This is a genomic window from Stenotrophomonas maltophilia (genome assembly GCF_047497515.2).
Taxonomy (GTDB): Bacteria; Pseudomonadota; Gammaproteobacteria; order Xanthomonadales; family Xanthomonadaceae; genus Stenotrophomonas.
In genome coordinates this window covers 113,135-167,231 of the sequence record NZ_JAXAXL020000009.1, presented here as the reverse complement: position 1 = coordinate 167,231, position 54,097 = coordinate 113,135, and the positions used below count along the sequence as shown (strand labels likewise).

52 protein-coding genes (1 of these 52 only partly in view) are annotated in these 54,097 nt (G+C 68.0%); 27 read left to right on the top strand and 25 right to left on the bottom strand.

Translation table 11 applies throughout. From position 1 onward, the window contains the following. Positions 1 to 991 carry the 3' portion of a serine hydrolase domain-containing protein gene (locus ACMZPQ_RS13940; protein ID WP_197583015.1) on the top strand. It extends 173 nt beyond the left edge of the window, so 991 of the gene's 1,164 nt are visible here — the last part of the coding sequence; the start codon falls outside the window, past its left edge; the stop codon is at positions 989 to 991. Positions 992 to 1,108: 117 nt separating this feature from the next. Here the strand turns inward: ACMZPQ_RS13940 and ACMZPQ_RS13935 are convergent, their stop codons facing one another. The 3 genes from ACMZPQ_RS13935 to ACMZPQ_RS13925 all read right to left on the bottom strand — a co-directional run bounded on the left by ACMZPQ_RS13935 (position 1,109) and on the right by ACMZPQ_RS13925 (position 3,836). Further along, positions 1,109 to 1,720, bottom strand: coding sequence for a DUF6445 family protein (locus ACMZPQ_RS13935; RefSeq protein ID WP_197583016.1), 612 nt, complete (start codon positions 1,718 to 1,720; stop codon positions 1,109 to 1,111). Between the two features lie 97 nt (positions 1,721 to 1,817). Beyond that, entirely contained in the window at positions 1,818 to 3,467 is a 1,650-nt protein-coding gene (gene groL, locus ACMZPQ_RS13930) for a chaperonin GroEL (RefSeq protein WP_006473018.1), read from the bottom strand. Positions 3,468 to 3,548: 81 nt separating this feature from the next. Next, positions 3,549 to 3,836, bottom strand: a complete 288-nt coding sequence (locus tag ACMZPQ_RS13925) for a co-chaperone GroES (RefSeq protein ID WP_088027441.1) — start codon at positions 3,834 to 3,836, stop codon at positions 3,549 to 3,551. Positions 3,837 to 4,193: 357 nt separating this feature from the next. Between ACMZPQ_RS13925 and ACMZPQ_RS13920 the strand changes: the two genes are divergently transcribed. The 5 genes from ACMZPQ_RS13920 (at position 4,194) to ACMZPQ_RS13900 (ending at position 12,419) form a co-directional block, all read left to right on the top strand. Further along, a complete protein-coding gene (locus ACMZPQ_RS13920; protein WP_197583017.1) occupies positions 4,194 to 5,984 on the top strand; it encodes an endonuclease in 1,791 nt (596 codons plus the stop codon). A 68-nt stretch (positions 5,985 to 6,052) separates the two neighbouring features. Beyond that, positions 6,053 to 6,391, top strand: a complete 339-nt coding sequence (gene cutA, locus ACMZPQ_RS13915; protein WP_197584133.1) for a divalent-cation tolerance protein CutA — start codon at positions 6,053 to 6,055, stop codon at positions 6,389 to 6,391. Beyond that, entirely contained in the window at positions 6,388 to 8,772 is a 2,385-nt protein-coding gene (locus ACMZPQ_RS13910; RefSeq protein ID WP_197584131.1) for a protein-disulfide reductase DsbD domain-containing protein, read from the top strand. The genes cutA and ACMZPQ_RS13910 overlap by 4 nt, the downstream gene beginning before the upstream one ends. Next, on the top strand, positions 8,769 to 9,320 hold the full coding sequence (locus ACMZPQ_RS13905) for a redoxin family protein (RefSeq protein WP_197584129.1): 552 nt from the start codon (positions 8,769 to 8,771) through the stop codon (positions 9,318 to 9,320). The genes ACMZPQ_RS13910 and ACMZPQ_RS13905 overlap by 4 nt, the downstream gene beginning before the upstream one ends. A gap of 573 nt (positions 9,321 to 9,893) precedes the next feature. After that, a complete protein-coding gene (locus ACMZPQ_RS13900; RefSeq protein ID WP_197584128.1) occupies positions 9,894 to 12,419 on the top strand; it encodes a PepSY domain-containing protein in 2,526 nt (841 codons plus the stop codon). A 77-nt stretch (positions 12,420 to 12,496) separates the two neighbouring features. On the opposite strand, the gene ACMZPQ_RS13895 is transcribed toward ACMZPQ_RS13900, so the two are convergent. Continuing rightward, positions 12,497 to 15,034, bottom strand: coding sequence for a methyl-accepting chemotaxis protein (locus tag ACMZPQ_RS13895; protein WP_197583728.1), 2,538 nt, complete (start codon positions 15,032 to 15,034; stop codon positions 12,497 to 12,499). Between the two features lie 203 nt (positions 15,035 to 15,237). Here ACMZPQ_RS13895 and ACMZPQ_RS13890 point away from each other — a divergent pair, with 203 nt between their 5' ends. Beyond that, positions 15,238 to 16,077 (top strand): arylamine N-acetyltransferase, encoded by an 840-nt coding sequence (locus ACMZPQ_RS13890; protein ID WP_197583727.1) that lies wholly within the window; start codon positions 15,238 to 15,240, stop codon positions 16,075 to 16,077. 62 nt (positions 16,078 to 16,139) lie between these two features. On the opposite strand, the gene ACMZPQ_RS13885 is transcribed toward ACMZPQ_RS13890, so the two are convergent. From ACMZPQ_RS13885 to ACMZPQ_RS13875, 3 genes are read right to left on the bottom strand one after another with little or no spacing between them, the layout of a single operon-like run. Then, positions 16,140 to 16,511 carry a VOC family protein gene (locus ACMZPQ_RS13885; protein ID WP_197583726.1) on the bottom strand — a complete coding sequence of 124 codons (372 nt, stop codon included), beginning with the start codon at positions 16,509 to 16,511 and terminating at the stop codon, positions 16,140 to 16,142. Positions 16,512 to 16,533: 22 nt separating this feature from the next. Then, a complete protein-coding gene (locus ACMZPQ_RS13880) occupies positions 16,534 to 17,172 on the bottom strand; it encodes a response regulator transcription factor (protein WP_197583725.1) in 639 nt (212 codons plus the stop codon). Beyond that, positions 17,169 to 18,269 (bottom strand): histidine kinase, encoded by a 1,101-nt coding sequence (locus ACMZPQ_RS13875; protein WP_197583724.1) that lies wholly within the window; start codon positions 18,267 to 18,269, stop codon positions 17,169 to 17,171. Before ACMZPQ_RS13875 ends, ACMZPQ_RS13880 begins: the two co-directional genes overlap by 4 nt. Before the next feature lie 159 nt (positions 18,270 to 18,428). Between ACMZPQ_RS13875 and ACMZPQ_RS13870 the strand changes: the two genes are divergently transcribed. From ACMZPQ_RS13870 to ACMZPQ_RS13860, 3 genes are all read left to right on the top strand, one after another. After that, positions 18,429 to 18,851 (top strand): DUF2141 domain-containing protein, encoded by a 423-nt coding sequence (locus ACMZPQ_RS13870; RefSeq protein WP_197583722.1) that lies wholly within the window; start codon positions 18,429 to 18,431, stop codon positions 18,849 to 18,851. A gap of 26 nt (positions 18,852 to 18,877) precedes the next feature. Further along, positions 18,878 to 20,401 carry a carotenoid oxygenase family protein gene (locus ACMZPQ_RS13865; protein ID WP_197583721.1) on the top strand — a complete coding sequence of 508 codons (1,524 nt, stop codon included), beginning with the start codon at positions 18,878 to 18,880 and terminating at the stop codon, positions 20,399 to 20,401. Between the two features lie 61 nt (positions 20,402 to 20,462). Then, positions 20,463 to 21,179: a transporter substrate-binding domain-containing protein gene (locus ACMZPQ_RS13860; protein ID WP_197583719.1), complete on the top strand. Its 717-nt coding sequence runs from the start codon at positions 20,463 to 20,465 to the stop codon at positions 21,177 to 21,179. Between the two features lie 58 nt (positions 21,180 to 21,237). Here the strand turns inward: ACMZPQ_RS13860 and ACMZPQ_RS13855 are convergent, their stop codons facing one another. Beyond that, positions 21,238 to 22,137 carry a LysR substrate-binding domain-containing protein gene (locus ACMZPQ_RS13855; protein ID WP_312647036.1) on the bottom strand — a complete coding sequence of 300 codons (900 nt, stop codon included), beginning with the start codon at positions 22,135 to 22,137 and terminating at the stop codon, positions 21,238 to 21,240. A gap of 98 nt (positions 22,138 to 22,235) precedes the next feature. Between ACMZPQ_RS13855 and ACMZPQ_RS13850 the strand changes: the two genes are divergently transcribed. Next, positions 22,236 to 22,415 (top strand): hypothetical protein, encoded by a 180-nt coding sequence (locus tag ACMZPQ_RS13850; protein WP_414486107.1) that lies wholly within the window; start codon positions 22,236 to 22,238, stop codon positions 22,413 to 22,415. Here the strand turns inward: ACMZPQ_RS13850 and ACMZPQ_RS13845 are convergent. Continuing rightward, entirely contained in the window at positions 22,412 to 23,959 is a 1,548-nt protein-coding gene (locus ACMZPQ_RS13845) for an alkaline phosphatase (RefSeq protein ID WP_197582298.1), read from the bottom strand. The two genes, ACMZPQ_RS13850 and ACMZPQ_RS13845, sit on opposite strands and share 4 nt — an antisense overlap. 120 nt (positions 23,960 to 24,079) lie before the next feature. Here ACMZPQ_RS13845 and ACMZPQ_RS13840 point away from each other — a divergent pair, with 120 nt between their 5' ends. After that, entirely contained in the window at positions 24,080 to 24,874 is a 795-nt protein-coding gene (locus ACMZPQ_RS13840) for a serine hydrolase (protein ID WP_197582299.1), read from the top strand. A gap of 13 nt (positions 24,875 to 24,887) precedes the next feature. On the opposite strand, the gene ACMZPQ_RS13835 is transcribed toward ACMZPQ_RS13840, so the two are convergent. Then, positions 24,888 to 25,481, bottom strand: coding sequence for a TetR family transcriptional regulator (locus ACMZPQ_RS13835; protein ID WP_197582300.1), 594 nt, complete (start codon positions 25,479 to 25,481; stop codon positions 24,888 to 24,890). Positions 25,482 to 25,497: 16 nt separating this feature from the next. Continuing rightward, positions 25,498 to 26,094 (bottom strand): NAD(P)H-dependent oxidoreductase, encoded by a 597-nt coding sequence (locus ACMZPQ_RS13830; RefSeq protein WP_197582301.1) that lies wholly within the window; start codon positions 26,092 to 26,094, stop codon positions 25,498 to 25,500. A gap of 127 nt (positions 26,095 to 26,221) precedes the next feature. Here ACMZPQ_RS13830 and ACMZPQ_RS13825 point away from each other — a divergent pair, with 127 nt between their 5' ends. Next, complete coding sequence (locus ACMZPQ_RS13825; protein ID WP_197582302.1) at positions 26,222 to 26,755, top strand: hypothetical protein; 534 nt, start codon at positions 26,222 to 26,224, stop codon at positions 26,753 to 26,755. Positions 26,756 to 26,788: 33 nt separating this feature from the next. Here ACMZPQ_RS13825 and ACMZPQ_RS13820 read toward each other — a convergent pair whose 3' ends face one another. Continuing rightward, positions 26,789 to 27,616: an isocitrate lyase/phosphoenolpyruvate mutase family protein gene (locus ACMZPQ_RS13820; RefSeq protein ID WP_197582303.1), complete on the bottom strand. Its 828-nt coding sequence runs from the start codon at positions 27,614 to 27,616 to the stop codon at positions 26,789 to 26,791. A 165-nt stretch (positions 27,617 to 27,781) separates the two neighbouring features. Between ACMZPQ_RS13820 and ACMZPQ_RS13815 the strand changes: the two genes are divergently transcribed. The 5 genes from ACMZPQ_RS13815 to accC all read left to right on the top strand — a co-directional run bounded on the left by ACMZPQ_RS13815 (position 27,782) and on the right by accC (position 31,657). Next, entirely contained in the window at positions 27,782 to 28,522 is a 741-nt protein-coding gene (locus ACMZPQ_RS13815; protein ID WP_197582304.1) for a DOPA 4,5-dioxygenase family protein, read from the top strand. 350 nt (positions 28,523 to 28,872) lie between these two features. Continuing rightward, positions 28,873 to 29,322, top strand: a complete 450-nt coding sequence (gene aroQ / locus ACMZPQ_RS13810) for a type II 3-dehydroquinate dehydratase (protein WP_197582305.1) — start codon at positions 28,873 to 28,875, stop codon at positions 29,320 to 29,322. Then, the gene (locus tag ACMZPQ_RS13805) at positions 29,322 to 29,744 is read left to right on the top strand and encodes a lysozyme inhibitor LprI family protein (RefSeq protein ID WP_197582324.1); all 423 of its coding nucleotides are present in this window, start codon (positions 29,322 to 29,324) and stop codon (positions 29,742 to 29,744) included. Before aroQ ends, ACMZPQ_RS13805 begins: the two co-directional genes overlap by 1 nt. A 53-nt stretch (positions 29,745 to 29,797) precedes the next feature. Continuing rightward, positions 29,798 to 30,277: an acetyl-CoA carboxylase biotin carboxyl carrier protein gene (accB, locus tag ACMZPQ_RS13800; protein ID WP_008265096.1), complete on the top strand. Its 480-nt coding sequence runs from the start codon at positions 29,798 to 29,800 to the stop codon at positions 30,275 to 30,277. 12 nt (positions 30,278 to 30,289) lie between these two features. After that, entirely contained in the window at positions 30,290 to 31,657 is a 1,368-nt protein-coding gene (gene accC, locus ACMZPQ_RS13795) for an acetyl-CoA carboxylase biotin carboxylase subunit (protein ID WP_006473295.1), read from the top strand. A gap of 98 nt (positions 31,658 to 31,755) precedes the next feature. Here accC and ACMZPQ_RS13790 read toward each other — a convergent pair whose 3' ends face one another. Together ACMZPQ_RS13790 and ACMZPQ_RS13785 are read right to left on the bottom strand one after the other, a co-directional pair. Continuing rightward, complete coding sequence (locus tag ACMZPQ_RS13790; RefSeq protein ID WP_197582306.1) at positions 31,756 to 32,130, bottom strand: hypothetical protein; 375 nt, start codon at positions 32,128 to 32,130, stop codon at positions 31,756 to 31,758. Next, the gene (locus tag ACMZPQ_RS13785; protein ID WP_197582307.1) at positions 32,127 to 33,092 is read right to left on the bottom strand and encodes a hypothetical protein; all 966 of its coding nucleotides are present in this window, start codon (positions 33,090 to 33,092) and stop codon (positions 32,127 to 32,129) included. The genes ACMZPQ_RS13790 and ACMZPQ_RS13785 overlap by 4 nt, the downstream gene beginning before the upstream one ends. A gap of 164 nt (positions 33,093 to 33,256) precedes the next feature. Here ACMZPQ_RS13785 and prmA point away from each other — a divergent pair, with 164 nt between their 5' ends. The 3 genes from prmA (at position 33,257) to fis (ending at position 35,381) form a co-directional block, all read left to right on the top strand. After that, positions 33,257 to 34,177: a 50S ribosomal protein L11 methyltransferase gene (prmA, locus tag ACMZPQ_RS13780; protein ID WP_197582325.1), complete on the top strand. Its 921-nt coding sequence runs from the start codon at positions 33,257 to 33,259 to the stop codon at positions 34,175 to 34,177. A gap of 42 nt (positions 34,178 to 34,219) precedes the next feature. Continuing rightward, positions 34,220 to 34,990 (top strand): DUF3426 domain-containing protein, encoded by a 771-nt coding sequence (locus tag ACMZPQ_RS13775; RefSeq protein ID WP_197582308.1) that lies wholly within the window; start codon positions 34,220 to 34,222, stop codon positions 34,988 to 34,990. A gap of 115 nt (positions 34,991 to 35,105) precedes the next feature. Beyond that, on the top strand, positions 35,106 to 35,381 hold the full coding sequence (fis, locus tag ACMZPQ_RS13770; RefSeq protein ID WP_005419706.1) for a DNA-binding transcriptional regulator Fis: 276 nt from the start codon (positions 35,106 to 35,108) through the stop codon (positions 35,379 to 35,381). Positions 35,382 to 35,871: 490 nt separating this feature from the next. Here the strand turns inward: fis and ACMZPQ_RS13765 are convergent, their stop codons facing one another. From ACMZPQ_RS13765 to ACMZPQ_RS13740, 6 genes are read right to left on the bottom strand one after another with little or no spacing between them, the layout of a single operon-like run. Continuing rightward, positions 35,872 to 36,864 (bottom strand): phosphatidate cytidylyltransferase, encoded by a 993-nt coding sequence (locus tag ACMZPQ_RS13765; protein ID WP_197582310.1) that lies wholly within the window; start codon positions 36,862 to 36,864, stop codon positions 35,872 to 35,874. Further along, positions 36,861 to 37,490, bottom strand: coding sequence for a 1-acyl-sn-glycerol-3-phosphate acyltransferase (locus ACMZPQ_RS13760; RefSeq protein ID WP_197582311.1), 630 nt, complete (start codon positions 37,488 to 37,490; stop codon positions 36,861 to 36,863). Before ACMZPQ_RS13760 ends, ACMZPQ_RS13765 begins: the two co-directional genes overlap by 4 nt. A gap of 13 nt (positions 37,491 to 37,503) precedes the next feature. Next, positions 37,504 to 37,941 carry a hypothetical protein gene (locus ACMZPQ_RS13755; protein ID WP_197582312.1) on the bottom strand — a complete coding sequence of 146 codons (438 nt, stop codon included), beginning with the start codon at positions 37,939 to 37,941 and terminating at the stop codon, positions 37,504 to 37,506. Next, positions 37,938 to 39,272 carry a phosphatase PAP2/dual specificity phosphatase family protein gene (locus ACMZPQ_RS13750; protein WP_197582313.1) on the bottom strand — a complete coding sequence of 445 codons (1,335 nt, stop codon included), beginning with the start codon at positions 39,270 to 39,272 and terminating at the stop codon, positions 37,938 to 37,940. The genes ACMZPQ_RS13755 and ACMZPQ_RS13750 overlap by 4 nt, the downstream gene beginning before the upstream one ends. After that, positions 39,272 to 41,023 carry a bifunctional alpha/beta hydrolase/class I SAM-dependent methyltransferase gene (locus tag ACMZPQ_RS13745; protein ID WP_197582314.1) on the bottom strand — a complete coding sequence of 584 codons (1,752 nt, stop codon included), beginning with the start codon at positions 41,021 to 41,023 and terminating at the stop codon, positions 39,272 to 39,274. The genes ACMZPQ_RS13750 and ACMZPQ_RS13745 overlap by 1 nt, the downstream gene beginning before the upstream one ends. A gap of 39 nt (positions 41,024 to 41,062) precedes the next feature. Next, positions 41,063 to 41,683, bottom strand: coding sequence for a CDP-alcohol phosphatidyltransferase family protein (locus ACMZPQ_RS13740; RefSeq protein ID WP_197582315.1), 621 nt, complete (start codon positions 41,681 to 41,683; stop codon positions 41,063 to 41,065). A gap of 209 nt (positions 41,684 to 41,892) precedes the next feature. Here ACMZPQ_RS13740 and purH point away from each other — a divergent pair, with 209 nt between their 5' ends. Genes purH through purD form a run of 3 tightly spaced genes read left to right on the top strand, consistent with a single transcriptional unit; the run spans position 41,893 to position 45,713 of the window. Beyond that, a complete protein-coding gene (purH, locus tag ACMZPQ_RS13735) occupies positions 41,893 to 43,476 on the top strand; it encodes a bifunctional phosphoribosylaminoimidazolecarboxamide formyltransferase/IMP cyclohydrolase (protein ID WP_197582316.1) in 1,584 nt (527 codons plus the stop codon). A 16-nt stretch (positions 43,477 to 43,492) separates the two neighbouring features. Further along, complete coding sequence (locus ACMZPQ_RS13730) at positions 43,493 to 44,371, top strand: hypothetical protein (protein ID WP_197582317.1); 879 nt, start codon at positions 43,493 to 43,495, stop codon at positions 44,369 to 44,371. A gap of 58 nt (positions 44,372 to 44,429) precedes the next feature. Beyond that, positions 44,430 to 45,713, top strand: coding sequence for a phosphoribosylamine--glycine ligase (gene purD, locus ACMZPQ_RS13725; RefSeq protein ID WP_197582318.1), 1,284 nt, complete (start codon positions 44,430 to 44,432; stop codon positions 45,711 to 45,713). A gap of 217 nt (positions 45,714 to 45,930) precedes the next feature. On the opposite strand, the gene rpoH is transcribed toward purD, so the two are convergent. Then, positions 45,931 to 46,806 (bottom strand): RNA polymerase sigma factor RpoH, encoded by an 876-nt coding sequence (gene rpoH, locus ACMZPQ_RS13720; protein WP_006473441.1) that lies wholly within the window; start codon positions 46,804 to 46,806, stop codon positions 45,931 to 45,933. A 358-nt stretch (positions 46,807 to 47,164) separates the two neighbouring features. On the opposite strand from rpoH, the gene ACMZPQ_RS13715 reads away from it, so the two are divergent. From ACMZPQ_RS13715 to ACMZPQ_RS13705, 3 genes are all read left to right on the top strand, one after another. Continuing rightward, on the top strand, positions 47,165 to 47,557 hold the full coding sequence (locus ACMZPQ_RS13715) for a BlaI/MecI/CopY family transcriptional regulator (protein WP_197582319.1): 393 nt from the start codon (positions 47,165 to 47,167) through the stop codon (positions 47,555 to 47,557). After that, entirely contained in the window at positions 47,554 to 49,089 is a 1,536-nt protein-coding gene (locus ACMZPQ_RS13710) for a M56 family metallopeptidase (RefSeq protein ID WP_197582320.1), read from the top strand. Before ACMZPQ_RS13715 ends, ACMZPQ_RS13710 begins: the two co-directional genes overlap by 4 nt. 135 nt (positions 49,090 to 49,224) lie before the next feature. After that, the gene (locus tag ACMZPQ_RS13705) at positions 49,225 to 50,760 is read left to right on the top strand and encodes a serine hydrolase domain-containing protein (protein ID WP_312647081.1); all 1,536 of its coding nucleotides are present in this window, start codon (positions 49,225 to 49,227) and stop codon (positions 50,758 to 50,760) included. A gap of 37 nt (positions 50,761 to 50,797) precedes the next feature. Here ACMZPQ_RS13705 and ung read toward each other — a convergent pair whose 3' ends face one another. Genes ung through ftsE form a run of 4 tightly spaced genes read right to left on the bottom strand, consistent with a single transcriptional unit; the run spans position 50,798 to position 53,995 of the window. Continuing rightward, a complete protein-coding gene (gene ung / locus ACMZPQ_RS13700; protein WP_197582322.1) occupies positions 50,798 to 51,511 on the bottom strand; it encodes a uracil-DNA glycosylase in 714 nt (237 codons plus the stop codon). Next, positions 51,508 to 52,350, bottom strand: coding sequence for a response regulator (locus ACMZPQ_RS13695; RefSeq protein WP_197582323.1), 843 nt, complete (start codon positions 52,348 to 52,350; stop codon positions 51,508 to 51,510). The genes ung and ACMZPQ_RS13695 overlap by 4 nt, the downstream gene beginning before the upstream one ends. A gap of 7 nt (positions 52,351 to 52,357) precedes the next feature. Then, complete coding sequence (gene ftsX / locus ACMZPQ_RS13690) at positions 52,358 to 53,305, bottom strand: permease-like cell division protein FtsX (RefSeq protein WP_414486187.1); 948 nt, start codon at positions 53,303 to 53,305, stop codon at positions 52,358 to 52,360. A 3-nt stretch (positions 53,306 to 53,308) separates the two neighbouring features. Further along, positions 53,309 to 53,995 carry a cell division ATP-binding protein FtsE gene (gene ftsE / locus ACMZPQ_RS13685; protein ID WP_111203667.1) on the bottom strand — a complete coding sequence of 229 codons (687 nt, stop codon included), beginning with the start codon at positions 53,993 to 53,995 and terminating at the stop codon, positions 53,309 to 53,311. Between the last annotated feature and the right edge of the window lie 102 nt (positions 53,996 to 54,097).

The window sequence follows — 54,097 nt, the reverse complement described above, 5'->3', positions numbered from 1 at the left end:
GGCCGCTTACGGCGAACGCAACGCCACGGGCGAACCGTTGCGCACCGACACCGTGATGTACGCCGCCTCGCTGACCAAGATGGCGTTCGGCCACCTGGTCGCGCAGCTGGCACAGGACGCACGGATCGATCTGGATGCCAGCATCGCTACCGCCCTGGACAAACCGCTGCCGGACTACCCACCCGAGCCGAAGAAATACGCCGACTACAGCGTTCTTGCCGATGATGCGCGCTGGCGCCAGCTCACCCCGCGCCTGCTGCTCAACCACGCCAGTGGCTTTGCCAACTTCGGATTCCTCGAACCGGACGGCCGGCTGAAGTTCCACTTCACTCCGGGCAGCCGCTACGGCTATTCCGGCGAAGGATTGATCCTGCTGCAGTTCGTGATCGAGCGCGGGCGGTTGGGCGAGGATGTGGGCGCGTTGATGCAGCAGCGGGTGTTCGACCGCTTCGGCATGACCCGCACCAGCATGATGTGGCGCGAGGACTTCGCCACCAACCTGGCCGATGGCTGGACGGCAGAAGGCAAGGCCGAGCCGCACGATGAGCGCAGCCGCGTGCGTGCGGCCGGTTCGATGGATACCACCATCGCCGACATGGCCCGTTTCGCCGCCGGCTACGTGCGCGGCGATGGGCTGTCAGCGGCGATGCGCAAGGAACTGGTGCGCCCCCAGCTGACGATCACCACCGCCAGCCAGTTCCCCACCCTGCAGCCGGAGCTGCCCAAGGCGCAGCAGCGCAAGGACCTGGCGGCGGGCCTGGGCGTGGTGACGTTCCGTGGACCGCAAGGCGCAGGCTTCTACAAGGGTGGCCACGATGATGCGGTGGGCAACACGCTGGTGTGCGTGGAACGGCAGCAGCGCTGCGTGGTGATCCTGGGCAACGATGTGCGCGCCGAAGCAACGTTCCCGGCGCTGGTGGCCTTCGTGCTGGGCGACACCGGCGTGCCGTGGCAGTGGGAGTACGGCGCGGCGAAGGCATTCGTCGAATGAGGGGGCGACGACGGCCGCGTGGCGAGCGCGGTGGGATGGGAGCATCCACGCATGGCGTGGATCTACTTCGGCAACGGCTAGCTCGGTAGATCCACGCGATGCGTGGATGGCATTTCCTCAACGCGCCTGTTCGAAGAACATCAGGTACACCAGGCGCCCATTCTCCGGGCGATCGCCGAAGGCTGGGCCGGCGGTATGCCAGAACCACGGGCGCAGCAGCACCAGCCGGTTGAAGCGCATCGGGATGCGCATGGTCATTTCCCACTGGCTGTCGTCGACGCTGTCGCGCTCGATGATGTCGCGGTGCATGTCGCCGCCGTTGGCATAGCCCAGGGCCGCCAGCTCGCCGGCATGCAGGGCCATGCGCTCGGTGTTGGTGCGGCGATGGCGGAAGAATTCGGTGCCGCCCTGGCAGTGCTCCGGCGCGCTCAGGTAGAGGATGCCGGACCAGTGCGAATGATCGGTGTGCACCTTGGCGCGACCGACGTCGCTGGCCAGGGTAAGGCGGAATTTGCCGTGCGACTGCAGCGGATTGACCGGCCGCAGGGGTTCGTTGACCAACCGCGATGCAGCCTCGGACAGGCCATCCAACTCCAGCCGTTCAAGCGAATTGCGGCCGGGGAATGCGCCTTCCTGCGCCGGATAGGTCAGGCCCAGGCCGGCCTGGCGCAGGCCGTGCGCATCGGCCGGAGAGAGGAAGTCGTCGACGACGATGAACGAGGTAGGCATGGTCGCCGAGCGTAGCGATGCGCGGGTGCGGCGGCAACCGGGCAACAAAAAACCCCGCCTTGCGGCGGGGTCTTCATTGCTTCGGGAGCGCGTGGACTTAGAAGTCCATGCCGCCCATGCCACCCATGCCGCCCATGCCACCGGCGCCGCCCATGGCCGGCTCGTCCTTCTTCGGAGCTTCGGCAACCATGGCTTCGGTGGTGATCATCAGGCCAGCGATCGAGGCCGCGTTCTGCAGCGCCGAGCGGGTCACCTTGGTCGGGTCCAGGATGCCGAACTGCAGCATGTCGCCGAACTCGCCGGTAGCGGCGTTGTAGCCGAAGCTGCCGGTGCCTTCCTTGACCTTGTTGATGATGACCGACGGTTCTTCACCGGCGTTGGCGACGATTTCGCGCAGCGGGGCTTCCATCGCACGCAGGGCGATCTGGATGCCGTGGTTCTGGTCTTCGTTGGCGCCCTTCAGGCCAGCCAGCGAGGTGACCGCACGGACCAGGGCAACGCCGCCGCCCGGGACCACGCCTTCTTCAACGGCTGCACGGGTGGCGTGCAGGGCGTCGTCGACGCGATCCTTCTTTTCCTTCATTTCGATCTCGGTCGAGGCACCGACCTTGATCACGGCAACGCCGCCGGCCAGCTTGGCCACGCGTTCCTGCAGCTTCTCGCGATCGTAGTCGGAGGAGGTGTCCTGGATCTGGGTCTTGATCTGGCCAACGCGTGCGTCGACGGCAGCCTTGTCACCCACGCCATCGATGATGGTGGTGTTTTCCTTGGAAACCTGCACCTTCTTGGCGCGGCCGAGGTCCTTGATGGTGGCCTTTTCCAGCGACAGGCCCACTTCTTCGGAGATCACGGTGCCGCCGGTCAGCACGGCCATGTCTTCCAGCATCGCCTTGCGACGGTCGCCGAAGCCCGGTGCCTTGACGGCCACGACCTTGACGATGCCACGGATGGTGTTGACCACCAGGGTCGCCAGCGCTTCGCCTTCGACTTCTTCGGCCACGATCAGCAGCGGCTTGCCGGCCTTGGCGACGCCTTCCAGCACCGGCAGCAGGTCACGGACGTTGGAGATCTTCTTGTCGTGCAGCAGGATGAACGGGTCATCCAGGTCAGCGGTCTGCGACTGCTGGTTGTTGATGAAGTACGGGGACAGGTAGCCGCGGTCGAACTGCATGCCCTTGACCACGTCCAGCTCGTTGTCCAGGCCCGAGCCTTCCTCAACGGTGATCACGCCTTCCTTGCCGACTTCCTTCATCGCGTCAGCGATGATCTGGCCGATCGACTCGTCCGAGTTGGCCGAGATGGTACCGACCTGGGCAATGGCCTTGTCGTCGGCGGTCGGCTTGGAGATGTTCTTCAGCTCGGCAACGGCGGCCACGACGGCCTTGTCGATACCACGCTTGAGGTCCATCGGGTTCATGCCGGCGGCCACAGCCTTGGCACCTTCGCGGATCAGGGCCTGGGCCAGCACGGTGGCGGTGGTGGTGCCGTCGCCGGCGTCATCGTTGGTGCGCGAAGCAACTTCCTTCACCATCTGCGCGCCCATGTTCTCGAACTTGTCAGCCAGTTCGATTTCCTTGGCGACGGAGACACCGTCCTTGGTGATGGTCGGAGCGCCGAAGCTCTTTTCCAGCACGACGTTGCGGCCCTTCGGGCCCAGGGTGGCCTTGACGGCATTGGCGAGAACGTTGACGCCGCGCACCATGCGCGAACGGGCGTCTTCACCGAAACGAATATCCTTGGCAGCCATTGCGATTACCTCGAGGTTTGCGCCGGGCCGGGCCCGGCGACGAAAAGGGATGTCTTACAGGAAAGCAGGTCGCGCCGAGGCTCAGCCGATGATGGCGAGCACGTCGTCTTCGCGCAGGACCTTGTACTCGACGCCTTCGCTCTTGTACGAGCTGCCGGCGTACTGGCCGTAGATGACCTTGTCGCCGACCTTCAGCGACGGCGCGCGCACGCTGCCGTTGTCCAGGGCCTTGCCCGGGCCGACGGCCACGACTTCACCCTTGGTGGACTTTTCCTTGGCCGAATCCGGAATGACGATGCCGCCGGCGGAGATTTCGTCGGCTTCGATCGGCTTGACCACAACGCGGTCGTGCAGCGGCTTGATGCTCATGAGAGACCTCTTAAGTTATTGATTGGTCTGAAAAAGTCTGGCGATGTTAGCACTCACCCCAGGTGACTGCCAGCATTGCTCGCGAAAAAGCCCGATGACTCGGGAGCAGGACAGAGATGGAGTTGCCCCCGGACCTTTCAAGGCCGCGGCGCGAAAAAAATTCACGGCGTCGGCGGCCCGGCGTCCGGGCGCTGTGTGAAGACGTTCAGTCCAGTGAAACGCGGCACTCGCCCCCCAGCGCCCTCGACTTTTGGTGACTCGCGTCGCACTGTCAGATATCTGACGTTCATTTACGACAAAGTGTCACTGGATCGGCATTAGGCTCGGCCGCGCATTCCCAATCACAAGGAGTAGTCGATGCGATTGCTGTCCCCGCTTGCCGCCGCCTGCCTGTTGGCGCTGGCCGCCGCGCCGGCCCAGGCCGAGGTCTTCATCAACGAACTGCACTACGACGACAGCACCGCTGCCGGTGACGTCGGCGAAGCCATCGAAGTGGTCGCCACCGCCGGTGAGGACCTGTCCGGCTACCGCCTGTACCTGTACAACGGCGCCAACGCCTCGGCCGCCGTGGTCTACGCCAACAACCCGGTGCCGGCCGGCACCGCCGCCGGCTGCGGCAGCGCCACCATCGCCGTGGTCAATTACCCGACCAACGGCCTGCAGAACGGCCCGAACGACGGCATCGCCCTGGTCGATGCCAGCGGCAAGGTGGTCCAGTTCCTCAGCTATGAGGGCGCCATCACCGCCTCCGGTGGCCCCGCGGCCGGCATGACCAGCCAGAACATTCCGGTGGCCGAGACCAACAGCACGGCGCCGGGCACCTCGCTGCAGCTGACCGGCAGTGGCAGCCAGTACGCGCATTTCACCTGGGCCGAGTCGGCCAAGCAGACGTTCGGCAGCTGCAACAACGGCCAGACCTTCAGCGGCGGTGGCACGCCGGGCCCGAACACGCCGCCGTCGGTGTCCACCACTACCCCGGCCCAGGGCAGCACCACCTTCCCGGCCGCCGCCGATCTGGAAGTGGTGTTCAGCGAAACGGTGAACCTGGCCAGTGGCGCCTTCGCCCTGAGCTGCGGCACCTCCGGCAGCGTTCCGCTGACCTTCCCGGCCAGCGGCCGCAGCGTGAAGCTGTCCACCAACACCGCGCTGGTGGCCGGTGAAGCCTGCCGCTTCGACATCCGCGCCGCGCGCATCACTGACCTGCAGGGCGCGCACCCGGCTGCCGACAGCCGCATCGCCTTCACCGTGGCCAGCACCGGCGGCAATCCCGACCCGGGCAATCCGGGCGTGCCGGCCGGCTACTACTCGAAGGTGAACACCTCCAGCCCCAGCCAGCTGCGCTGCTCGCTGCACGCCACCATCAAGGGGCACACCGCTTACCCGTACAGCGGCTCGGGCACCAGCACCTGGACCATCCTGGAGATCGCCGACGAGGATCCGAACAACAGCGGCAGGATCCTGGATGCGTACCGCAACCGCAGCTACACCAAGGTGACCGATCGCGCCGGCAGTGGCAGTGGCCTGAAGTACAACCGCGAGCACACCTGGCCGAACTCGCTGGGCTTTGCCAGCACCACCGGTGACAAGGGCCTGCCGTACGCGCCGTATACCGACACCCACATGCTGTACCTGACCGACGCGCAGTGGAACGCCGACCGCGGCAACAAGCCGTTCGCCAAGTGCGACGCCAACTGCGGCGAGCGCGCCACCGAGGCCAACAATGGCCAGGGTGGCGGCAGCGGTGGCTACCCGGGCAATTCCAACTGGGTGCGCACGCCGGACGGCAATACCGGCACCTTCGAGGTGTGGGGCAAGCGCAAGGGCGACATGGCGCGTGCGGTGATGTACATGGCGATCCGCTACGAGGGCGGCAAGGATGCGGCCACCGGCCAGTCCGAGCCGGACCTGGAACTGACCGACGACCGCAGCAAGATCGTCAAGACCAGCAGCTCGCCGGCCTACATGGGCCTGCTGTCGACCCTGATCGATTGGCATCTGTCCGACCCGCCGGATGATGCCGAGCGCGCGCGCAATGACGTGATCTACTCGTTCCAGGGCAACCGCAATCCGTTCATCGACCACCCTGAGTGGGCCACCCCGGCCCTGTTCACCTCGGCCAAGCCGGCCACCTGCCAGCTGGCCAACTGACCGCGCAACGCAGCGGTGCACTGCCGCCGCCGGGCCCTGACCCGGCGGCGGCCCTATACTCGACGGTCATGTCGACCCTCGATCCCGTCCTGCTGCTGTTGACCACCTGCCCGGACCGGGCCAGTGCCGAGCGCATCGCGCACGCGCTGGTCGGCGAGCGCCTGGCCGCGTGCGTGACCCGACTCGATGGCGCGCAGTCGACCTACCGCTGGCAGGGCGAGGTGACCACCGACAGCGAGCTGCAGCTGCTGGTGAAAACCACCGCGAGCCGCGTCGATGATGCGATTGCCCGGATCGTCGAACTGCATCCGTATGAACTCCCGGAGTGCATCGCGGTCGAAACCCGGGCCGGCCTGCCGGCGTATCTGGACTGGATCCGGGCACAGACCCGGGAGGACACTGATTGAAGACTCTGTTTGCGCGTGGCGCCGCCTTGTGCGCCCTGTTGTGGCTTTCGTTGCCGGCCTTCGCGCTGGATGAGAAAGACCTGCTGCCAGTGGACCAGGCGTTCGCACTGACTGCAAGCGCCCCCGAACGTGGCCAGCTGCAACTGCAGTTCAAGATCGCGCCGGGCTATTACCTGTATCGCCACCGCACCAGCGTCAAGGCCGATCCGGCGTTCAACGCCGGCGCGCTGCAGATGCCCAAGGGCGACAAGCACCACGACGATTTCTTCGGCGAGGTCGAGACCTATCGCGAGCGCCTGCAGGCCACCCTGCCCGGCGCGCCCACCGATGCGGCTGGCACCATCAGCGTGGAAGTGCGCTACCAGGGCTGCGCCGATGCCGGCGTCTGCTACCCGCCGCAGAAGCGCGTGGTGCAGGTGACCCTGCCCGGCGGCGCTGCCCAGGCCCCCGCACCTGCCGCGCGTGCCGGTGCGGCCAGCCCGTTCAACAATCCGCTGGCCAATGCCGGCACCAGCGGCGGCCTGCGCCTGCCGGGTGCCGCCAGCAACAGCCAGGCGTTGCCCCTGCCCTCGGAACAGGCATTCGGCTTCGATGCCATCGCCAGCGACGGCAACACCCTGCTGCTGCGCTTCAGCCCGGCCCCGGGTTACTACCTGTATCGCGACCGCACCTCGCTGAAGCTGGAGGGCAGCGCCGGCGTGCTGGCCGACACGCCGCGCTGGCCGGCCGCGCAGTCGCACCGCGATGAGCACTTCGGCGATGTCTCGGTGTACTTCAACCAGGTGGAAGTGCCGTTGCCGCTGCGCCGCTCGGTTGCCGACGCCGTCGACAGCACGCTGGTGGTGACCTTCCAGGGCTGCCAGACCGATGGCATCTGCTACCCGCCGATGACGCGCCGGGTGAAGCTGTCGATTCCGGCCGGCAAGGCCAACGCCAGCGCCAACCAGGCACCGCCGCGCAACGAGGTGATCAGCCCGCTGGCCGCTGGCAACGGCGCACCGCGCGAAGCGGCCAACGGCGCACCGCTGCGCCTGCTGCCGACCGTGCCCAACGACGGAGCCACCGGCCCGGCCGTCGCCGGCGGTGAAGGCGCAGGCAATGAATTCGCCAGCGACGCGCAGGGTGACAACGCGCTGCGTACACGCCCGCCGGCGACCACCCCGAACCCCGACCGTTCCTTCGTGTGGGTGCTGCTGCTGGCGCTGGCCGGTGGCCTGGTGCTGAACCTGATGCCGTGCGTGCTGCCGATCCTGTCGCTGAAGGTGCTGAGCCTGGCGCAGAGCGGCGAAAGCCCGCAGCGCGCACGCAGCCACGCGCTCTGGTACACGCTGGGCGTGCTGGTTGCGTTCGCAGTGATCGGTGCGTTGATGGTCGGCCTGCGCGCGATCGGCAACGCGGTCGGCATCGGCTTCCAGCTGCAGCATCCGGGCGTGGTGGCGGCGCTGGCCTACATCATGTTCGCGGTGGGCCTGAGCCTGTCCGGCGTGTTCACCCTGGGCGGTGGCATCGGCAACCTCGGGCAGACGCTGGCCAGCCGCAGCGGCCCGGCCGGTGATTTCTTCACCGGTGCGCTGGCCTGCGTGGTCGGCAGTGCCTGCGTTGGCCCGTTCATGGGCGGTGCCATTGCCTACGCCTTCATTGCCCCGCCGCTGAAGGCGATGACCGTGTTCCTGTTCCTCGGCCTGGGCCTGGCGCTGCCGTTCCTGCTGATCGGTTTCGTGCCGGCACTGGCGCGCCGCCTGCCCAAGCCGGGCCCGTGGATGGAAACGCTCAAGCACGTGCTGGCCTTCCCGATGTACGCCACCGCGCTGTGGCTGCTGTGGGTGTTGGGCAAGCAGCGCGGCGTGGACGGCATGGCGCTGGTGCTGGGCGGCCTGCTGCTGCTCGCCTTCGGCCTGTGGCTGTTCGAGCGCAACCGCTGGACCGGCTCGCGCGCGGTGACACTGCTGGGTGTGCTGCTGGCCATCGGCGCACTGGTGCCGGCCTGGGGCGTGACCCAGTTGGCACCACCGGCGCGTGCCGCACAGGCGGCCAGCGACAACGTGGTCGAGTATTCGCCGCAGCTGCTGGACCGCCTGCGCGCCGACAACCGCGTGGTGTTCGTCAACATGACCGCCGACTGGTGCGTGAGCTGCAAGGCCAACGAGCGCGCCGTGCTGTCGCGGCCGGAGTTCAAGGACCTGCTCAAGCGCACCAACGCGGTGTACATGCGCGGTGACTACACCAACGTGGACCCGCAGATCACCACGTTCCTGGAAGAGCACAAGGCGGTAGGCGTGCCGTTGTACGTGGTGTACGGCCCCGGCGCACCGCCGACCGTGCTGCCGACACTGCTGACCCAGGCAGTGGTCGAGGAAGCGCTGCTGCGCACCGCACGATGAAGTGGCAACGGCCAGCGCTGCTGTGGACAGCGGTGCTGGCCGGCGGCCTGGGCCTGTGGGCCGGGCATCGACTGTCGCCGGGCCCGGCGACATCGATCGCGCCACCGGCGGCTGCCGCGAAGCCGTCCCTGCGGGCGGGCGATCCAATGCCCGCACTGACCCTGCACGACCTTGAAGGACGCGCGCTGGATCTGCGCCGGCATGTCGCCGGCCGCCCGCTGCTGATCAACGTGTGGGCCAGCTGGTGCGCGCCCTGCGTGGAAGAAATGCCCGAACTGACCCGTTTCGCCCGCCTCCAGGGCAAGGACGGTGTGCAGGTGCTGGGCCTGGCGCTGGACACCCCGGACGATGTGCGCGGTTTCCTGCAGCAGGTGCCGGTGGACTACCCGATCGTGATCGAGACCCCGGGCCCGCACGATGCCAGCGTACAGCTGGGCAATACGCAGGGCCTGCTGCCCTACAGCGTGCTGTTCGATGCGCAGGGGCGGATGGTCAAGGCGAAGCTGGGGCCGTTCGCCCACGGCGAGATCGACGGCTGGGTGAAGTGAGGGTTCGGCAGGGTTTCACCCTGCACCTGCGGTAGTGCCGGCCGCTGGCCGGCAACCTCAACAGCAAAAGCGGGCTATCCGTGGGATGGCGGGGCGGTGTCGGAGTGCGGGGACGCTGCAAGTACATCCCTGTAAGCTTGGCCGCGGCATCCATGCCGCGGACACCCCGCACTCCGACACCGCCCCACCTCCGACAGATTCCGATGGCTGTTGGTAGATGTCGACCTTGGTCGACACGGTAGATCCACGCCATGCGTGGATGAATCTCCATCGAAATCAAACATTTCGAAAATTGAACGAAAAGCATCCACGCATGGCGTGGATCTACGGCAGGTCGCGAGAATCTGTCGAAGGCGGGGTGGGTCCCGCCATCCCACGGATAGCCCGCTTTTGCTTCGGCTGTTGCTTCTGAGGTTGCCGGCCAGCGGCCGGCACTACCGCGGGTGCCGGGCGCAGCCCGGCCGGTACCCCCCTGCTTGACCACAGCCGGGGCGCCACGGAGAATTCCGCGACTAATTCTCATTTGCTGTTGCGCAGGATGCGGGCGGCAGCCTCCCGGGCCCCTCTCCTTCGATGTTCAAGAACGTCCTGTTCCAACTGCACTGGCTGCTGGGCATCACCGCCGGTGCCGTCCTGGCCGTGATGGGCCTCAGCGGTGCGGTGCTGTCCTTCGAGGACGAGCTGCTGCGTGCCGCCAATCCAGGCTTCGCCGAGATCGCCGAGCACCATGCCGAAGGCCAGCACCCGCTCGCGCTCACCGAGCTGGTGCCACGGCTGCAGGCCGGCAGCGAACGCCCGCTGCAACGCCTGCGCGTCGACGCCACCGGGCAGCGGCCGTCGGTCGCGCGCTTCGCCGGCGGCAAGCAGCACTGGGTGTATTTCGACCCATACAGCGGTGAGCGCTTCAGTGCCCTGCGCGGGCAGGCGTTCTTCGATTTCGTCGAAGACCTGCATCGCCATCTCGCGGCCGGCGAACGCGGCAAGTGGATCACCGGCAGCTGTGCGATCGCGCTGCTGTTCTTTACCCTGTCCGGGCTCTACCTGCGCTGGCCACGGCGCTGGTGGCACTGGCGCAGCTGGCTGGCGGTGGAGTGGAAACGCAGCGGCCGCGGTTTCCTGTGGAGCCTGCATTCGGTGGTCGGCACCTGGGTCCTGTTGATCTACCTGATGAGCGCGCTGACCGGCCTGTGGTGGTCGTTCGACTGGTACCGCAACGCCGCCAATGCCGTGTTGGGCGTCGCGCCGGCGGCCAAGCACACGGTGGCCACCGATGCGACGCTGGACCTGCAACGCGTCGAAACCACGCTGTATGCCCTGCCCGGCGTGCGCAGCGGTTTCATCGACCTGCGCTTGCCGGAGAAGCCGGGCCAAGCGCTGAACGTGCGGGTGATGGCGGGCGATCCAGCGCAGCGTGGTGGTCACCACGATCGCGCCCACGATCTGCTGCAGCTGGACCCGGCCAGTGGCGCGGTGCTCGATTCCCGTCCCTACGATCGCCAGGGCGCAGGCGGACAGCTGGCCACCAGCGTGTTCGCACTGCATTCGGGCAGCTATTTCGGCGTACCGGGGCGCGTGGTGGTGATGCTCAGCAGCCTGGGCATGAGCCTGTTTTTCATCACTGGCTGGATGCTGTACCTGGATCGCCGCCGCAGCCAGCGCGCGGCACGCGGGCTGCGCCAATCGCTGCCGATGCCGGCGGCCACCGAAGGCCAAGGCGCACCGTGGCTGGTGGTGCACGCCAGCCAGAGCGGCCTGGCCGAACAGCTCGCATGGCGTGCGGCCGCGCAGCTGCAGGCGGCCGGTTGCGCGGTACAGGTGCTGCCGTTGTCGCGCATCGATGCGGCGAAGCTGCAGGCCACCTCGCAGGCCCTGCTCGTGTTGAGCACCTTCGGCGATGGTGAACCGCCGGATGCCGCACGACGCGCTGCGCGCCTGCTGCTCGCGCAGGCACCGGACCTGTCGGGGCTGCAGTTCGGCCTGCTTGCGCTGGGTGATCGCCAGTATCCGCACTTCTGCGGCTTCGGTCGCCAGGTCGATGCCTGGCTGACCGGCAACGGGGCACGCGCACTGTTCGCGCGCATCGACGTCGATGCCGCCTCGGTGCCGGCCCTGCGCCAGTGGCAGCTGCAGCTGGGCGCGCTGACCGGCATCGCCACCGATGACAGTGTGCTGCCGCCGGCGACGCAGATGCATGACTGGCGCCTGCTCGGCCGCGACCGCCTCAACCCGGGCAGCGTCGGCGGCGCGATCTGGCGTATCCGTCTTGCCGCACCGGCCGATGTGCAATGGCAGGCGGGGGACATCCTGCATATCGCCCCCCGCCACAGCGCGCGGCATGCAAGCGCCGTGTTGAAGGCGCATGGGCTGGATCCACTGCAGCCGCTGTTGATGGAGGGCACCACACGCACACTGCTGGCGCTGGCCAGCGAACGCGAGCTGCCCGATGCCGATGCCGCACTGGCGGTACAGGATGCGTGCCTGTGGCTGGCGGGGCTGCCATTGCTGCCCGGACGCGAGTACTCCATCGCGTCATGCGCCGACGACGGCGCGGTGGAGCTGGTGGTGCGGCTGGTGCATGACGAAGCCGGCCGCACCGGGCTCGGGTCGGGCTGGCTGTCACTGCATGCGCCCGTGGGTGCCAGCATCGTCGCCCGTGTACACCGCAATCCCGGCTTCCATCGCGTGGCAGCTGCACCGATGGTGCTGGTCGGCAACGGCACCGGCATCGCCGGCCTGCGCAGCCTGCTGCGCGAAGCAGCGCATGCAGGCGAGCACGGGCACTGGCTGCTGTTTGGCGAACGCCAGCGCGCGCAGGACTTCCTGTTCGCCGACGAAGTCCAGGGCTGGCAGGCCGACGGCCATCTCGCACGGGTGGACCTGGCGTTCTCGCGCGATGGCGACGGCGGCTATGTGCAGGATCGCCTGCGTGCGGCCGCCGATGTGCTGCGCGACTGGATGCAGCGCGGTGCGGTGATCCACGTCTGTGGTTCGTTGCAGGGCATGGCCGAAGGCGTCGACCAGGTGCTGCGCGAATCGCTCGGCGACGACGCGGTGGAAACGCTGCTGGAGAACGGCCGCTACCGCCGCGACGTGTATTGAGCCACAAGCGTAGTGCCGGCCGCTGGCCGGCATGATCATGGATGTGCCGGCCAGCGGCCGGCACTACCTCAGCAGGATCAGGCCGCGGCGCGGGCCTGCCGCGCCGGCTGCAGGCGGAAGGCTCCCACCGCTTCGGCCAGGGCATGCACCTGCGCCTGCATCTGCGCAGTCGAGGTACCGGCTTCCTCCACCAGGCTGGCATTGCGCTGGGTACTGGCTTCCATCTGCACGATGGTCTGGTTCACCTGTGCGATGCCGGCATGCTGGTCCTGCGATGCGCTGCGGATGCCGGCCAGCAGGTCCGCCAGCTGCTGCACACTGCCGACAATCTCGCCCATCGTGGTGCCGGCCTGCTCGGCCTGCTGGTTGCCCTGGCCGACACGCGCCACCGAATCCTCGATCAGTCCCTTGATCTGCTTGGCCGCCTCGGCACTGCGTTGCGCAAGCAGGCGCACTTCTGCGGCCACCACCGCGAAGCTGCGCCCCTGCTCGCCCGCGCGTGCTGCTTCCACCGCTGCGTTCAGTGCAAGGATGTTGGTCTGGAAAGCGATGCCATCGATCAGCTGGGTGATATCGCCGATCCGGCGCGACGCCTCGCTGATGCCGTGCATGGTCGCCACCACCTGGCTGACCGCTTCGCCACCGCGCTGGGCCACCACGGCGGCGCCCTTGACCAGCGCATCGGCACGTCCTGCAGCATCCGCATTGCGCCCGACGGTGTCGGTCAGCTCATGCATCGACGCCGCGGTTTCTTCCAGGTTGGCCGCCTGCTGCTCGGTACGCTGCGACAGGTCGTGGTGGCCAGCGACGATCTCGCCAACGCCGGTATCAAGGCTGGAGGCCGCCTGCTGTATGCGGGTGACGATGCGTCCCAGCTGCGCGACGGTGGCGTTGGCATCGTCGCGCATGCGCGCGAACACGCCCTGCAGGTCGCCGTCCATGCGCACGCTGAGGTCACCGCGGGCCAGCGCGCCCAGCAGTGCCTGCAGATCGCCGAGGTTGGTTTCAAAGGTCGCCAACAGGCGGTTGATGCTGGTCGACAGCGTGTGCACGAAGCCCTGTTTGCCGTCCAGCGCGATGCGGCCGTGCAGGTCACCGTGCGCAGCGGCGTCGACCAGTGCGGCCACTTCGGTTTCGAGCAGGGTTTCCAGCGCGCGGCTGCGCCATTCCACCGCCACACCGAGGAACTGTCCTTCGTCGGTGATGGGGTTGGCGATCAGCTGGTAGCGAACACCGTCGTGGCCGATCTCGCGTTCTTCGCGCTGGCGCACGCCGGCCAGGCTGGCCAGCGCCGGATGCAGGCGTGCCGCCTCACTGCCCACCAGTTCTTCAACCTGCAGGTCCAGCTGCTGCAGCAGCGCCGGGTTGGCGTAGGCCACCCGACCCTCGGCATCGATCACCATCAGGCCGGTCTGTGCGCTGTCCAGCGCTTGGCGCACGCGGGTATTGCCGCGTGCCAGCGCGCGTTCGCTCTCGATGCGCGCACGCAGGCGCTGCTGCATGTCGACCAGCCGCTGGGCGAGCTGGCCGATCTCATCGTTGGCGTTGTAGACGCGCAGGGTAGTGTCCAGGCGGTCGTCGGCGATATCGCTGGCAAAGCGCAGGGTGTCCTGGATCGGCTGGCGCACCGCGCGCAGGACCAGCACCAGGCTGGTGATCAGCACGCCCGCGACCAGCAGCAGGGTCAGCGCGAACAGTACGCTCATGGTGCGCGTGCCGGCCTGCTGGCGCGCCTGCGCGTTGCCCAGCGCGGAGACCTGGGCCTGCTGGAAGGCGGCCAGCGCCGGTGCCACGCCGGCGGCGGTGTCCAGCAAGGACTGCGCCTCCACATCCAGGCCGACCCGGGCGGCGGTGTAACCGAGCAACGCGATCTGGTAGCCCTCCATCTCGCCCCGCACCGCCTCCTGCACGTCGGCCGGCAAGCCGGCCAGCGCAAGGTCGAACGGCAGCTTTTCCTCGCTCGCGCGGTCGGCGTGCGCGGCGTCGCCATCGAGCAGCAACAACGCTTCCTGCCGCCGCATCTTCTGCAGGGACAGCGCCAGCGACGGCCGCTGCAGGGCATCCACCCGCGCCTGCAGGCGGTCGGCGGCCTGCTGCAGCTGTGCGGCGAGGCCAGCTTCACCCCGGCCCATTTCATCGACGCGCTCGAACAGCGCGGCCACGCCCTGCGAGAATGCGTCGGCAGCCTCGGTCAGCACCTGCAGCGCCTTGCGCCGGCCGGCATCCATCGGTATCGCGCGCAGCGCCTGTAGATCGGCCTGCAGTGCCTTCTGCGTGGCCAGCAACTGGTTGCGGTCAGCATCGTCGAAACTGCGTGCATACTGGGTCTGCAGGCGGCGGGCTTCGGCCACACGCGTAGCCAGGCGGGCGGCCAGGTCGCTGCCATGCTGGTAGCTGGCCTGGTTGCGCGCGGCCTGGGCGCTGGCGTGGCCGGTCCAGGCGTAGACTGCGGCGATCGCGACCAGGCCCAGACCGCAGACCCACAGGGTCGCCTTGAGCTTGTTGGCCACGCTGAGCCGATGCGGCTGCAGCCACAGCAGCAGGCCGGGGGATGCTGAGCGCAACGCGGCAAGACGCGTGCGCAGGGACCGAAGGTGGGGAACGACGGCCGACATGACAGGCTCCAGGCGGAAGGACGCACCTGTATCGGCCGCATTCCACGCAACTTTAGGACGTTTTCTGATGCTACCCGGCAGGTGGCGGCAGGCGTGGCCTTTGTACCGGGCACAGGCGACGGGGGCATGACACCGGTGCTGCGCTTGACCTCAACCCCGGTTGGGGGCGCACAGTGGACCTCCCTCCCCCGGCCGGTGCCACCATGACGACGCTTGATGTCCCCCGCTACCTGCAACGCCTGCAGCTGGATGCACCGCCACCGCTGACCCTGGCGGGCCTGACCCTGCTGCAGCAGCGCCACAACGCGCTGCTGCCGTTCGAGACGCTCAGCTGCCTGCTGCGTGACGCGGTACCGATCGACCTGGACAGCGTGCAGCGCAAGCTGCTCGACCAGCGCCGGGGTGGCTACTGCTTCGAACTCAATGGCGGCCTGCTGGCCCTGCTGCAGGCACTCGGCTTCGATGCCCAGCCGCTGAGCGCGCGCGTGCTGCTGTCGGCACAGGATGGCGAGCTGACCGCACGGACCCATCTGCTGCTGCGGGTGCATGTGGAGGGCGAGGACTGGCTGGTCGATGCCGGCTTCGGCAGCCTGACCCCCACCGTGCCGCTGCGCCTGCACGACACTGCGCCGCAGCCCACGCCACACGAGCGCTACCTGCTGCAGCGGCTGCCCGGATCGGGCGACTTCGTGCTGTCGGCCGAATCCAACGGTGGTTGGCGCGCGATGTATCGCTTCGATCTGCACGCACCAGAGCCGATCGACAACGTGGTGGGCAACTGGTACGTGTGCACGCATCCGGATTCGAGCTTCCCCGGCCAGCTGCGCGCCTCACTGACCGGGCCGGACTGGCGCCGCACCATCGGCAGCGGCAACTACACCGAGTACCGCCCCGGGCAGGCACCGGACAAGCGCCCGCTGCATGACGTAGGCGATGTGCGCGAGGTGCTGCAGCAGCACTTCGGCGTGCAACTGCCGGATGATCCGCGGCTGGACCCGGCGATCAATGACTGGCTGCAGCGCTCGCGCGCCACAACACCGTAACGTCGAACTTGCTCGACGGAGGCGTCGGTAGCGCCGTCAACAGCAGTCGAGCAAGCTCGACGCTACAGAACGGCCCGGGCCTGCAGGGCAATGCGGTTGCCTTCGCTGTCACGGATCTCGGCTACGCGCCAGTCGCCTGCATCGGCCGGGCCGAAGCGCAGGTCGGCGCCAGCCTGCAGTGCACGGTCGAGGCTGGCCTCAAGATCATCGACACCGATATAGAGGCGCGCGCCCTGTTCGGAGGGCTGGTAGTCCGCCCCCTGCACCAGCGCCATGCTGGCACCCGTCGCGTCGTCCGAGTACGGCAGGTAGGCCATGTGGCAGTCATGCAGCAGGACCGGCTCGTCCACCACCACCTGCAGCCATTGCTGGTAGAACGCGATGGCACGGGCCAGGTCACGGGCGGGGATCTCGACATGCAGGATCGGGTTCACAGGCTCTCCTTGCGTGGCCCGGTCAGATGATGCGCAGGGTAATCGCCTTCAGTACCGCACGGGTACGGTCGCGGGTGCCGAGCTTGTCGAGAATGGCGGAAACGTAGTTCTTCACCGTGCCTTCGGCCAGGAACAGGCTGCGCGCGATCTCCTTGTTGCTGTAGCCGCCAGCCAGCAACCGCAGGATTGCCACTTCACGCTCACCGAAGGTGTCGGTCGGCGGCGCTTCATCGTGGAAGCGGTAGCGGGCGCGCACCGGCTCGGTGCTGACCGGCAGCAGCAGGGTCTCGCCGGCGGCAACGCGTTCAATCGCCTCGTGCAGATCAGCCGGGGCCGCGTCCTTGAGCAGGAATCCCTGCGCACCCGCTTCGCTTGCCCGCAGCAGCAGATCGCTCTCGTCGAAGGTGGTCAGCAGCAGCAGCGGGGTGGCGTCACCGCGGGCACGCAGCTGGCGCAGCGCTTCGATGCCATCCAGGCCCGGCATGCGGATGTCACTGAGCACCACGTCCACCGGCTGCGTGAGCAGCGCATCCAGCAGTGCCTGACCGTCTTCGGCCTCCAGCACCACCGCCACCCCCAGCCCCTGCAGCAGTGCGCGCAGGCCGGCGCGGACCAGCGCCTGGTCGTCGGCCAGGGCAACGCGGATCGCGGTGCCGCTCATGCCGGCAACCATGCGGTCAGGTGCATGCCGCCCTGTGCGGTGCGCGCCAGTTCCAGCTGGCCGCGCACCGCAGCCAGGCGCTCGCGCATGCCGGCGATGCCATTGCCCTCGCGGATGCGCTCGCTGCGCTGGCCGTCATCACGGATATCGATACGCAACCGGGAATCCTCTTCGTTGATCGTCAGCCATACGGTATCTGCGTTGCCATGCCGGGCGGCATTGGTCAGCGCTTCCTGCACCAGCCGCAGCACAGTCTCGGCCGTCAGTGGGTCGGTCACGCGCACGCCCTCGCCGATTCGCAGTTGCAGCTTCGGCCGCGGGAACGGCGCGGCCAGCGCGTGCAGCGCGGTACCCAGGTCGAGGCCGCGATCATCGCGCATCGATTGCACGACCTGGCGGATATCGCCCAGCAGCTCGCCCGACAACTGCTCGGCCAGCACCAGGCCTTCGCGCCCGGCCAGTACCGGATCAGCCGCCAGCGCGCGCAGGTTCAACCGCATCGCGGTGAGCTTGTGGCCCGCCACATCGTGCAGCTCGCGTGCCAGGCGCAGGCGCTCGGCATCGCGTGCACTGTCGGCCAGCAGCGCACGCGTGGCCAGAAGGTCCGCATTGACGCGGGCCAGGTCATCGCGGGCCAGTGCCGTGCTGCGTGCATAGTGCGCGGTCAGCGCGGCAAATGCCTGGAAGCCGCCGTACAGCAGCACCACCAGCAGCGGCTGGGTGAAGCCACTGTGGCGCAGCACGGCGTACAGGGCGAGGTTGGCCAGCAGCGCAATGCTCAACACGTAGCGCGACGGCCAGTGTTCGGCCAGCTGTGCGACCAGCACCACCAGCAGCACGGGTGCGGTCCCGGTACGCGGCTGCAGCGCGGCCAGGGCAACGGCCAGCAGCGCCTGCAGGATCGCGGCGACCGCGCGCACCCGGGTCGGCATCGCTGCCCATCCATGCAGCACGAACAGCAGCAGGAACGCGCCGAGCAGCAGCAGGCTGAGGTGGCCGCGGGGGCCCTGCACCGAAAACGAGAGGCCCACCACCAGCACCGTGACCAGGCCGGCAAGGCTGAGGGGACGCAACAGATGGCGGCGCAGGCTGGGCATGGCCAGATGCTGACGGCCGCGCCCGCCCTCGGCAATGGGTCCGGCGCAGAAAGTGACTTCTGGCACGTCGAATCGATGACCACTGGCCCTGAACCCGCTACCGGCCTCCGCGCAGACTGGCCCCACACCCCAGCACCCCTCACTTCCGGAGCCACTGCCATGATCCGTACCGCCCTGCTCAGCACCGCCCTGACCGCCCTGGCCCTGGCCGGTGGCGCCCACGCTGCCGATCTGGCCGTGACCGTACACGATGTCCGCGTACAGACCGGCACGTTGCGCGTCGCCCTGGTCGACAACGCCACCGCCTGGGACGGCAAGGCCGCGCCGGTGCAGGCGCAGCAGGCCAGGCCCAGCGGCGACAGTGCCCGCTTCGTGTTCAAGAACGTGCCGGCCGGCAGCTACGCGGTGCTGCTCACCCACGACGAGAATGACAACGGCAAACTCGATACCAACCTGGTCGGCATGCCGGTGGAAGGCTATGGCTTCAGCAACAACCCGCAGGTGATGCGCAAGCCGACCTTCGACGAAGCGCGCGTTGACGTGCCGGCCGCCGGTGCCGCCATCGACATCACCCTGCGCTGATTCCTGCATCCAGACCCGAGGCCATCATGGACCGTCGCCGCTTCCTTCGTACCCTGCTCAGCAGCAGTGCCTGCCTGGCGCTTGGCGCCACCGCCCTGCGCAGCGCACCCGCCTTCGCCGGCGATCCCGCGCACTTCGCGCAGGGCCTGCAGGAGCACCCGTGGCTGCTCGGCTGGCGCAGCGTCAGCAGCGAAAGTCTCGGCCCGGCCACCGTGCAGCTGCAGGGCCGGCTGCCGGCCGGGCTGGCCGGTACGCTGTACCGCAATGGCCCGGCCTGGACCGAGCGCGATGGCTTCCGCTATGACCACTGGTTCGACGGTGACGGCATGGTGCATGGTTGGCGCTTCAACGGCGATGGCAGCCTGACCCATCACGGGCGCATGGTGGCCACGCCGAAGTTCAGCCGTGAGCAGAAGGCCGGCCGTTTCCAGTACCCCGCTGCGGGCACCAGCGTCCCCGGTGCACTGGCGGTGCGCAACAACGACGATGCCAACGTCGCCAACACCTCGGTGACGATGATCAACGGCCGCCTGTTCGCGCTGTGCGAATCCGGCTCGGCGTTCGAGGTGGACCCCGATTCGCTGCAGACCCTTGGCCCGGTCACCTGGCGCCCGGACCTGGCCGCGCTGCCGTTCTCCGCCCATCCCCTGCCCGACCGCGATGGCAGCGTGTGGAACTTCGGCTCGATCAGCCTGATGGGGGGCCACGGCCTGCTGGTCTGGCACATCGGCAAGGACGGCCAGCTGCGCAGCGCCAACGTGATTGAAACGCCCGAGCATGGCTACCTGCATGCCTTCGCCATGACCGAACAGCATCTCGTTTTCGTGCTGATGCCATTCGACTTCACCGGCACCGGTGGCAGCTTCTTCGAGCGCATGCAGTTCGCACCGCAGCGCGCGGCGCGCATCGCGGTGGTCGCCAAGGATGCACCGGACAAGGCGCAATGGTTCGAGGCGCCGTTCGCGGCGATCTACCACTTCGGCGATGCCTTCACCCGCGATGGGAGCATCGTACTGCGCGCAGTGCGCCATGACGACATCAACGAGGCTCGCTCACCGATGAAGGAAGCGATGGCCGGCGACGGTGCCCATGCGGCCAACAGTGGCGCCAGCCTGGTCGAGCTGCACCTGGACCTGCGCCGTGGCCAGGCGCGCTGGGAATCACTGGGCATCAGCGCGGTGGAGTTTCCGCTGTTTGATCCGCGCTCGGCCAACACCCGTGGTGCGCGGCTTTACGCGCCCACCATCGATGGTCCGGCCAACGCGCCCTACTTCAACGCCGTGGCCGCCTTCGATATTGAACGCGGGCGGCGCCAGTTGTGGCACTACGGGCCGGACATCATGGCTGAGGAACACGTATTCGTGCCGCGCCCCGGCAGCCGCAACGCCGACGACGGCTGGCTGATCGGTACGCTGCTCGATCCGTTGAACAAGCGCAGTGGCCTGGCAGTACTCGATGCACGCCACCTGGACGATGGCCCCATCGCACAGGCCTGGCTGCCCTATGCAGTGCCGCTGGGCTTCCATGGCACGTTCGCCGCACGCGGCTGAGTGCACGCCGCGCGGACACCGACGCTGGCATGCTGGGGTTCGCCTTCCTGCGGAGCCCGGCATGTCCTTGACAGACCATCGAAACGCGCTGGCACCGCAGGGATACCTGCGCGTGGCGATCAACCTGGGCAATCCAGTGCTGGCACAGGGAGACGCGCGTTCGCCGCGTGGCCCCTCGCTGGAACTGGCCACCGCATTGGCGCAACGGATGGGGGTGCAGGCCCGCTTCACCTGTCACGATGCGGCAGCCTCGGTGGTTGCTGCGGCTGCCGAAGACGCTTGGGATCTGGCCTTCCTGGCGATCGATCCGGCGCGGGCGGACCGCATCGCCTCCAGCGCGCCGTACGTGGAAATCGAAGGCACCTACCTGGTGCGTGAGGACAGCCCGGCGCAGCAGGTGGCCGACCTCGACCGCGACGGCCTGCGCATCGCGGTCGGCCAGGGCGCGGCCTACGACCTGTTCCTCAGCCGCGAGCTGCGCCACGCCACGATCGAACGCGCCGACACCTCTGCGGCCGCCATTGACCTGTTCGAGCAACAGCAACTGGATGCCGCCGCCGGTGTACGCCAGCCGCTGGTGGCCTGGGCGCAGTTGCATCCCGGCCACCGCGTGCTGGCCGATCGATTCACCGTGATCCAGCAGGCGGTGGCTGCGCCGGCCTCGCGCCCGGCCGATGCGTTGCAGGCACTGTTCGAGGAAGTGCAGGCGATCAAGGCAGGCCCGCTGCTGGGCGAGGCCTTCGCCCGGGCCGGACAGGCGGTCACGCTGGTGCGGTGAATGCAGAGTCGAGCTTGCTCGACTGCCTGTGCGCGAAGACAGTCGAGCAAGCTCGACGTTACAGATGTGCGTCTGCCATGTGCCGCACGTGTTCGGCGGCCTGCGCGTGCAGCCAGTCGCGGAAGGCGAGGAAGCCGCGATGGCGGGCCGAGCGTTGCGGGTACACCAGCCAATGCGGCCACGCCGTCTTCAGGCGCTGGCTGGACAGCGCGACCAGCTGGCCGGATTCCAGCAGCAGGCGCGCCCGCGTCACCCGTCCCAGCGCCACGCCCACCCCGTCCAGCGCCGCACGGTGGTGGGCCTCCGAATCATCCAGCACCGCCACGAAGCGCAGCGGTGGGCTCTGCCCGCTCAACGCGAACCACGCGCCCCACGCGCCGTCGGGATCACCGAGCAGCGGCCACTGGGTCAGCGGCACGCGGTCGATGCCGCCCATGCGCTCGATCAGCGCCGGGCTGGCCATCGGCAGCAGCCACTCGTCGAACAGCGGTTCCACCACCAGCCCCGGCCAGTGCCCGGTGCCCAGCCGCAGCGCGGCGTCGAACTGCCGCTGCCGCTCGAAATCGACCAGCCGTTCACTCGACTGCAAATTGATCTCGATCTGCGGGTGCGCAGCCACGAAGTGGCCCAGGCGTGGCACCAGCCACGCCGACGCCATCGATGGCACCGCGCTGATCGTCAGCACGTGCTCGGCGCGCGCCGCATAGGGCTGGAAGGCCTCGTTGATCGCGTCCAGATGCGGGCCGACCTGCTCCAGCAGGCGCTGCCCTTCCAGCGTGAGGGTGACGCCACGCGGCTGCCGGACCAGCAGCGGCTGGCCGAGGCGCTCTTCCAGCTGGCGCATCTGATGGCTGAGTGCGCTGACGGTCAGGTTCATCGACGCCGCCGCACGCGACAGGTTGCCGAGCCGGGCGGCAGCCACGAAACCCTGCAGGGCATGGAGGGGCGGACGGGACATCAGGCTTGAATTCGTCTCAAGGCGTGCTTGCGGAAATGTCGCTTTTTGCGCGCCCATGCTGCCCGTATCGTGCAATCCACTCAAGTGGAGGCACGCTCATGAACATCTTCAGCGGCTTGTTGTTCCTGCACGGCCATGTGGCCAGCGCCGAGCTGGCCCGGCAGCTGGCCAGCCCGGTCCCGCCGCCCAGCAGCACTCCCGGTAATGCCGGCCGCTGGCCGGCAACCCCGCCAACCGGGCAGCCCGCAGCTGCCGGTCGCTGCCCGGCACGCCCCTAACGCTGCAACGCCTCCTGCACCGCCGCCGCCACGTCGGTGTTGTCGATGTAGCGGCCGTCGTTCCAGCCCACGTGCTGGCGATAGCCGGCATCGACGCCACGCACGCGCTTTGCAAGCAGCTCCGCGCCCGCGCCCTTGGCCCACAGCGGCACCAGCGCATTGGAGTGGTTGCCGGTCGGGCGGAAGCTCATCCCCGGCAGGCGTCCGCGGCCGTTGTTGCGCACCGGCTGGAAGGCGACGTTCTGTGCATCGGGGCCCATCGGCATGCTGTTGTCGTGGTCGGTGGTGACGATCAGCAGGTTGCGCTCCCAACCGCCGTTGCGCTCGATCCAGTCCACCACTGCCGCCACCGCGTCGTTGAACTCCACGGTTTCCTCGATCAAACGGCCGTACTGCGGCTGGTCGCTGCACGCGCCGTAGTGCCATTCGGTGCCGCAGGCGCTGGTATGCGCGGCCCAGTCGGTGGCGCCGCCTTCCACCATCAGGAACAGGCCCTGAGGCGAGCGTTGCTGCAGGAACCACAGCGCACCGCGGGTCATGGTCGCAAGATTCGGCACGCTGTCGATCTTCCTTACGCCAGAGGGCGTGGCCACATCCTTGCCCAGCACCTGCAGCTGGCGTGCCTGCTGCAGCGTGTTGGCCACGCGTGGCACGCCGATCAGCGGGCGGTCGGCCGGCAGCCGTCCCTGCGCCAGCGCGGCGAATTCCTCCTTGCCGCGGATCAGGCGCCACGGCCCCGACGGGTTGCCGCCAATGGTGCGGCCCGCTTCCAGCTGCTGCCAATCCTGCTGCGACACCCACTCCCACGGGTTCGCGCAGCCTTCGGCCTTTGCTGCATCCGAGGCCTGCCCACAGGCCACGCCATCAACGCTGTAGCCGGGGCCACCGGTGCCCATCACCAGGTCCATGTGGCCCTGTGCCAGCATCTGGTGGGCGATGGCGTGGTAGTTGTTGCGCGATGCGTTCTGCGCTGCGAACGCCGCCGGCGTGGCATGCGCGAACGGCACCGAGGTGACCACGCCGGTGGCCATGCCCAGGCGCTTGGCGCGCAGCGTGTTGAACTCGACCGGGTTGCCGTCGTTGTTGTAGTTGATGGCGTTGTTATAGGTCTTGATGCCCGAGGACAACGCCGTGCCCGCGGCCGCACTGTCGGTCGCCACCGCCGCCAGGTACTGGTAGCCCACGAACGGCAGGTCCGGCGCGGGCACCGGTTCGGTATCCCAGGCCTTGCCCGCGTCGTAGCCAAGGGCCTGCGCGTTGTCGCGGGTCGGCTGGCTGCTGGAATTCAACGGGAAGGTGGTCACCGCCAGGCGCTGCGGGAAATCCGCATAGGGGGCACCTTCGCGGCTGCCGTACTGCCAGTAGGCGGCGGCATCCCAGGTGCCCCAACCGGCGCCGTCGTTGATCATCACGATCACGTTGTGCGGGCGCGCTTCAGCGGAAGGTACAGCCTCGGCGCGCAGGTTGGGCTGGCAGCCCCCGAGCGCCGCCAGCGCAATCAGCAACGAGGTAGAGAGCCAGCGGCGTGGCGTGCATGCAGTCATCGGATATCCCGTCGGGCCAACGGCGGCCCACAATGACGATACGTTATATCGTTTCAATGTTGCAGCTTCATGCAGCCGCCGCGCACTATCCTGCGGCTCTCCATTGCCACCGCCTCCTCCATGTCCCTCCCCGTTCCAGCGCGCGCGCCGCTGTCCTCGATCACCCTGGATGCGGCCACCTTCGCGGTGATCCACCAGCACAACGCAGAAACCGCGCGGCAACCGGCATCACTGACCAAGTTGATGACCGCCTACGCCGCGTACGCATGCGTCGAAGAACGCGGGCGCGCATGGGATGAAGCGGTCACCATTGCCAGCGACGATGTGCATGCGGTGGCCGATGACGAAACGCGCATGGGGCTGGTGCCTGGCGAAACAATTACTCTGGCACGCCTGCTGGAAGGCTTGATGATCGTCTCCGGCAATGACGCCGCGTTGGCGATCGCGCGCCACCTGGACGGATCGCAGACCGCATTCCTCGATCGCATGAACCGGCATGCGCGCCAGCTTGGCCTGCGCAGTACCTGGTTCGCCAGCGTCTCCGGCATCACCACCCCGCACCATGCCTCCAGCGCGCGCGACATGGCAGTGCTGGCCGCCTGCCTGCTGAACGATCATCCGCAGATTCTGGCGATCACCGCACAGCGCGCGTTCGCGCATGGCCGCTTCAGCCGCAACAACCAGAACACCCTGCTTGGCGAGCACGGCGTGGATGGATTGAAGACCGGCTACACCCGGGCCGCAGGCTTCTGCCTGGCCGCCACCGCGTGCCGCACGGTGCCCGGCCGGGCGCAGCCGGTGCGGCTGATTACCGTGGTGCTGGGTTCTGAAAGCCGCGACGCGCGCGACGCGCTGGTGCGCGATCAGTTGTCGGCAGGGTTCGCCGCACTAGCCGGCACGCCTGCCCACGCCTGAGCTGCCATGCGGCTCAGCGCCGCTTGACCGTCGCCACGATCACGCGCTGCAGCTCGGCCTCGGCGTCGGCCGTGTCCAGTGCGCCGGCAGCCACGGCTTCCGACAGCGCTTCAGCCGCGCCCAGGATCGCCCAGCGCCCCGCCAAGGGCACGGCCCCCTCGGCGGCGAACGGGCCCAGCCAGACCTGGCAGTTGTCGATGAAGTCCTGCTGGTAGCGCCGACGCACCTCGTGCAGTTCCGGCGCGCCGACCAGCGCGGCGAGGATGCCCTGCACTTCACTGCCCTGGCTGAGAATGCAGTCGATGTAGCCGGAGGCGATGGCCGCCGCACGATCGGCCAGCTGCGCCCTGGCGCGGCCGATGCGCTCGTGGAAGACCACGGTCTGCCGGCCGTCATAGTCATCGTAGAGCGCCGCCAGCAGTCCATTGCGGGTCACGAAGTGATCGTAGGCCACCGGCTTGGTCACGCCCGCCGCCTCGGCCAGGCGTCCCAGCGTCAGAGCATCGGTGCCTTCCTCGCCGACCAGCGCCCAGGCCACGTCCAACAACTGGCGGGCGCGCTGCTCGCGGGTCAGTCGGCGGCGTGTCGGAGCGGGCGTGGCAGGCATCGGCAGGGCACGGCGGTCAGCGCATCGGAGTACCGATTTTACGGCCGATCTCTCCTGCTGACTGCAGATGCGCCCAGGCCGCGCCGGAATCGGCGTCCAGCAGCAGTTCGGACGACAGCACGCGCGCACCGCAGTAATCGAAGATGCCCATGTCGATCTGGGTCTTCATCGCTGCCCCGTAGCCGCGCCGCTCGATCATCTCCGCGCCCGCGCCGCCCACCCCGACCAGGTGCACGTGCAGCCGTTGCAGCTTTTTCTGCACCTTGCCGTCGGCGCCCTCCTGGTAGGCCCAGCCCTGGGTGAACACACGGTCGATCCAGCCCTTCAGCAGCGCCGGGAACGACCACCAGTACAGCGGGTAGACCAGTACCAGCGTGTCGGCCGCATCCAGCCGCGCCTGCTCGGCGGCGACATCGGCCGGTACAGCGCCCGTGCCGCGGAACAGCGCCTGGTCCTGCAGGCTGAAGCGCGGGTCGAAGCCCTCGGCCATCAGATCGGCGTAGGCCACGCTGTTGCCGGCATCGGCCGCGCCGATGGCCTCGCCGATGCGCCGGGCGATGGCATGGGTCAACGAGGAAGGATCAGGATGGGCGATGACAATGAGGCTGTGCATGGGGCGATCTCTGGAATTCACTAGCTACCAATAGTAAGTAATGAATGGCCTCGCACCAGCCCCATTGATGGGACGCTGTTTCCGCATCGCCCGTATAGTCCAGTGGTTCCCTGCACGACGCCCGCACATGCGCCGATACCTGCTGCTGCCGATACTGACCCTGCTGCTGTTGTTGCTGCTGCCCTCTGCCTTCGCCGGTGAACTCAGCCCCAGTGACGCGAAGGCACTGCGCGAAGATGTGCGCGCGATGATGGCCGCTTACGCCCGTGGCGATGCGGAATTCCTCATTGAACGCACCCATCCCAGCCTCAAGCGGCTGGCCGGTGGCGATGCGGCGTTCCGGGCGATCACCCGCGATGCATTGAAGAAGCTGCGCAGCACCGGCGTGGTGGTCATCAGCGAAGAGGTGGGCGTACCGACCCGGACCTATGCGGCCGGAGAGGAAGAAGTCTGCTTCGTGCCGCGCCAGTCGCTGGTGCGGGTGCGCGAAACGCCGATGCGCAGCACCACGTTCATGGTGGCCGTGCGCCGCGTCGGCAGTGCGGACTGGACCTATCTGGATGGGTCCGGCCTGCAGGGCAATCCCGCGCTGCTGCGACAACTGCTGCCCGCCCTGGAGCCCGGGGTGACTCTGCCCAAGCGGGACATTGAGGCGCTGTAGCCGGCGGCGCATCCCTCCACGCGGGGCCTGGAGCTACTGGAACAGTGCGTTCAACGCCGCGCCCGAGGCCGCCTGCTGCAGGCCATCGAAGCGGCCGTCCTGCACGATTGGTTGAGTGGCCTGCATCAAGCCACCCCACGCCGCGCGGGCCAGCGCGCCACCGAGGCTGACCCGGCGCACGCCGAGTGCGGCGATGTCCTGCAGGCGCATGGGCGTCGGCCCACCCACCAGCAGGTTCACCGGCTTCGATCCTGCCGCGGCCACCACCGCGCTGATCTGCTCAGGCGTGCTGATGCCCGGCGCGTACAGCACGTCGGCACCGGCCTCGGCATAGGCGCGCAGGCGCTGCAAGGTGTCCTGCAGGTCCGGCACCCCCACGAAGAAGTTCTCGGCGCGGCCCACCAGCAGCACATCACCGCCAGCATGGTCGATTGCCGCGCGGGCCGCACGCAGCCGCTCGACCGCCTGCCCGATCGGGCGCAGCGGTGCATCGGCCACACCGCTGGCATCCTCGATCGAGAGGCCGGCCACACCGGTATCGATGGCGGCGGCCACCGCCTCTTCCACCTCCTTCGGCGTGGCACCGAAGCCATCGCCGAAGTCGGCGTTCACCGGCAGTGGCGTCGCCCCCACCATCAGGCGCAGATGCGCCAGCGTGGCCTGCAGCGAAACCGCGCCATCCGGCCGACCCTCACTCCAGGCACAGCCGGCACTGGTGGTCGCCAGCGCCTGGAACCCCTGCCGCTGCAGGTAGCGCGCACTGCCCACGTCCCACGGATTGGGCAGCACGAAACACCCCTGCGCATGCAGCTGGCGGAAGGCCGCGCGCCTGCGCGGGATGTCGGCGTCGATCGAGGTCATGACGGGCTCCAGAGCGGTACAGCCGCACCCTAGCCCGGCCATCGCCCGCGCTCAATGGCGACGCGCATGCTGGCGCATGAGGTGATGCTGCCTGCTTATTGGACGCGGCGGATGGCAGTGCCCGAGCGTGCATGGCTGCCCCTTCATCCTGACACGGAGCCGCTCATGCATCCCGACCCGGATTCCCCCGCTGGCCCCCGCATCGACGCGGGCGACGATGACGCGCAGTGGGCCGACCTGCTGTCGCCCACCCGCCGGCGCCTGATCGCGTCGGCCGGATTGGCCGCCGGCGGCCTGGCCAGCACGTCCACCGGTGCTGCAGCCCCACGTGGCGACCTTGCCGTGAACACCACTGAGCCCGGGCAGCCCGGCTTCCGCGCCATCGTCCCGCCGCCGGCGAAGGGCAGCAGTCCGTGGGGCCAGGCCACCGCCCGCGAACCCACCCCGCGCCCGGCCAGCGTGCGCCCCGGCGAGGCCACGCTGCCCGCCACCCCACGCGCGTACACCGACATCAAGAGCTATCACGCGCACATCTACTTTGATGAGGACAGCTTCGCCAAGGCAGCCCTGCTGCGGCGCTGGGCCGCCGAACGCTTCCCGGTGGAGCTGGGCAACTGGAACCTGGAGCCGCGCGGGCCGCACGTCACGCCTTCGTTCTACTTCGGCTTCACCAACGACCTGCTGCCGGTACTGGTGCCCTGGCTGCAGCTCAACAGCCTGGGCCTGACCATCCTGATCCACCCCAATACCGGCGACGGCCGCGCCGACCATCTGCATTACGCGCTGTGGGTGAACCGCGCGCAGCCGGTGAATGCCTACAACTGGCCAGCACCGAAGCCCGGCGAGCGGGAGCCATTGGAGGAAGTCTTCCCGAACGTGGTGCCGACGGTACCGCTGGAGACCTGAGCGGGTGCGTGGCGGGGGCGGTGGGTGGCGTGCAGCGCACCTTGGGCTGCCCCTCGGTGGGTGCGTAGCTTGCTGCGCACCGAACTTCCTTCATCCACGCATGGCGTGGATCTACCGCATCACGGCCCATTGCCGCATCGGTCAGCGCCCGGCCTTGTCGTCATCGTCGGCCTACGTGCTTGTATCCCCGGAGGCCGGGCGTTCAGCGCGCCTTGATCCGGCTCCCGCCATACGGCCGCAAGCACTCCGGCGAATTTCAAACAATCGATTGAAACACGGCAAACTTCGCCGAACTGGACAGCATCCGCCGCTTCCGCCAGACTGCCGCCCTTTCCCGTCTTCCGGATCCCATGGCGAAGCTGCTGGTCCTGCACGGCCCCAACCTCAACCTGCTCGGCACCCGCGAGCCGGAGGTCTACGGCCACACCACGCTGGCCGACATCGACCAGGCGCTGGCCGCGCAGGCGTCCGCCGCCGGGCACGCCGTGGAAAGCCTGCAGTCCAATGCCGAGTACGTACTGGTGGACCGCGTGCAGGCCGCGCGCAACGACGGAACCGCTTTCATCCTGATCAACCCGGCCGCCTTCACCCACACCTCGGTCGCCCTGCGCGATGCGCTGGCGGCGGTGGCGGTGCCGTTCATCGAGATCCACCTGTCCAACCCGCATACCCGCGAACCGTTCCGCCAGCACAGCTACTTCAGTGACAAGGCGGTGGGCGTGGTGTGTGGCTTCGGTGCCGACAGCTACCGCTACGCGATGGACGCGGCGCTGGCACGCGTGCAGGCGGCGGGCGCGTGATGATGCTGGCGCGCGTGCTTGCCAGCCTCGCGCTGTGCGCCGGCCTGTGCGGCGTTGCCCATGCGGGCGACCGCAGTGCCGAAGGCATCGACTGCGCGCATCCCACCACCACGATGGAGAGCGACCTGTGCGCTTCGGACGTGGCCGCTGCTGCCGACGCCGAACTCAATGCCGTCTACGCCCTGGCGCGCCAACAGCTGCGCACGCCGGCCAAAGGCGGCGGTTGCAGCTACTGCGGCGATGCCGAGCAGCAGCTGGTGCTGGCCCAACGCGCCTGGATGCAGCTGCGCGACCATGACTGCAACGCGGTCTATGCCCTCAATTCCGATGGTACGGCACGCAACGGCGCACAGATGCGCTGCCTGATCACGCTCGCGCGCGACCGTACGCGGCAGCTGCGCGAGTTCTACGAACTGCTTTGACCCGAGCGCGACGCGCTCCCCACCACACTGACATCACGAGCAAAGAGGCCACCATGGATCTCCGCAAAATCAAGAAGCTGATCGACCTGCTGGAAGAGTCGAACCTGGCTGAAATCGAAATCAAGGAAGGCGAAGAGTCGGTGCGCCTGTCGCGTGCCCCGGTCGCCGGCTATGCCGCACCGATGCCGGCACCGGTGTATGCCGCCCCGGCTGCCCCGGCCGCGCAGGCGATGCCGATGCAGTCGCCGACCGAAGCCTCCACCGGCGGCACCGCCAAGCCGGGCCCGGCGCTGCCGGAAGGCCACGTGCTGCGCTCGCCGATGGTCGGCACCTTCTACGCCTCGTCCGCTCCGGACAAGCCGGCCTTCGTCAGCGTTGGCCAGCAGGTCAAGGAAGGCGAGACCCTGGCGATCATCGAAGCGATGAAGATGTTCAACCCGATCGAAGCCGACAAGTCCGGCACCATCGTCGCCATCCTCGGCGAGAACGGCCAGCCGGTGGAGTTCGACCAGCCGCTGTTCGTGATCGGCTAAGGGGCGGACGCCATGCTCGACAAAGTCGTCATCGCCAACCGAGGGGAAATCGCGCTGCGCATCCTGCGCGCGTGCCATACCCTCGGCATCCGCACGGTGGCCGTGCATTCCACGGTCGACCGCAACCTCAAGCACGTGGCCATGGCCGACGAGTCGGTCTGCATCGGCCCGGCGCCGTCGCCGCAGAGCTACCTCAACATCCCGGCGCTGATCGCCGCCGCTGAAGTCACCGACGCGCAGGCCATCCACCCGGGCTACGGCTTCCTGTCGGAGAACGCCGACTTCGCCGAGCGCGTGGAAGAGTCCGGCTTCATCTTCATCGGCCCCAAGGCCGACACCATCCGCATGATGGGCGACAAGGTCGAAGCCATCCGCGCGATGAAGTCGGCCGGCGTGCCGTGCGTGCCCGGCTCGGGCGGCCCGCTGGGCGAAGACATCGTCGCCAACACCAAGATCGCCCGTGAGATCGGCTACCCGGTCATCATCAAGGCGGCCGGCGGTGGCGGTGGCCGTGGCATGCGCGTGGTGCACGCCGAAGCCTCGCTGAAGACCTCCATCGAAACCACCAAGAGCGAGGCCAAGGCCGCGTTCGGCAATGGCGAGGTCTACATGGAGAAGTTCCTGGAGAATCCGCGCCACGTGGAGATCCAGGTGCTGGCCGACGGCCAGGGCAACGCCATCCACCTGGGTGAGCGCGACTGCTCGATGCAGCGCCGCCACCAGAAGGTGGTGGAAGAAGCGCCGGCACCGGGCATCAGCGCCGAACAGCGCGAGCAGATCGGCAAGGTGTGTACCGAAGCCTGCGTGCGCATCGGCTACCGCGGCGCCGGCACGTTCGAGTTCCTGTACGAGGACGGCCGCTTCTACTTCATCGAAATGAACACCCGCATCCAGGTGGAGCATCCGGTCACCGAAATGGTCACCGGCATCGACCTGGTGGCTGAGCAGCTGAAGATCGCCGCCGGCCAGAAGCTGTCGATCAAGCAGAGCGACGTGGTGCTGACCGGGCATGCCATCGAGTGCCGCATCAACGCCGAAGACGCCGAAACCTTCGTGCCGAGCCCGGGCACCATCACCGGCTTCCATCCGCCGGGCGGCCCTGGCGTGCGCGTGGACACCCACATCTACAGTGGCTACCGCGTGCCGTCGAACTACGACTCGATGATCGGCAAATTGATCGTGCACGGCCCGGACCGCGAAACCGCCATCGCCCGCATGCGGGTGGCGCTGAGCGAGATGGTGGTCGACGGCATCAAGACCAACATCGCCCTGCAGCAGCGGATCATGCGTGACAAGGGCTTCCAGGCCGGTGGCCAGAACATCCATTACCTGGAAAAGCGCTTGGCCGAGCGCAAGAACAAGCCGATTGCACTGACCTGATCGGCAGCCGGCGCTGGACATGAAAAGGGCGGGGATATCGCCGCCCTTCTTTATTGCCTGTAGAGCCGGCCCCCACGCTCGGCCCTACAGCAACAGGTTCAGCGCTTGTCGGCCACTTCGGCCGGAATCTGCGAATTGGCCAGGGGGCGGACACCGTTGGGCGAGCTCGGGTCGATGATCACCATGGTCTCGGTGGAACCGTCCGGCCACACCACCTGGAAGGTGCTGCCGGCTGGCAGCGATGCGAACGGCATGCCGCTCTGCGCGCGGTAGACCGCCGCAACCTGGCTGGCGCCCACGCGGCGCACCTCTTCCTGCGCCTTCACCGTGGTCAGTTCCACTTTCGACAGATGCCGGTAGCGATCTTCGTAGGTGTCGATCATCAACAGCCCGACCGCACCGGCCGAATAGGCCACAAACAGCGCGACCCAGAACCAGAACTTGGCCCCATGCAGGAATCGACGGTAGTTCATTGCCCGTCCCTCTTTCCAACCAATCGCTTGATCCACTGCTTCATTTTCCCCGCACCTTGCCGCGACACCGCAGCGTCATACACGAAATCTCGGAAATCCTGCGTCCCATCCTGCGAACAGATCCCTCCGTTCGCACAAAAACCGTTGACAAGCACACTGTCGGCACCACACGGTAGACCGAGTTCGCAGGCCGCAAGCCGCCATGCGAGTTCGCTCAGCTGCTCGCCGGCCACCAGGCCATCGAACGCACGATCGCCCGCCGCACGCAGGCCCATGCCCGGCGCGATGGCCATGAAGGCCTCCGGATCGCGCGACGTGCGCACCCGCTCGACCAGGTCACGGCGGTACTCGGGGCTGTCGTGCAGCGGCTCGCCTTCGGCGAACAACGAGGCCTCCGCCGCCAGGTTGCCCTGCGCAGCCGCCTTGCGGCGTTCGGCCAGCACCAGCGCGGCGCCCAGCTTGTCGCCGGGCACGAAACCGCCACAGCGCTGCGCCACCCGCTCACGTGCCTGTACCATCGCCGGCGCGGCGGTCAGGCCCAGTCCGGCCAGCACGTTGTTGTCCAGCCGGTAGCCACCCGGATCGATGGCGTACTGGGCGCAATAGTCGTAGACGCGGCTGAGCATCCAGCGCGCCTCGTGGTTGCCTTCGTCGGCCTGCACGCGCAGCCGCTGTGCGTAGGCATACAGGTCGGTCGCATCCTCGATGTCGGCGCGCAGATCCAACGGCAGACCCGAAGGCAGTGCGTTGCCACGCTCGAAGGACGCCAGGCGGCGCGCCAACGCCTCCGGCATGACCGGCAGCGAAGCGCTGCTGTCGCTGGGCGCCACCGCCGACGGCAGCTCCACCGACGGCACCGGCACCGCGGGAATATGGCCGCTGGCCCGATACCCGGCCACGCCCAGCACGGCCACCGCCGGCAGCACGAGCATCCAGGTTTTCAGGGTCGGAGCGAAGGCCATTGGCAGCGGTCGAGCTTAACGGCACACAGGAAAGCACCCATTTTAGCAAGGCCCGACGGGCCTGTCTGAACCGGCTTCGTTCATATCCGGGCGGCATCTCATGCAATACGGAGACGCCCCAATGGTCTAGCATGGCCCCCTTTCCCGCGATTGCCCCCACTGCCATGCCGTTCCTGGAACTGACCCTGCGCTGCACCGAAGCCACCCAGCCCCGCTATGAAAACGCGCTGGAGGACGTCGGCGCCCTGGCCGTCACCCTGCTCGACGCTGAGGCCGATACCAGCAACGAACAGGCCATCCTTGAGCCGGGCGTGGGCGAGACCCCGCTGTGGGACACCCTGGTGCTGAGCGCGCTGTTCCCCGCCGACAGCAACGCGCTGTTGCTGCTGGCCGCGCTGGAAGCCTTCGATCCGGAGCTGGACTGGAGTGGCGGCAGCTTCCGTGCGGTCGAGGACGAAGACTGGGAACGCGCCTGGCTGGACCAGTTCCAGCCGATGGATTTCGGCAGCCGGACCTGGATCGTGCCGTGGAACCATGAGCTGCCCGAAGCGGCCCAGGCCGCCGATGCGGCCGTGGTCCGGCTCGACCCGGGCCTCGCATTCGGTTCGGGCACCCACCCGACCACCGCCCTGTGCCTGCGCTGGCTGGACCAGCTGGCGGTGGACGGCCTGCTGCAGGGCCAGCGCGTGCTCGACTTCGGTTGCGGCTCGGGCATCCTGGCACTGGCCGCATTGAAGCTCGGTGCCACTGAAGCCATCGGCGTGGACAACGATCCGCAGGCCCTGGTCGCCACCGCCGACAACGCCGAACGCAACGGCGAACAGGGCCGCATGCATGTCTACCTGCCCCAGGACGAGCCGGTCGCGACCTATCCGATCGTGGTCGCCAACATCCTCGCCTCGGCGCTGGATGCACTGGCCGAACTGCTGGCCGCGCGTGTCACCGCCGGTGGCCGCATCGCCCTGTCCGGCATCCTGCACGGCCAGGAAGGTGAACTGCTGCAGCGCTATGCCGTGTGGTTCGACGAGCTGCAGGCCACCCAGGATGGCGACTGGATGCGCATCACTGGCGTGCGTCGCGCCTGATCATGGTTGAATGAGCGCTGGATCCGAGCCCGCATCCTGAGCATGTCCGAGCCGAACCCGCCCCGCCGTCCACTGGCCACCTTCCTGCGCACCGCGCCGGAGGGTACGCCTGCGTCAGCATCCGAGGTGCACACCCCGGATGCGGACGTGCAGGCACCGATCGGTGAGCAGGTGCCGGTAGAGCCCATCGAAGCGGCAGCGCCGCCGGCGATGGACCTGCGGCATGACGATGACACCGAGGTCGTCGCGGTGACACCGGTCGCCGAGCCGGCCCCGGTCGCGTTGATGGCAGCCACCGTTGCCAGCGATGCTCCCAGCTTCCTCGGCAGCACACGGCCGCGCGCGCTGCCGACCCCGCGCCGTTACTGGCTGCTGGTTGCCGCACTGGCGCTGCTGCTGGTCGTGCAGAGCGTGCTCGCCGATCGCGCCCGGCTCGCCGCCGATGCCGGCAACCGTGCATGGCTGGGCGCGCTGTGCAGCGTCCTGCGCTGCAGTCTGCCGGTATGGCACGAGCCAGCGGCATTCACCATGACCAGCCGCGAGATCCGTCCGTTGCCGGGACAGGCCGGTGTCCTGCAGGTACAGGCCAGCATCCGCAATGATGCGCGCTGGGCGCAGGCGTGGCCGGACCTGCGCCTGTCACTGTCCGATGCCGATGGGCGGGTGATTGGAAGCGGCGTGTTCACCCCCGCGCAGTACCTGGGCGAAAACCCCGGAGCCGCCGTGCTGGAGCCGGGCCAGAGCGCACGGGTGGCGTTCCGCGTGCAGGAGCCTGCCGCATCCACTGTCGCATTCACCTTCGACTTCCTCTGACCGGGACAGAGGCGTCCAGCCGTGGCAGGTCGGGCACGCTCGCGCTAGACTGACCGCCACCACCTCGTCCGGCCGCGCGCTCCGCGCGCACGGGCCAACCGAATCGGGAACCCCCTTGAACGCTGTCCTTTCTCGTCCTGACAACAGTCGTGGCGCTCCCCGGCCACCGCTGCGTGAACACGTCGCCCAGTCCGTGCGCCGCTACCTGCGTGATCTCGATGGCTGCGACGCGGACGATGTCTACGAGATCGTGCTGCGCGAGATGGAGATCCCGTTGTTCGTGGAAGTGCTCAACCACTGCGAAGGCAACCAGAGCCGCGCCGCAGCGATGCTGGGCATCCACCGTGCCACCCTGCGCAAGAAGCTGAAGGAATACGGCATCAGCGCGTAGTAGATCCACGCCATGCGTGGATGGCGCTCTCCCGGCATCACCCGCCGCCCGCCCGGTAGATCCACGCCATGCGTGGATGGCGCTCTCCCGGAATCAACCGCCGCCTGCCCGGTAGATCCACGCCATGCGTGGATGGCGCTCTCCCGGCATCACCCGATCTCACCCGCCGGCAGATCCACGCCATGCGTGGATGGCGCTCTCCCGGAATCAACCGCCGCCTGCCTGGTAGATCCACGCCATGCGTGGATGGCGCTCTCCCGGAATCAACCGCCGCCCGCCCGGTAGATCCACGCCATGCGTGGATGGCGCTCTCCCGGAATCAACCGCCGCCCGCCCGGTAGATCCATGCCATGCGTGGATGGCGCTCTCCCGGCATCACCCGATCTCACCCGCCCGGTAGATCCACGCCATGCGTGGATGGCGCTCTCCCGGAATCAACCGCCGCCTGCCCGGTAGATCCACGCCATGCGTGGATGGCGCTCTCCCGGCATCACCCGCCGCCCGCCTTCCAGTAATACCGCACCACATGGAAGAACACCGGCGCGGCAAAGCACACCGAATCCAGGCGGTCGAGCATGCCGCCGTGGCCCTCGATCATGTGGCCCCAGTCCTTGATGCCGCGGTCGCGCTTGATCGCCGACATCACCAGGCCGCCCCAGAATCCCATCAGGTTGATCAGCAGCGACAGGCCGAACGCCTGCAGCGGCGTGAACGGGGTGATCCACCACAGCGCCGCGCCCAGCGCGCTCGCACTCAGCACACCGCCGACGAACCCCTCCACCGTCTTCGACGGCGACAGCTTCGGTGCGATCAGGTGCTTGCCCAGCAGCTTGCCCCAGATGTACTGCAGCACGTCCGAGGACTGCACCACGATCACCAGGAAGGCAAACAACAGCACGTTGCGCGACGGGTCATGGCCCGGCACCTGCAGGTTCAGCAGCAGTGGCACGTGCGAGATGCAGAACACGCAGATCATCAGCCCCCACTGCACCTTGGCCGTGCGCTCCAGGTAGTGGGTGGTGTCGCCGCCGATGGTCGACAGGATCGGCAGGAACAGGAACGCATAGACCGGAATCAGCAGCGTGTACATGCCGTACCAGTCGATCCACACCAGGTAGTACTGCCAGGGCAGCACGATGTAGAACGCGGCCAGCAGCGCGTAGTAGTCGCCAGAGCGGGTCGGCGCCAGGGTGATGAACTCGCGCAGCGCAAACAGCGAAATGATCGCGAACAGCACGATCACCCCGGCACGGCCGAAGAACAGTGCCAGCCCGACCACGATCGCCATCACCCACCACGCGCGGATGCGCGAGACCAGGTTGGCGATCACCGCGCTGGGCTGCCCGCGCTGGCGCCAGCGCAGCGTCTCGGCCACCAGTGTGGCCAGCACCAGCACCGCGCCGACACCGGCAAACAGCAGGCCGGTCTGCTGGCCTACGCTCTGCGTTGCCAGATCGCCGGAGACATCCAGCACGAAACTCATGCGCGGCCTCCATTCGGTGCCAGGTCCAGCAGTGCCTGCCGGCTGCGCGCCAGGAACGCCGCCTTGTCCTCATCCGCCTGCAGCCGCAGGGGCGTGCCGAAGGTCGCCGTGCACAGCAGCGGCAACGGCAGGAACCGGCCCTTGGGCATCACCCGTTTCAGGTTGTCGATCCACACCGGTACGAACTCCAGTTCCGGGCGCTGCCGCGCCAGGTGATAGATGCCGCTCTTGAACGGCAGCAGCGGCTCATCGCCGACATTGCGCGTGCCTTCCGGGAACAGGATCAGCGAACACCCTTCATCAACCGCTTCGCGCAGCACCTGCAACGGGTCCTGCTGGCGATGGCCGGCCTCGCGCTCGACCAGCACACCGTTGAACACCGCATCGATCAGGTAGCGGCGCAGGGCGTCGCCCTGCCAGTACTCGGCCGCCGCCACCGGACGCACCTGGCGGCGCAGGGCCGGTGGCATCGACGACCAGATCAGCACGAAATCACCATGGCTGGCGTGGTTGCCGTAATAGACGCGGTGCTCACTGGAGGGTGCACAGCCGATCCACAGCGCACGTGCGCCGGTTACCACATGGATCGCGCCACTGCAGGCGCGGGCAATCAGTTCGGCGAACATCGGTTCCTCCCGTTCACGTCTGCGGCCACAGCACCGCCAGCAGCAGCACCGAAAACTGCAGCAGGGTGGCCACGTACTGGCGAACCAGCAGGCGGCGCATGCCAATCCAGCGCGCCTCCCAGCCACGCGTCGGCGCCTGCGCATCGCGGCGACGCAGGCCGGCGGTATGCAACGCGGCATCCACCCGTTCGGCGGCCGCATCCCCCTGCAGGTGTTCGCGCAGCAGCAACTGCAGCAGGCTGGCATCAAGCTGCACGCGCACCGCGTAGTACATCTGCACCCCGCCGATCACCACACTCAACAGCAGCAGGCCGGCAGCGATCATCGCCAGCCCCGGCTCACTACCCAGCAACAGCAGCGCCACCAGCAGCAGGCCCAGTGACAGCACGGCAGGCAGGCGGCCCTGGCGCAACAGCAGGTGCATCATCGGCAGATCGGCAGCGTTGCTCATGCAGTGCTCTCCGGTGCGGCGGCGGCCGCGATGGCCTGTAGATGGCTGTCATGCAGGACGATTGACGGTCGTGCAGTGCGCACGATCGCCACCGCAGCGGCGGCATCGGTGGCACGACCACTGCGCAGCAGCCACGCCGCGACGCTGGCGGCACTGCGCGAATAGCCCAGCGCACAGCACACGAGCAGCGGCCCCTGCGCACGCAGCCGCTCGATCGCCTCGGCCGCCTCGCGCAGCTGGGCCGGCGTGGGCACCACCAGGTCCAGCATCGGCACGCTGGCATACGCCGCACCCGGTGCACGGCAGGACAATTCGGCACAGACGTCCACCACGCCCCGCAGCGGCGGCGGCAACGCGGCGCTGGGAAGGCGGCCCAGCCATACGCCGTCCATCACCGCGACCGGCTGCGGCGCACGGCGTGTCCACATCCGTGAGTTGATCCAGGCCGCGCCCAGATACGGCGCCAGCAACCCGCGCGCCGCCATCGTCAGGCGCCCGTCGGCGCGCTTCTGGAACACGGCCGTGCCCAGCCCGGCGTAGGCCAGTGCCACCAGCAGCAACGATGCCACCGGCCACAACAGCCACAGCGCTGCACCGCGCAGCAGCACCACCGGCACCAGCAGGACCGCCGCCCCCAGCAGATAGAACAGCGCCAGGCGCCAGCGCTTCGGGTCGCGTGCGATGCGCCACGCGCGCAGCAGCGGCGTGCCCTGCTCCGGCCAGAGCCAGACGCACAGCCAGCCGGCCAGCAGGCCGGTCGGAATGTCGATGAAGTGGTGCTGGAACGTGGTCAGCACCGAAACGCCGATCAGCAGCGCCCACCCATGCAGCACCCAGCGCCAGGCACCGTGCAGGTACTGCGCGAACTTCACCCACAGCACGATCAGCAGCACGATGTGCAGCGACGGTGCCTGGTTGAATGGCTTGTCGAAGCCCAGCAGCACATCGAACAGCCAGCCGAACACACCGCCGATCTCCGGCCGTTCAAAGCTGAAGCGCAGCGGCCACAGCAGGAAACACGCCACCGCGATGACCTGCGCACTGAGCAACCGCAGCGCGTGCCGGTCCAGTTCCAGTCGTTGCCGGCACAGGAAGAACGAGATCGCATAGAACAGGTCGATCGACCAGTACGGCACGATCGTCCACGGCACGAACGGAATGCGTGCCTCCCACGCAAACGCCATCACCGGCAGCGCGGCATGGCGGCTGGCCATCCAGTTGGCGAAGCCGTAGCTGGCGAAGAAGAACGGGCCCAGCAAGGCCAGCCACAGCAGGGCGCGCCGCCAGGGGCGCCCCTGCGCAACCAGCGGGCTGGCGGCGAGCGTTGCCATCACGCCGTCCGGCGCGCCAGCGACACGGTGAAGATGCCGAAGTCGTCGATGCGCTGCGCCACCTTCTCGAATCCGGCCAGGCGCACCAGCTCGTCCATCTCCTGCTGGGTACGACGCCGCATCACCCACGCCGCGCCGCCGCGGTGGCTGGTCAGCGCGCGGGCGATGAACTCCAGCTGCGGGTGCCAGGGCTGGCCGGTGTAGGCCAGGTAGCCGCCCACCGGCACCGTCGCGGCGATGCCCTGCAGCGAGCGCAGTACCGCATCGTTGTCGGGGAACAGTTCGTACAGGCCCGAGACCACCGCCAGCGTCGGCGACGGGTCCACCCTGGCCAGCTGCGCCGGATCGAACGCATCGCCCTGCTCGAAGCGCGCGATATCGGCCGCCCCGAGCCGCTCGATCAGTGCCTGGCCCTGGGTCACATTCAGATCGCTGAAGTCGCGCAGCACGATGCGATCGGCACGCTGCTCGCCCTGGCCGAGTGCCTCCAGCACGTAACGGCCATGGCCGGCAGCCACGTCCAGCACGCACACCGGCGTGCCCTGCCCGCGCAGGCGCTGGGCAGCATCGCGCAGCAGTTCCTGCAGGTGCTGGCCACGCACGCGGATGCCGCGCCAACCGATCGCATCCAGATAGTTGCGATCGACCATGCGCCCCAGCGGACCCTTGCCACGTGCTTCGTCGCGGTAGATGTAGTCGAGCGTGCTGCCCGAATCGAAGCCGGTCTGCAGGCCCAGCGCGATGCCTTCGGACAGCGTGCCGCCGAAACGCAGGCCACCGCGCACCACGCGCCAACGCAGGTCGGCCAGGCTGTTGCGCTCTGGCGGCCACGCCAGGATTTCCGATTCCTCGAAGGTCGGCCCATGGCGGTGCGCATCGCGTCGCGACAGCTCACGCAGTGGTTCGGCGAAGCGCGCCTGGATGAAGCTGCGAATGCGTGCCAGCGCAGGCGCCCGATCGCGCTCGCCCAGCGTGTCGTGGAAGAAGCCCGGCAGGTGCACGCGCTCCTTGACCGGGCTGGACAGGCGCTCGTAGAAGCGGTCCTGCGGACCACGGTGCACGACGAAATCCGAGCCGGAGACCAGCAGCTGCACCGGCACGCTGATCGCCTGCGCATCGGCGACGATGCGGTCGGCCGCCTCGTACAGGCCCAGCAGCACGCGCACCGAAATCGGCCGGGTGATCAGCGGATCAGTGCGATAGCTCTCCACCCGCGCCGGATCATGGGTCAACCATTGCGGCTTGACGTAGCTGTTGACGAAGAAGTTGCCGCGCAGCTTCTGCATCAATGCCAGGCCCGCGCGTGCAAACGGCACGTACAGCTTCACCTTGAACGCCGGCGAGGCCATCACCAGCGCGCGCAGGCGCGGCGCATAGTCATGTACCCAGGTGGCGGCGACCACCGCGCCCACGCTCTGCGCGATCACCACGATGTCTTCCACTGCGATGCCGTGCTCGGCACCGATGTGGGCAATGAAACTGTCCAGGTCGCGTACCAGTGCCGGGAAGCCCGGAGCATCGCCACGCGCGCCCGGCGAGCGCCCATTGCCGCGCGCATCCCAGGCAAAGAAGGCGGTATCCGGCAGATCCAGCTCGTCGACCAGGTGGGTGACCCGGCCGGAGTGCTCGTGGCCACGATGCAGCAGCACGATGGCCTTGCTGGCCGGGGTTGCGGTGGTGGCCGCCCAGTGCCGGTAAAACAGCGGTACCTGGTCGAAACTGTGGAATTCGCGTTCCTGCGCCTGACGCATGCAATCTCCAGATTGTTATGGCGTGTTGTCTTGTTGTGCTTACCGCTGCGACGTTGCCGCCGATTCCTTCAGTCCCTGCCGCACGCGGCGACCGAGGGTGATCACGCACAGGATCGACATCGCCCAGGCCACGCCACTGACCACCGGCGCACCGCCCCAGCCAAACGCCAGCAGCAGGCCCAGCACGCCGATCACGAAGGCGCGGTCGCTCTTGCCCATCGGGCCGTCATAGCGGCGGCTTGCACCGGCCATCAGCCCCAGCACCCCGGCGTACTCGCTCAATGCCGCGGTCCAGGCCAGCAGCCACAGCGCTCCCGGGTGCACGCCCGGCACGCTGAGCAGGCTCAAGTACAGCGCGGCATCGGCAATCACGTCGCACAACTCATTCAGATAAGCACCCAGCCGCGACTGCTGGCCGAACTCGCGGGCCAGCATGCCGTCCACCGCGTTGAGCGCCATGCGCAGCAGCATCCACAGCGGCAGCAGCAGGTACAGCAGCGGCTGCGCGGGTGCGCAGCACCAGACAGCGGCGGCCACCAGCAGCGAGACCACGGCGGCGGCCACGGTCAACGCGTTGGCAGTGACCCCCATGCGGTACAGGCCGCGTACGGCCGGACGCAACAGGTCCTGGAAACGTCCTTTCAATGCATAGATCGACATGATCCGAAGCCGCTGATCCTTGGCAGTTCGGGCACAGCCTACCCGATTGGGGCAGCGCGCCCCATCGAATTGCTTGCAGGCCGCCCCGGCCCAGGGTGTGCCGAAGGCGGCCGCAGGGCCGTCGGTGCAGGCCGATTTTGCCTGCCAGCGCCCGCCACCGGCCCCCACCGCCTACAATATCGGCCCCGCTCCGCTGCCGATTCTGTCCCATGACTGCTGATCTGTTGCCCGTCCGCCGGGCCCTCCTCTCCGTTTCCGACAAGACCGGCCTGGCCGAGCTGGCCACTGCGCTGGCCGCACGCGGCGTGGAGCTGTTGTCCACCGGCGGCACCGCAAAAGCCATTCGCGACATGGGCCTGGCCGTCAAGGACGTGGCCGACGTCACCGGTTTCCCGGAAATGATGGACGGCCGGGTCAAGACCCTGCACCCGATGGTGCACGGCGGCCTGCTGGGGCGTTCGGGCCTGGATGATGCGGTGATGGCCGAGCACGGCATCGGCGCCATCGACCTGCTGGTGCTGAACCTGTACCCGTTCGAGTCGGTCACCGCCAAGGCCGACTGCACCCTGGCCGACGCCGTCGAGAACATCGACATCGGCGGCCCGGCGATGCTGCGCTCGGCAGCCAAGAACTTCGCCCGCGTGGCGGTGGCCACCGATCCGTCGCAGTACGCCGAACTGCTGGCCTCGCTGGAGGCCAACGACGGCCAGCTGAGCGCCGCCACCCGCTTCGCGTTCTCGGTGGCCGCCTTCAACCGCGTCGCCCAGTACGATGCGGCGATCAGCAACTACCTGTCGGCGGTCATCGCCACCGACGCCGCAGTGCCGACGCGTGCCGAGTACCCGGCGCAGATGAATTCCACCTTCGTGAAGGTGATGGACCTGCGCTACGGCGAGAACCCGCACCAGAGCGGCGCCTTCTACCGCGACCTGTACCCGGTGCCGGGCACGCTGGCCACCTTCCAGCAGCTGCAGGGCAAGGAGCTGAGCTACAACAACCTGGCCGATGCCGATGCCGCGTGGGAATGCGTGCGCCAGTTCGACGCACCGGCCTGCGTCATCGTCAAGCATGCGAACCCGTGCGGCGTGGCCGTCGGGGCCGGCAACGGTGATGCCTACGAGCTGGCCTACGCCACCGACCCGACCAGCGCCTTTGGCGGCATCATCGCCTTCAACAAACCGCTGGACGCCGCCACCGCCAAGGTGATCCTGGACCGCCAGTTCGTGGAAGTGCTGATCGCCCCGGACTATGAGCCGGCAGCGCTGGAGTACGCGCAGAAAAAGGCCAACGTGCGCGTGCTGCGCATCCCGCACGGCGACGGCCTGAACAACTTCGACAGCAAGCGTGTCGGCTCGGGCCTGCTGCTGCAGTCGTCGGACAACCGCGGCATGACCCGCGACGAACTGAAGGTGGTCAGCACGCTGGCGCCGACCGACAAGCAGTTCACCGACCTGCTGTTCGCCTGGAAGGTCGCCAAGTTCGTGAAGTCCAACGCGATCGTCTACGCCAGGGACAACCGCACGATCGGCGTGGGTGCCGGCCAGATGAGCCGTGTGTACTCGGCGCGCATCGCCGGCATCAAGGCCGCCGATGCGAACCTGGTGGTCGAGGGCTCGGTGATGGCCTCCGATGCGTTCTTCCCGTTCCGCGACGGCATCGATGCCGCGGCGGCCGCCGGCATCAAGGCGGTGATCCAGCCGGGCGGTTCGATGCGCGATGCCGAAGTGATCGCCGCCGCCGACGAACATGGCCTGGCCATGGTGTTCACCGGCGTGCGCCACTTCCGCCATTGATCCTGGAGCGACACGGATGTCCGCAGTTTCGATGAAATCGCTGGCCGCGCTCGCCCTCGTGGGCGCGGCAGTGCTGGCGGGCTGCAAGCCGGCGGCCGAGCCTGTGCCTGCGCCGCCATCGGACGCCGCCCGGGCTGCCCCTGCCGAGCCGACGGCGCACGTCAGCCGCACGGCGCGACTGCAGGCGTTCCTGGTCCAGCGCTACGGCAGCAACGCCAAGCTCTCCGGTGAATGGCACGGCAGCTGGATCGACGACGGCGAAACCCGCCCGATGGACTGGCACGTCTGCGCCGAGCAACCGGTGGTGAGCGGCGACAGCTGGCAGCAGATGCTGGCGGTCTGCGGCGCACTGTCCGAAGGCGCGCACATCGACGCCGGCACGATCGACTTCTTCGTGCTGCGCTCCAAGGGCGATGGCTTCGAAGTGAGCAGCGAACTGACCGGCGAGCGCTTCGGCAGCGGCGGCCAACCCGGCACCGCCAGCGTTATCCGCGCCGGCAGTGATTTCTACGGTTTCCGCGTCGAGGACGGCTGGTTCGGGCAGGGCTTCTCGCTGCTCTCGCAGTCGCTGATCCTGCCGGGCCCGAACGGCCTGGTCGCCAGTGGCAGCGTGCGCAGCCATATCGACAATGACGCCCAGTACGAGTGCGACACCGCCGACGCCAATGCCGATCCTGAAACCGCGGAAGACTGCCGCACCCGCCGCTTCAGCATCGATTTCGCACTGCGTTTCGACGACAGCGACCGCAGCGCGCGCATCTGGCCGCTGCTGATCGAGGAAACCGGCACTACCTGTGGTGGCAAGCCGGTCCGGCAGCAACATCGCTTTACCCTGGACCCGAAGACCTGGGCCTATTCCTTCCCCGAATCGCTGCGACGCGAGGGCTGCGAGTGAACCACGCACGCCGCCGGGGCTACCGACCTTCCCTTCCCACGCAATCTGGAATCTCGTGATGAACATCCTTGTCATCGGCTCTGGCGGCCGCGAACACGCCCTGGCATGGAAGCTGGCCCAGTCCTCCCGTGTCACCGAAGTGATCGTGGCGCCCGGCAATGCCGGCACCGCCACCGAGGACAAGTGCCGCAACGTCGCGGTGAAGGTCACCGACATCGACGGCCTGCTCGCGCTGGCCCAGGCCGAAGGCGTGGCGCTGACCGTGGTCGGCCCGGAAGTACCGCTGGTGGCCGGCGTGGTCGACCGCTTCCGTGCCGCCGGCCTGCGCATCTTCGGGCCGACCGCCGCCGCCGCCCAGCTGGAAGGCAGCAAGGCTTACGCCAAGGACTTCCTGGCCCGCCACAACATCCCCACCGCGTTCTACGCCGTGCACACCGACGTGGATGCCGCGCTGGCCTATATCCGCGAGAAGGGCGCGCCGATCGTGGTCAAGGCCGATGGCCTGGCCGCCGGCAAGGGCGTGATCGTGGCGATGAGCCTGGCCGAGGCCGAGGACGCAGTGCGTGACATGCTCTCGGGCAATGCGTTCGGCGATGCCGGCGCACGCGTGGTGATCGAGGAATTCCTCGACGGTGAGGAAGCCAGCTTCATTTCGATGGTGGACGGCGTGCATGCGCTGCCGATGGCCACATCGCAGGACCACAAGCGCGTCGGCGACGGTGACACCGGCCCGAATACCGGCGGCATGGGCGCGTATTCGCCGGCCCCGGTGGTCACGCCGGAGGTACACGCACGCGTGATGCGCGAGGTGGTGAACCCGACCGTGCAGGGCATGAGCGCCGACGGCATCCCGTTTACCGGCTTCCTCTATGCCGGCCTGATGATTGATGCCAGCGGCGCGCCGAAGGTGATCGAATTCAACGTGCGCTTCGGCGACCCGGAGACCCAGCCGGTGATGCTGCGCCTGCAGTCGGACCTGGTGGAGCTGGTGGAAGCGGCCATCGATGGCCGCCTGGACCGGATCGAGGCGCAGTGGGATCCGCGGCCGTCGCTGGGCGTGGTGCTGGCCGCGAAGCCTTACCCGGAATCGCCGATCACCGGCGACGTGATTTCCGGCCTGGACGGCGTGCCGGCCAGTGCCAAGGTGTTCCATGCCGGCACCGCACTGGACGCGCAGGGCGAGGTGGTCAGTGCCGGCGGTCGCGTGCTGTGCGTGGCGGCGCTGGGCGACAGCGTGCGCGACGCGCAGGCGAATGCGTATGCCGGCGTGGCCAAGGTGACCTGGGCCAATGAGTTCCACCGCAACGACATCGGCTGGCGCGCGATCGCACGCGAGGGCTGAGGCAGTCGCGGCATGGGGACATCCACGCATGGCGTGGATCTACTCATCTTGCCGCATCCACGCATGGCGTGGATCTACTGCATCTTGCCGCATCCACGCATGGCGTGGATCTCCCTGAGCACGAAGTAGATCCACGCCATGCGTGGATGAAAACACCGCAGAAAAGAAAAAGGCCCGGCAGTGCCGGGCCTTTCTGCATTCCAACGCCACCCGCGCCTTACGCGGTGAACAGCGCCTTCATCTTCTTCAGCGCGTTCGCCTCAACCTGGCGGATGCGCTCGGCCGACACGCCGTACTCGTCGGCCAGTTCCTGCAGCGTCACCTTGCTGTCGGCATCCAGCCAGCGGCGGCGGATGATGTCGCGCGAGCGCGCATCCAGCTCGGCCAGGCCTTCGCGCAGCAGCTGCATCTGGTTGTCTTCGCTGTCGGCACGTTCGTAGGCCATCGACGGGTCTTCGTCATTGGCAACCAGGAACGCGGCCGGCGACGGCGGCGCGTGCTCGTTGTCCTCGTCGGTCGGCGCATCGAAACCGATATCGCGACCGGACAGGCGCGATTCCATTTCCATGACCTCACGCTCGGACACGTTCAGGTCCTTGGCCACGGCGCTGACTTCAGCCGCGTTCATCCAGCCCAGGCGCGTCTTCGACTTGCGCAGGTTGAAGAACAGCTTGCGCTGCGCCTTGGTGGTGGCGACCTTCACGATGCGCCAGTTCTTCAGGATGAACTCGTGCATCTCGGCACGGATCCAATGCACGGCGAAGGAGACCAGGCGCACGCCCATGTCCGGATCGAAGCGCTTGACCGCCTTCATCAGGCCGATGTTGCCTTCCTGGATCAGGTCGCCCAGCGCAAGGCCGTAGCCGTTGTAACCGCGGGCCACGTGCACCACGAAGCGCAGGTGCGAATGCACCAGCTCGCGCGCGGCGTCCAGATCGTTGCCGTCGCGGAAGCGACGGGCCAGGTCCTGTTCGTCATCGACCGACAGCACCGGGATCTGGTGCACGGCACCGATGTAGGCGTCCAGCGAACCGAGCGCACTGGGAATCGGGAGATTGTTTGCCACAAGGGCAGTAGAGGTGTTCTGGCTCATAGGCACCCATCTTAGCAGTCCGGGATTTGGACTGCTAAAGGAGGAAAAAGTTCCAGCATCCTATTGATGCAACACTGGTCCCAAACAGAGCCCTACCGTAGCGCGATTTGATGACAGTGGCGAGCATGCTTTTCGGGATTCACAATCCCTTGGAATTCAAGCAATTACCTACCGGAAAGCGGCCGATTCCGGACAAGCGGAGCTGAACAGGCCGGCCTGCAGCCCCATTCAGGGCCGGGGATGTTGCCAAGTGTTCAGGCCCGAGCGCCGCGGGCTCGATGCTTTACTACTAAAAAACCCGTTGACAGCCCTGCAGCAGCATGCTCCGATGCATCAACTAATTCGTACGTAGATGCGCATGGCCCGCCCCGTCTCCCAGACTCCCACCCCGGCCGAGCAGGCCATCCTGGACATCCTCTGGGACAAGGGCGAAGCGTCCGTGCGCGAAGTGTCCGATGTACTCGGCGAACACAAGCCGGTCGCGTACACCACGGTGCTGACCATGTTCAACGTGCTGGCGAAGAAAGGCTTTGTCAGTCATCGCCAGGAAGGTCGCGCCTACATCTACCACGCCACGCTCAGCCGTGAGCAGGCCCGCCGGCAAGCGCTCGACCATCTGCTGCATCAGTTCTTCGACGGCTCGCCGAACGTGCTTGCACAGCACCTGGTGGACGAACGCGAAATCGACCGCAACGAACTGCAGGCACTGCAGCAGCGCATCAGCGATGCCAGGGCCGGGAGGAAGGAATGAACCCCATCGATCTGGCGATGGCACTGGGCGTTCGACAGTTGCTGTTGTCTGCATTGGTGCTGCTGCCGGCACTGTGGCTGGCGCGGCGGCGAACCCTGAGCACCGAACAGCGCTCCTGGCTGCTGACCGCCGCGATGGCCGTTGCCCTGCTGCTACCGCTCAGCGCCTTCCTGCCGGAATGGTTGACCACCCTGCCCGCACCGGCACCGGCCGTGGCCGCGTTCCACCCCATGCCTGGCGAAGGGGCAACGGCGGACGAAGCCATCTTCGAGGCCGGACGACAACCCGACATCTATTACGTCGAACTGCCGAAGACATTGCCCACCGTGCTGGCTGCGCTTTGGCTGCTGGGCACCCTGTGGCTGGGCATGCGCCTGCTGGACGCGATGCTGCACGCACACCGGCTGCGGCGGCTGGCGCAACCGGCATCCGCCGGATTGCGCGCGGTCCTGGCCGACATCGTGCCCACCCACGTGACGATCGCCACCTGCGCCGTCGACGGGCCGATGGTCGTCGGCCTGTGGCGCCCAACGATCCTGCTGCCGCGCCAGCTGCTGGCCCGCCTGGACAACAGCGTGCTGCGCGACATCGTCCGCCACGAGGTTGCACACCTGCAGCGCCGCGACCTGTGGACAAGCACGCTGCTGCGGGCGGGAACAGCACTGTTCTGGTGGAATCCGCTCCTGCACATTGCCCAGGCACGCCTGGCGGTACTGCGCGAAATGGCCTGCGATGCACGTGCCGCGCGGCAGGCACGCGAACCGCTGGACTATGCAGGTTCGTTGTTGGCCAGTGTCGAGCAGCTGCAGGCCCTGCGCGAGGAGGCGCCGACGCTGGCGTTGGGCATGTTCGGCGCGCGCAGCAAGTTGGCACAGCGCATCGACCAGCTCGTCGAGACTGCACCACCGGCACCGCGGCGCCGCAGCCTGCTGGTGCTGGTGCTGGGGCTAACGCTTCTGCTGGGCTGCACGGCCACCGCGGTGGCCGTCTCACCACGACTGGCGCCACCGTCCGCGCTCGCTTCCTCCGATACGCGCATCAACGATCTTCTGCGCGCTGCCAGCACGCGTGACGTCGTGCAGGTCCGTGCATTGGCGACAGCGGGCGTCGATCTCGATGCGCGCGTGCTCGGCGATGGCACGGCGCTGATCCAGGCCATCCGCGCACGCGACCCGGCGATGGTCAACGCCCTGCTGCAGCTGGGGGCCGATCCCGATCGCGCCGCACTGGGCGAAGGCAATCCGTTGATCGTCGCCTCCGCGCTGGGCCTGCAATCCATCGTCGAGCAGCTGGTGCAGGCTGGTGCCGACGTCAACCGGGTTGTCACCTATGACGAGACACCGCTGATCAATGCCTCGCGCGAAGGCCACCTGGTCACCGTGCAGTACCTGCTCGCGCACGGCGCCGACATCAACCTGGGCGTGGAAGCCGACGGCTGGCTGGGGCGCTGGCGCACACCGCTGAACCAGGCCGGCAACGCGGCCGTGCGCGATTACCTGCTGGCTCAGGGCGCCCGCCGCGAACGACGCTGACGCTGACACCGCCGCCGCATCGCCTCCTGCGCTGCGGCGCTGACCCGTTCCACCGTAACGACCGGACGCAGCAGGCGTTCGTGGCAACGCCTGCGCCGACCCGACCCCTCTTCCACTCCCGCAAGGATGTCGATGATGAACCGCCTGTTGCTGTGTTCGCTGCTGGTCTGCCTGACCCCGTTCCGCGTGATGGCCACCGACGCCGGCGCTGAAGACGCTGCGCGTTTTGCCCAGGCAATGGCCGATGGCCTGCGCCCCGGCACGGCCCCGCTGGGCGCGGCGCTGCCGCGATGGTCGATCGAGGAACGCCTTGCGCACTACAAGGTACCGGGTGCCGCCGTTGCGGTAATCCGCGATGGCAGGGTGGTGTACGCCGCCGGATACGGCCTGCGCCAAGCGGGCACGCGCGATGCGGTGGATGCCGATACCGTGTTCTCGGTGGGCTCGGTCAGCAAGATGGGCGCTGCGGCGACCACCCTGAAGCTGGTTGCGGCCGGCAAGGTCTCGTTGGAGGAGAACATCGATGCCCGCCTGCGCCGCTGGCATGTGCCTGCCGATGCGCAGGGAGTGCACCCGCCGATCAACCTGCGCATGCTGCTCTCGCACACCGCCGGCTTCAATGTGCATGGTTTCCAGGATTACCAGCCTACCGAACGCCTGCCGACCATACTGCAGACACTGGATGGACTGCCGCCCGCAAAGAATGAACCGATACGCCTGATCCACGCCCCCGGCCAGCAGGTCGACTATTCCGGTGGCGGCTACACGGTGGTGCAGCTGGCGATCGAAGACCTGACCGGCAGACCATTCGCTGACGTCGCACGTCGCGAGGTGTTCGCGCCACTGGGCATGTCCCGCAGCACGTACCAGAATCCCTTGCCTTCCGGCTACGGCAACGTTGCCCATGCGCACGACAACAAGGGCCAGCCGGAGGCCCTGCCACGCGGCTGGCAGAGCTTTCCGGAACAGGCGGCGTCCGGGCTGTGGACCAGCGCCAACGACATGGGCCTGTTCGTCGCGGCCCTGTTGCGCAGCATCCGCACGAAGGATGGATGGCTGCCGCAGTCATTGGCCCTGCAGATGGTCAGCGAGGTGGCGCCGGCCGGTCGTGGCCTGGGACCGGAGCTGGCCGGCAGCGGTGCCAGTCGCCGCTTCTTCCACAATGGCAGCAATGACAGCTATCACGCCGGCATCGAAGGCTACCCGGAGAGCGGCGATGGATTCGTCATCCTGACCAATGGCGACAACGGCCCCGCGCTGCGTGGGGAGATCCGCAATGCCCTGTCCGATGCGCTCGGCCACAACGCCAAGCCGGTCATCCGCACGCTGGATCCCGCGTTGCTGATGGATGACTATCCGCGCCTCAGCGGCCGCTTTGTACTAGATGACACCCTGCCCATGGATCTGCGCAGTGGCCTGGCCGATTGGTTCGACGTCACTACCTTGGACGTGCAGGCGGTCGATGCTGGACTGCAGTTGCGCCTGCCGGGGCGTGATGCACCGGTCGCGCTGCAGGCGATGACACCCGTCCGCTTCCTGGCAGGCAGTGCGGGGGCGGAACTGCTGTTCCATCGCGGCGGCGACGGCACCGTCCAGGCGTTGAGCGTGATCGCCGAAGGCGCGCGCGCCTACTACCGGCGCGCGGATCTCGCTCCAGTAGCGGGCCACTGATCCATCGCTGGCGGCGCCGGGCCCCTGCCCGGCCCGCTCAAAGCGCCGAACGTGGCGGAAGCGACCAGTCGATCGGGGCCTCGCCGCGGCGCTGCAGGTACTCGTTGGCCATCGAGAAATGCTGGCAACCAAGGAAGCCGCGGTGGGCCGACAACGGCGATGGATGCGGCGACTTCAGCACCCGGTGGCGGCGGGTGTCGATGACCTTGCCCTTCTGCTGCGCATAGGCCCCCCAGAGCATGAACACCAGGCCTTCGCGTTCGCGGTTGAGCACATCCACCACGTGATCGGTGAAGCCTTCCCAACCCCGGCCCTGGTGCGCACCGGCCTTGCCCTCTTCCACCGTCAGCACAGCGTTGAGCAGCAGCACGCCGCGCTGCGCCCAGGGGATCAGGCAGCCGTGGTCCGGACGCGGGAGGCCGAGATCGCTCTCGATCTCCTTGTAGATGTTCAGCAGCGACGGCGGCACCGGCACGCCCGGCGCCACCGAGAAGCTCAGGCCATGGGCCTGGCCACGGCCGTGGTACGGGTCCTGGCCGAGGATGACCACCTTCACCTGCTCGAACGGCGTGGCGTCGAACGCGGTGAAGATCTGCGGGCCGGGCGGGAATACCGCCGCGCCGCTGGCCTTGCGCTGGCGCAGGAAACTGGACAGCTCACGCATCTGCGGCTGCAACAGGTAATCACCGACATGCTGCTTCCAGCTCGGTTCCAGCTGGATCGTCGGGGTGTCGGCTACTTCATCCATCATCGAATCAGGGGTCCATCGTTCAATCGGGCCAGCCGCAGCTGGAACAGCACCTTGGTGACCAGCAGGCGCTCTTCGATCGGCTTGAGCACCAGATCGTTGGCGCCGGACTGCAGCAGCCCGGTCTGGTTGTGCGGGTTGCCATCGCCGGTCATCACCAGCACCGGCAGGCGGCGCTTGCCGTAGCCGAAGTCCACGCGCACGCGCTGCACCACGTCGCGGCCGCTCAGTTCGCCCTTCAGGGTGACGTCGGTCAGCACCAGGTCGATGCGGTGGCGGCTGCGGCCCAGCGACTCGGCGGTGAGCAGGGTGAACGCCTCTTCGGCGCTGACCACGTGCAGCACGTTCAACTGCTGGCGTTCGAGCATGCGCTTGGTGGCCTCGGCCACCACACGGCTGTCCTCGATGTAGAGGATGGTCGCACCGGGGATGGTCTGCGGCTGCACGTAGCCGCGGATGAAGGTCGCCAGTGCCTCGTGGCCCAACGCCTTGTCGAAATAGTCGGTGACGTACTCGGTGAAGCGGCGCTGCTCCAGGTGCTGCTGGGCATCGCCGGACACCACGATCACCGGCACATAGGCCTGGCCCACGGCGTCGCGGACCATCCGCGCCAGCGCCAGGCCATCCCCATCGCGCAGGGTCAGTGACGTGGTCACCAGGTCCACCGGGCCCTGCGCCAGCGCCTGCTGTGCATCCTCGACGCTGTCGCAGCCGATCACCTCCACGCCCGGCAGCTCACGGGTCAGGACGTCGGCAATCAGCTTGCGGACCAGCTTCGAGCCATCAACCACCATCACCCGCGTCGCGGGCCCTTCAAGGTGCTTCAGCGCTTGCGGTTGCATGCCGGTCTCAGGTGTCGGTCGGGCGGGTCTGGCGGAGGAAGTGGCCGGTGACCAGCCATGCGCCCAGCCAGCCCAGCAGCAGGGTGCCGAGCAGGACCAGGCCCCCATGCAGCAGGTCCAGGCCATGCAGCACGAACGGGCTGCCGTAGCTGCGCGAGAGTTCGGCCAGCGGCAGGCGCAGGGCGGCACCGGCGGCACCGATCAGGGCCAGCGCCACCGCGCCGGCGCCGAGGCCGTACCAGGCGCCCAGGTACAGGAACGGACGGCGGATGAAGCCGTCACTGGCACCGAGCAGCTGCAACACGCCAATCTCTTCGCGGCGGGCCTGGATGTCCAGGCGCACGGTGTTGCCGACCACCAGCGCGGCGCCGACGCCGAGCAGCACCGACAGCACCTGTACCAGCCGTGCCCCGAACGCCAGCCACGCATCCAGGCGCTGGCGCCACAGCGCATCGTGCTGCACCAGATCGGCCTCGGGCAGGCTTTCCAGCGCGCGTGCCAGGCGCGCATCGTCCTTGCCCTGGCCCGGGGTGATCACCAGCAGCGACGGCAGCGGGTTGTCGTTGAGCGCGTCAATCGCCTCGCCCAGGCCGGCATCGCGCAGTTCCTGCAGGCCCTGTTCGGGCGTGCGAACGTTCACTTCGGCAACATCGTCGCGGTCGCGCAGCTGCCCGGCCAGGCGCAGCGCGCCCGGGCCATCGACATTGCCCTTCAGGAACACGTTGATGTCGCGCGACTGCTGCACGCTGCCGGCGAACTGCTTGAGGTTGTCCAGCGCGATCGACAGGCCCAGCGGCAGGGCCAGCGCCAGCGCCATGACCATCACCGTCAGCAGGGTCGCCCACGGCTTGCGGAAGGCGCGGCCGAGGCTGAACACCACGCTGTGCGCGTGGTGCTGGAACCAGACGCCCACGCGCGAGGGGGCAGCGGCTTCGCTGTATTCGTTCTTCGCCATGCGTTACTCCGCCAGGTCCTGCGGCGAGATGTCATCCACCAGCCGGCCGTGGTCGAGGATCAGCACGCGCTTGCGCATGCGGCGCAGCAGCGGCAGGTCGTGGCTGACCACCAGCACGCTGGTGCCGCGCGACGGCAGCTCGGCGAACAGGGCCATGATTTCCGCCGCCAGGGTCGGGTCGAGGTTGCCGGTCGGCTCGTCGGCCACCAGCAGCTTGGGCTCGCCGACGATGGCGCGGGCGATACCGACGCGCTGCTGCTCACCGGCCGACAGCTGCGAGGGCAGCGCCTTCTCGCGGTGGCCCAGGCCCATCCGTTCCAGCACCGAGCGCACGCGCTTGCCGATGTCGCCGCGGCGGGTACCGCGCAGGATCAGCGGCAACGCCACGTTCTCGGCGATCGAGCGGTCCATCAGCAGGCGATGGTCCTGGTAGACCGCACCGACGGCGCGCCGGTGCCGGGGGATGTCGCCGCCGCGCACCTTCAGCAGGTTGCGCTCGTCGAACACCACCGCGCCGCGACTGGGCCGCTCGTCGAGGTGGATCAACTTGAGCAGGGTGCTTTTGCCCGCACCGGAATGGCCGGTGACGAACAGCATCTCGCCCGGCGCGACCTCGAAGCTGACATCGATCAGCGCCTCGTGGCCACCGGCGTACTGTTTGCTGACATTGTCGAAGCGCAGGACACTCATGCCCCGATTATGCAGGAGCGGCGCGACGACGTGGAGATGCCCACATGATCGGTCGTGCCGGCCGTTGGTGGTGGGTGCCGACCGTTGGTGGTGGGTGCCGAC

What these genes read in the sequence shown, in the direction of transcription:
- ACMZPQ_RS13830 (WP_197582301.1), bottom strand. Translation starts at nt 26,094, where the DNA reads ATGCACAGCCTCATTGTCATCGCCCATCCTGATCCTTCCTCGTTGACC.
- ACMZPQ_RS13890 (WP_197583727.1), top strand. Translation starts at nt 15,238, where the DNA reads ATGACGACGCTTGATGTCCCCCGCTACCTGCAACGCCTGCAGCTGGAT.
- rpoH (WP_006473441.1), bottom strand. Translation starts at nt 46,806, where the DNA reads ATGAGCCAGAACACCTCTACTGCCCTTGTGGCAAACAATCTCCCGATT.
- ACMZPQ_RS13875 (WP_197583724.1), bottom strand. Translation starts at nt 18,269, where the DNA reads ATGCCCAGCCTGCGCCGCCATCTGTTGCGTCCCCTCAGCCTTGCCGGC.
- ACMZPQ_RS13740 (WP_197582315.1), bottom strand. Translation starts at nt 41,683, where the DNA reads ATGTCGATCTATGCATTGAAAGGACGTTTCCAGGACCTGTTGCGTCCG.
- ACMZPQ_RS13820 (WP_197582303.1), bottom strand. Translation starts at nt 27,616, where the DNA reads ATGACCTCGATCGACGCCGACATCCCGCGCAGGCGCGCGGCCTTCCGC.
- purH (WP_197582316.1), top strand. Translation starts at nt 41,893, where the DNA reads ATGACTGCTGATCTGTTGCCCGTCCGCCGGGCCCTCCTCTCCGTTTCC.
- ACMZPQ_RS13895 (WP_197583728.1), bottom strand. Translation starts at nt 15,034, where the DNA reads ATGTCGGCCGTCGTTCCCCACCTTCGGTCCCTGCGCACGCGTCTTGCC.
- accB (WP_008265096.1), top strand. Translation starts at nt 29,798, where the DNA reads ATGGATCTCCGCAAAATCAAGAAGCTGATCGACCTGCTGGAAGAGTCG.
- ACMZPQ_RS13925 (WP_088027441.1), bottom strand. Translation starts at nt 3,836, where the DNA reads ATGAGCATCAAGCCGCTGCACGACCGCGTTGTGGTCAAGCCGATCGAA.
- ACMZPQ_RS13715 (WP_197582319.1), top strand. Translation starts at nt 47,165, where the DNA reads ATGGCCCGCCCCGTCTCCCAGACTCCCACCCCGGCCGAGCAGGCCATC.
- ACMZPQ_RS13760 (WP_197582311.1), bottom strand. Translation starts at nt 37,490, where the DNA reads ATGTTCGCCGAACTGATTGCCCGCGCCTGCAGTGGCGCGATCCATGTG.
- ACMZPQ_RS13880 (WP_197583725.1), bottom strand. Translation starts at nt 17,172, where the DNA reads ATGAGCGGCACCGCGATCCGCGTTGCCCTGGCCGACGACCAGGCGCTG.
- ACMZPQ_RS13840 (WP_197582299.1), top strand. Translation starts at nt 24,080, where the DNA reads ATGTCCCTCCCCGTTCCAGCGCGCGCGCCGCTGTCCTCGATCACCCTG.
- ACMZPQ_RS13920 (WP_197583017.1), top strand. Translation starts at nt 4,194, where the DNA reads ATGCGATTGCTGTCCCCGCTTGCCGCCGCCTGCCTGTTGGCGCTGGCC.
- ftsX (WP_414486187.1), bottom strand. Translation starts at nt 53,305, where the DNA reads ATGGCGAAGAACGAATACAGCGAAGCCGCTGCCCCCTCGCGCGTGGGC.
- ACMZPQ_RS13785 (WP_197582307.1), bottom strand. Translation starts at nt 33,092, where the DNA reads ATGGCCTTCGCTCCGACCCTGAAAACCTGGATGCTCGTGCTGCCGGCG.
- ACMZPQ_RS13695 (WP_197582323.1), bottom strand. Translation starts at nt 52,350, where the DNA reads ATGCAACCGCAAGCGCTGAAGCACCTTGAAGGGCCCGCGACGCGGGTG.
- ACMZPQ_RS13865 (WP_197583721.1), top strand. Translation starts at nt 18,878, where the DNA reads ATGGACCGTCGCCGCTTCCTTCGTACCCTGCTCAGCAGCAGTGCCTGC.
- prmA (WP_197582325.1), top strand. Translation starts at nt 33,257, where the DNA reads ATGCCGTTCCTGGAACTGACCCTGCGCTGCACCGAAGCCACCCAGCCC.
- ACMZPQ_RS13835 (WP_197582300.1), bottom strand. Translation starts at nt 25,481, where the DNA reads ATGCCTGCCACGCCCGCTCCGACACGCCGCCGACTGACCCGCGAGCAG.
- groL (WP_006473018.1), bottom strand. Translation starts at nt 3,467, where the DNA reads ATGGCTGCCAAGGATATTCGTTTCGGTGAAGACGCCCGTTCGCGCATG.
- ACMZPQ_RS13850 (WP_414486107.1), top strand. Translation starts at nt 22,236, where the DNA reads ATGAACATCTTCAGCGGCTTGTTGTTCCTGCACGGCCATGTGGCCAGC.
- ACMZPQ_RS13935 (WP_197583016.1), bottom strand. Translation starts at nt 1,720, where the DNA reads ATGCCTACCTCGTTCATCGTCGTCGACGACTTCCTCTCTCCGGCCGAT.
- ACMZPQ_RS13710 (WP_197582320.1), top strand. Translation starts at nt 47,554, where the DNA reads ATGAACCCCATCGATCTGGCGATGGCACTGGGCGTTCGACAGTTGCTG.
- ACMZPQ_RS13900 (WP_197584128.1), top strand. Translation starts at nt 9,894, where the DNA reads ATGTTCAAGAACGTCCTGTTCCAACTGCACTGGCTGCTGGGCATCACC.
- ACMZPQ_RS13765 (WP_197582310.1), bottom strand. Translation starts at nt 36,864, where the DNA reads ATGAGTTTCGTGCTGGATGTCTCCGGCGATCTGGCAACGCAGAGCGTA.
- ACMZPQ_RS13860 (WP_197583719.1), top strand. Translation starts at nt 20,463, where the DNA reads ATGTCCTTGACAGACCATCGAAACGCGCTGGCACCGCAGGGATACCTG.
- ACMZPQ_RS13730 (WP_197582317.1), top strand. Translation starts at nt 43,493, where the DNA reads ATGTCCGCAGTTTCGATGAAATCGCTGGCCGCGCTCGCCCTCGTGGGC.
- ACMZPQ_RS13825 (WP_197582302.1), top strand. Translation starts at nt 26,222, where the DNA reads ATGCGCCGATACCTGCTGCTGCCGATACTGACCCTGCTGCTGTTGTTG.
- ACMZPQ_RS13775 (WP_197582308.1), top strand. Translation starts at nt 34,220, where the DNA reads ATGTCCGAGCCGAACCCGCCCCGCCGTCCACTGGCCACCTTCCTGCGC.
- ftsE (WP_111203667.1), bottom strand. Translation starts at nt 53,995, where the DNA reads ATGAGTGTCCTGCGCTTCGACAATGTCAGCAAACAGTACGCCGGTGGC.
- ACMZPQ_RS13745 (WP_197582314.1), bottom strand. Translation starts at nt 41,023, where the DNA reads ATGCGTCAGGCGCAGGAACGCGAATTCCACAGTTTCGACCAGGTACCG.
- ACMZPQ_RS13905 (WP_197584129.1), top strand. Translation starts at nt 8,769, where the DNA reads ATGAAGTGGCAACGGCCAGCGCTGCTGTGGACAGCGGTGCTGGCCGGC.
- ACMZPQ_RS13815 (WP_197582304.1), top strand. Translation starts at nt 27,782, where the DNA reads ATGCATCCCGACCCGGATTCCCCCGCTGGCCCCCGCATCGACGCGGGC.
- cutA (WP_197584133.1), top strand. Translation starts at nt 6,053, where the DNA reads ATGTCGACCCTCGATCCCGTCCTGCTGCTGTTGACCACCTGCCCGGAC.
- accC (WP_006473295.1), top strand. Translation starts at nt 30,290, where the DNA reads ATGCTCGACAAAGTCGTCATCGCCAACCGAGGGGAAATCGCGCTGCGC.
- ung (WP_197582322.1), bottom strand. Translation starts at nt 51,511, where the DNA reads ATGATGGATGAAGTAGCCGACACCCCGACGATCCAGCTGGAACCGAGC.
- ACMZPQ_RS13845 (WP_197582298.1), bottom strand. Translation starts at nt 23,959, where the DNA reads ATGACTGCATGCACGCCACGCCGCTGGCTCTCTACCTCGTTGCTGATT.
- ACMZPQ_RS13750 (WP_197582313.1), bottom strand. Translation starts at nt 39,272, where the DNA reads ATGGCAACGCTCGCCGCCAGCCCGCTGGTTGCGCAGGGGCGCCCCTGG.
- aroQ (WP_197582305.1), top strand. Translation starts at nt 28,873, where the DNA reads ATGGCGAAGCTGCTGGTCCTGCACGGCCCCAACCTCAACCTGCTCGGC.
- ACMZPQ_RS13870 (WP_197583722.1), top strand. Translation starts at nt 18,429, where the DNA reads ATGATCCGTACCGCCCTGCTCAGCACCGCCCTGACCGCCCTGGCCCTG.
- ACMZPQ_RS13805 (WP_197582324.1), top strand. Translation starts at nt 29,322, where the DNA reads ATGATGCTGGCGCGCGTGCTTGCCAGCCTCGCGCTGTGCGCCGGCCTG.
- ACMZPQ_RS13705 (WP_312647081.1), top strand. Translation starts at nt 49,225, where the DNA reads ATGAACCGCCTGTTGCTGTGTTCGCTGCTGGTCTGCCTGACCCCGTTC.
- ACMZPQ_RS13855 (WP_312647036.1), bottom strand. Translation starts at nt 22,137, where the DNA reads ATGTCCCGTCCGCCCCTCCATGCCCTGCAGGGTTTCGTGGCTGCCGCC.
- purD (WP_197582318.1), top strand. Translation starts at nt 44,430, where the DNA reads ATGAACATCCTTGTCATCGGCTCTGGCGGCCGCGAACACGCCCTGGCA.
- ACMZPQ_RS13790 (WP_197582306.1), bottom strand. Translation starts at nt 32,130, where the DNA reads ATGAACTACCGTCGATTCCTGCATGGGGCCAAGTTCTGGTTCTGGGTC.
- ACMZPQ_RS13755 (WP_197582312.1), bottom strand. Translation starts at nt 37,941, where the DNA reads ATGAGCAACGCTGCCGATCTGCCGATGATGCACCTGCTGTTGCGCCAG.